Origin of the sequence: Pseudomonas sp. NPDC087598 (genome assembly GCF_044743525.1) — a bacterium.
Taxonomy (GTDB): Bacteria; Pseudomonadota; Gammaproteobacteria; order Pseudomonadales; family Pseudomonadaceae; genus Aquipseudomonas.
In genome coordinates this window covers 1-41,535 of the sequence record NZ_JBIUWQ010000057.1, presented here as the reverse complement: position 1 = coordinate 41,535, position 41,535 = coordinate 1, and the positions used below count along the sequence as shown (strand labels likewise).

The window sequence follows — 41,535 nt, the reverse complement described above, 5'->3', positions numbered from 1 at the left end:
TTTGTGCAAGTTGCGGATTTCAAGCGCGGGCGTGGCCTCAGCCATGTGCGTTCCTCATATATGTTGCGCTCCTGCTGTTGGTTGGCCTTCCTGGCGAGGCGGCCAAGCTAGCATAGCGTTTCAATGGCAGCCAACAGCGCTGGGAGCGGTAATCGGGTGGCGTGTGGCAGGTTGTCGCATCGGCACAGTAGACTGTCGCCCCATCAACAACCGAACGGGTGTTTGAACGGGCAATCCCGCGGGTGTCGCGTAAAAAAAGGCGCGATGTTGCCAGCTTTGGCGGGGTGTTGGAAGCGCTATCCGGCTGATCGTTCCTGAATCGCCCTTTTATTGTGCATCCCACACTTTTTCAGTGTGTTTCTGGTGCGCTGATTCGTCTTGAAAGTGAGTCGCAGGGTAACGTTCTGGCGAATTGCCATTAATCTCAAGGACTTGCGATGACTGTCCGGTCCGGCTGGAGACCGCAGGCCAGAAGAGTTTGAAATATTTTGGCGCAATTATTGCGTGCAGAATTTGGAACGCCCCGTTGGTTTCTTTTTACGAGAAGGAAAACCAGACGAGACGGACGCAATCGCTTTCCTCGCAAAGGTAGTTTCGATGAGCAGTACCTCAAGCTCCAATGGCCTTGAACAAGGGCTCAAACCGCGTCATGTGACCATGTTGTCGATCGCCGGTGTGATCGGCGCCGGTTTGTTTGTTGGCTCCGGCCACGCCATCGCTGCCGCCGGCCCTGCCGTGCTGCTGGCCTACGCTGCCGCCGGCACCCTGGTGGTACTGGTGATGCGCATGTTGGGCGAAATGGCAGTTGCCTCGCCGGACACCGGCTCGTTCTCGACTTACGCCGACCGTGCCATCGGGCACTGGGCCGGGTTCACCATCGGCTGGTTGTACTGGTGGTTCTGGGTCTTGGTGATTCCACTGGAAGCCAACGCCGCTGCGACCATCCTGCACGCGTGGTTCCCAAGCGTGGGGATCTGGGCGTTCGCACTGATCATCACCATGTTGCTGACCGTGACCAACCTGTTCAGTGTGAAGAATTACGGCGAGTTCGAATTCTGGTTTGCCCTGATCAAAGTCCTGGCAATCATCGGCTTCATTATTCTCGGTCTGGCGGCGATCTTCGGCTACCTGCCGAACAGTCAGGTCAGCGGTGTTTCGCACCTGTTCGACACGGGTGGCTTCCTGCCGAACGGCATGGGCGCGGTGCTGGGCGCGATCCTGACCACGATGTTCTCGTTCATGGGTACCGAGATCGTGACCATTGCGGCCGCGGAATCGAAGAACCCGGGCAAGCAAATCTCCAAGGCCACCAACTCGGTGATCTGGCGGATCGGCTTGTTCTACCTCGTGTCGATCTTCATCGTTGTTGCGCTAGTGCCATGGAACGATCCTACGCTGGCCAACCTCGGGTCCTACCAGACCGTGCTTGAGCGCATGGGCATTCCTAACGCCAAGATGATCGTCGACATCGTGGTGCTGGTCGCGGTGACCAGTTGCCTGAACTCGGCGCTGTACACCTCGTCGCGCATGCTCTTTTCCCTCGGCAAGCGCGGCGATGCACCGGCCATGGCGACTCGCGTCAACAAAAGCGGCACGCCTTACTGGGCGGTGATGCTGTCGACCGGTGCTGCGTTCCTCTGCACGTTCGCCAACTACGTGGCCCCGGCCGCCGTGTTCGAGTTCCTGCTGGCCAGCTCCGGCGCCATCGCGCTGCTGGTGTACCTGGTGATCGCGTTCTCGCAACTGCGCATGCGTAAACAACGCGTGGCGCGTGGCGAGACAATCGTCTTCAGCATGTGGCTGTTCCCGGGCCTGACCTACGCGGTGATCATCTTCATCGTCGCGGCCCTGACCATCATGCTGTTCCAGGAAGCCCACCGCGTGGAGATCCTCGCAACTGGCCTGCTGAGCCTGATGGTGGTGGCTGCCGGTCTGTTGGTGGCGCGTCGTCGCAAGCTTGAAAAACGTGGTGCGGTGGTGTTGAACTGATCCGTAACGCGTAATGCAAAACGGCCGCTGTCAGTGATGACGAGCGGCCGTTTTTGTTTGTGCTACCGGTGGCGAAATATCTGCGCTTCAGATCCGGATCAGCTTTGCTCTCGCGAGAGCATGAAGTCTGGGCTGCATTTCTCTCCGTCGAACCATTCATCCCAAGTTGTTTGCTTGAGAGATTTAACAGGTTCGCTTTCGAAGATGGCTGCTGTGTCTTCTGCCTTCGGAATTTGCTCACCCTTGCACGAGTCTGTTGTCTTCATCTGACTTCCTTTTCCTGATCGTGCGTGGACGTGAGGCGCAAAAAATTACTCGGCTTTGGGTTCGGTATCTTCCACCGACTTGCCGTAAGTATCCAGCGCAACCCCGAAGTCGGTGATGAACTGTGGCTCGCTCAGCCAGGCCTGGGCGGTTTCGATGTCCATGCCGTCGGCCCACATGCGGTAGTCGATCAACATGTCGGCGGCCAAGTGGGTGGCGGCCATGCCTTCGTTGTCGGCGTTTTCCATGTCCAGCAGGTCTGGATGGTCAACAATGATGAACGCCAGTTCACGCAGCAGCGTCAGCAGCATTTCGTTGCGGCTGATGGCTTCGGCGTCGCGCATTTTGCTGAACATCGCCAGGGTGTACTCCGGGATCGGCTCGGCGAGGTGGTCGAGGTCTTCGTCCTGATCCAGAGGTTTGCGGCCGACCATACGGATTTGCTTGGCTTTGGCCTTGGCGCGTTTGGCGCGTTTCTGTTGCTTGTTCAGGGATGCCATGGGAGCTCAGTTCTTCTGTTGGGTTTGCGCAGCGATCGCATCGGACGCTGCTACATAGTCGGCCTGAAAGGCCGGCGATTCGATCCACGCCAATGCGCCGGCCTCGTCGGTTTCTTTCGACCACTGGCGGTACTCGATTAGCGCCGCGAGGATGAAGTCCATCGCGCCTTCTTCACCTTCCTGTTCATAGACCAATTCCAGCAGCGGGTCTTCGAGGAACGCCGTGCACAGGGCTTGCTGGCTGATCTTCTCGGCGTCGATCATTTTCTTGAACAACTCGGTCAGGTCCACCGATTCGAAGTCGATGCGGTCATCGTTCGGGTCCAGTTCTACCGGCGCCTCAGCGCGTTTGGTACGGTTTTGCTTGGCCTTGGTCTTGGCCCGGGCGGCGCGTTTTTGCTGCTTGTTGGCGGAGGCCATGGTGTTGTTCCGTGGTGCGTTGGATGGGCTCAGCTGCGCGGAATTTGCCGCCCGGGGGTGTCGGGGGCTAATTCAGCGGTTTGCAGCCAGGTCAGAGCGATGGGCCATAGTGTGGCTTGGTATGCGCTGCGAAAAAAGGCGAAATGTCCGACTTGTTGCTCGCCGATGTCCTGCGGTTCGATGCGCAGGTGGGTTTTCGGGGCATTGCTGAAGTAGGCGAGCAGGCGTTCGATGGCCGGGATTGTGCCGTAGGGATCGTCGCTGATGCTGATCGCCAGGGTTTGTGCGCGGACTTTGTCGAAGGGCAGGGCTCCGCTTTTTTCCATGAGTGCGCGACCGCTTGGGCGCCGTTCGAAACGCGGGGCAGGCGTGCTCCAGTCGCGCACAACGCCAGCCGGCGTATCCTCCAGCCAGCCGAGGCGCTTACCGGGGAAATAGCCGCAGAGCAGCGTCACTAACGGCATCAGCAGGTGCCATTTGCCGAACATGCGCCAGCGATGTTCGGGCGCGTAATCGCGCCAATAGGCGAACTGTGCGCCAACGGTGACCAGCCGTCGGATAATCTGACCGGACTCACCGAGGCCTGCCGCACAACCACCAAAGCTATGCCCGATCACATCGATTGGCTGACCGGGAAACTCCCGCTGCGCGCGTTTGAGCATTGCCTCAAAATCCAGTGCGCCCCAATCGGTCCATGAGGCGCGCAAATCTTTCATTGAATCGGGGCGCGATTCGCCGATGCCACGGTAGTCATAGGTAATAACGTCGAAACCATTGGCGAACAGATAGGCCGCGAAACGCGAGTAATGACGGCAGCGCACGGAAGTGGCGGCATTGATGGTCACTATCGGGCGCTGAATATCGGGCAGGGCATGTCGCCAGGTGAAACCGCCAAGGATAAAACCGTCGGCAGTGGTTTCCTTGAAGGCTTCACCCTGCATCTCAGCTGTCGTTGATGGCTTGCGCTGCACACTTTCCAATTCAGGCGTGTCGTGAGAACTCATGGCGCTCGATCTTCGCGGGTAGCTGCCAACAATAGTCCCGGCGCATCCAGGGGACAATCCGCAGCGCTTATTCTGTGGCCTCGGTGAGCAAGCGCTCCTCGATCAGTGCCTGCTCTTTTTGCAACTCCGCTCGTAGTTCTTCCACGCTTGGCAGCACCGTTTTGTAACTACCGGCGAACAGTTGCTCATTGCCATTGAGTATTGAAACTTTTTTCTGTGCCTGACGAATCAACTCGCCAAGCTCCCCCAGCAATGAATCGATTTTCGGATCTTTTATGTCGGCAGGTTCAAGCTTGCTCATCAGGTCTTCCACGTCATTGGAAACAGGAACACAAGCATGCCAACAGTCGCTGGCCAAGGATGTCAGGCGAGCCTGTGAAGTCAGCAGGAAGACAGGATCGGTGTTGCAGGACGTTGCTGGGAAAGGGTGCTTTCGGTGGCTTCGGTCTGTAGTCCGTTTCGTACACAGCCCAAGTTCAAATCATTCTAAAACGCGACCTGTCTGCATCATATCCAATGAAGGGTAACGGTTGGGTTCCACGAGAGCCCGGGAGTCACCATCATGAAACGCGTTCTTTCATTCGTGCTATCCGTCGCCGCAGTCGCCGCCCTGTTGTTTCCGGTGATGCTGCAGGCCGCCAGTCTTGAGCCGATCGACAGTGCAGGTGTACAAGTCCAGCAGCAACAACAAAACGGCACCCGATATCTGGCCGGCGGGATCGGAGAAGATGAGGCGAAAGCCATTCAGCAATCCAGCGGTTACAACCTGCACATGACGTTTGCGGTCGGCGCGCAAGACGAGTACACCGCCGACGTCGATGTGACGATTCAAAAGACGGGGCAAACCGTGCTGACGCTGAGTCAGACGGGCCCACTGGTTTACGTGCAACTGCCTCCCGGCAAATATACCGTCGTGGCCACGCGCAAAGGCGAGACACGACAGGATGTTACGGATGTTGGCGGCGGTGCTGCACGCAATCTGGTGTTCCACTGGAACGACAACAGCTAGCGGGTTTTGGTTTTGCGCTTTGGCTGGGTTGCAGGCCGGGATATACGATTGACCCAGTACCATCCCGGCCCTGCGGCCAGTAACAGCAGAGCGAAGCATCCGTGCCAGACAATCTGGAACCAATACAGGCGCGGTTGGGCGGCGAGGGTATAGGTTCTGGCCGGGCCGCCACGGGTGATCATGGTGATGGAGCCCTGTACCAACCCATCGAATATCAGGTAGCAGAGCATCCCGCCGAGACATACCAGAAGCACGCTGAACAGAATCGTCAGGCACATCGACAGGCGGCTTTGGCGATACGGCGGCGGATGGGGCAGGGGGATGCGGGTTCTTTTCTGGTTCATGAGTTGGCTCTGCGAACGTCCTTTCGCGGTCAGGAAACCGCCGGTTCTTCCTGTCGCTCAATCAGTGTCTGTGGCACAGGCGCCGGTCGCCCGGCGAGGTGCGCGCACTCGGCAATCACTTTCAGGATCTCGATCACGCCCGGGGTCAGCGCTGTACCCAAGCAAATGCGCACGCCCGTAGTCGCCTGCCCGTCGGCGAAGAAAATCCCGCTGCCGGCCACGTGGCATCCACGCTCGGTGGCCAACGCTTGCAGGGTCGGCATATCCGTGTACGCGGGCATTTCGATCCAGTGAATGAATCCGCCACGCGGTGGCACATAAACGGTTCCCACAGGGAAGTCCGTGCGCACCAGCCCCTCGACAAAGCTTGCCAGCGATGACAATTGCGACCTGAGTCTGGCGCAGTGCTCATCCATGTAACCGCGCCCGATGAATTCGTTGAGGACATTTTGCGCAAGGCTGGACACCGCCAGATTGCGCGAAAACATTTGCGCCAGAATTGCGTTGCGGTACTTGCCGGCCAGACACCAGCCAACGCGATAGCCGGGGGCGATAGTCTTGGAGAATGACGAGCAATAAATCGTCTGCCCGGTGGTGTCGTAGCTCTTGATCGCGCGCGGGCGTTCGGTTTCCGGTACCAGATCGAAGAAGATGTCGTCCTCGATAATCGGCACGTCCGCTTCGCGGGCCATCTGTGAAAGTCGGGCACGGGTTTCATCGGGCATGATGAAACCACGGGGATTTTGCAGGGTTGGGTTGAGAAAGATCACCGAGACCTTTTTCAGCTTCAGCGCTTCTTCGAGGTGATCGACGTCGAGGCCCAGTTTGCCGTGGGTGCGGATCGGCAGGGCGCGCATGCCCAGTCGTTCGATGGTCTGCAGGATGCCGTAGTAGGTCGGGGTTTCGATGGCGACCGTAGCGCCTCGCGATGCAACGGCTTCGAGGGCCAGCTCCAGGGCAATCGTGTCGCCCGACGTCACCAGAATATCGTCCGGCCCGCAGACCACGCCGCGCGTCAGCATCAGCCCGGCGATGCGTCGTCGCAGTGCTGGCAAACCCGGCGGGGCGACCAGACCGGTCAGCGAGTTGTCAGCCTTGCCGGCCAGCACCGAAAGGCATTTGTTGAGCAGCACATTGGGTGTGAGATCGCTGTGCAGGACAGCTGAATTCAATGAGGCGGTGGTGCGCGAAGCCGCCTCGGAGAGCATCGCCACCACAGCATGATTGACGTTGACGGTGACACTGGAGAAATCGAAACCGCTGGCGGCTTTTGCCTGCCCCGAGGCCGAAACGAAATAGCCGACGCGGGGTTGGGTCGAGACATAAGCATCGGCTTCCAGATCCGCCAGCGCGCGCTGCACGGTGGTGATGCTGGTTTCAAACATTCTCGCCAGGGTGCGGATCGAGGGCAGTTTTGCCGAGGCTGCCCACTCACCACTGTCGATCTGACGAATAATCCAGTCCTTGACTATCCGCCAGCGCTTGTCCGGTAAATCAAACCTGTCCATAAGTTCTCTGTTATGTCTCGAAACAATTCAGAGAAAGTAGAGCAAAACGATTCCCGTTGCAGCAACTATGACGATGTTGAGGGCAACCAGTCCGAAGGCGAATCGAATCAGGTTGTTTTCTTCCTGCCGGTTGGCGCCCGCCAGCCCGATGATCAGCGACAGAATCGACAGCGACCCCAGCGCCCCGTGTCCGGCGGCACTGTTGACCATTGCCGCCAGCCAGGCCCCGTGTTCGCTGCTCAGTGCCGCAATGGACGGCATGACGAGGGTGTTGCCGCCGACATTGGAGCCGGTGACATAACCGGCGATACCCGCCAGCAACGCGATGGTCGGCGCCAGGGAAATCCCCGACAACGATTGCAGCGTGCGCTGTGCCTCAACCAGGAATCCGGCGTTAACCATCACTTGGGACAGCAGCAGAAACAGGAAAATCGTCGTGACCGGAAACTTCGCCCGGTTGAACAGTGCACGCCACGGGAAACCCGTTGCAGCGCTTTGTTTGATCGCCATCAGCAGGGTGACGATCAGCAGCGCCAGCCCCGGGGATGCCAATGGCTTCCACGAAACGTGCTCGCCTTTGACGATCCACAGCGCATCCCAGCCTGACAGAACAAACAAGCCGCGCGATGCCACGATCACCCCCAGCAAGGCCAGATAAGGCCACGCCGCGTTCGGCCAGCGCACCAGTTTTTTCCGTTGCGCGTAAGAAATGCCCAGGCCTACGCCGGCCACGGCAAGACCCGCCAGCACCCCGGACACTTCCGGGCCGATCCACAGGTTGATGGAGAACAGCACCGCAACGAACAGCGCCGTTATCACGACCAGTCCGATCCACGGTGAAACCGAGCGGATGCCGCCCTGCCACATGGCGATCGCGGCGAGGCAGAGGAACACCGGCGCACTGATCAGCGCCGAATGGCTGCCGAGGGTTTCTGCCGGCAGGTGCGCCAGCAGCGCGCCGATTACCGTGGCCAGGCCCAAGGTGCCCCACGGCATGATGACCATGCCCGCCAGGGCGATTTTCATCCCCGACTGACGCGTGAACAGGCCCATCAACAACGGCACCGTGGCGATCAGCGAGACGCCGAAACCGGTCATCGCTTCAAGCAGCGGCGCCAAACCAAGCACGATGAAGATGACTTGCGCCGGCGGTGTCCAGCCCAGCTCCTTGACCCAAGCGCCAATGGCCTGCGGCGCGCCACCGCGCTCGACCAGGATGACGAAGGCCAGCCCCGGCACGATCACGCACGCGGTGCTGAGAAACAGGATCGTGGTGTCCTGAAAGATAGCCGAGCTGATCGCCGCCGACACCGGTCCGGCAGCGCCCAGTGCCCACAGCACCAGCACCAGCACCACCCCTGCCAGCGCGGCTTGAACCGGCGGCCGGCGGACGATCAGGATCAGCGCGATCACCAGCGCGATCGGTGACATTTGCAACAAGAGAGAGCTCATACACAGTTTTCCTTAACTTAATCGTGAGTCTGCCCGCTGTACTCGGTCGCCCGCATGGACGGACGCTCACAAAAAGTCTGATACCACTCGGTCAGGCGTGTCTGAGCGGAAAAGTCCGATAGCTGGCGAAAGGCGATCCAGTCGAGCGCGGTCGCCAGGGCGATGTGGCCAAGGGTGATCGGACCATTGAGGTCGACATGCTCTTCAATAAAGCGATAAGCCTCTTTGAGTTTGAACGCCTGGCCCTCGGCGTAGGCCGGATAGCGCAAGGCCTGCGGACGACGCTCGACTTCCCAGCGCAGCTTGATGCCGACATCGCACATGCCCTGCGCCAGGGCCTGCAGACGCAGGGCCTTGTAGCGCTCGGGGCCGCTGGCTGGAATGAATCTCGGGCCGTTGCTCAGATCGTCGAGGTACTCGCAAATCACGATGGAATCGAACAGCGCGCTATCGTCGGGGAGGATCAGCACCGGCACCTTGCCCAACGGGTTGGCCTTGTAGATGACCTCGTTCGGCGACGTCGGGCTGGTCTCGTGGTGGATGACTTCCAGGCTCGAAGCGATCCCGAGTTCGTGGGCAAGCACCAGCACTTTGCGGGCGTAGGGTGAATGCGTCTGGTAGAAAAGTTTCATGCTGGAGTACCTGCCTCAAGAATTGCAGTGGCTGCTCGATGGGCGTCCATGAACAGGCGCGAGGGCGCACCCGCCGACGTGACGTAGTGGTTGTAGTAGCAAGAACCTTCGGCGAGCGGGCCAAGTACCCAGAGGTTGCGCACGGGTTCGCCTGCACTCGACTTCGGATGACACGCCGCGTCGACATCGATGCCGTCGATGCCCGGCACGTCGGTACGCGGGCGGATCAGCCCGAGGCGTGCGAGATCGCGTACCGGCGCGCAGTCGCTGTTGGTCACGCCGCTGCTCTGGACATAGCCGGCGACACGCTTGTAGTTGTCTATCGCTGGTCGAGAGCCCGGCTTGAGGAATGTCAGCAGGCCGGCATCACACAGGGCGAGCAGGTCGGCGTGGCGCTCTTTTTGCGGGCCGGCGACGAGGCGGTTGATCGCCTTGTGCCAACGACCGTAGAACTGCCGGTGCGAGGCGTCGGTCAGCCCGTCGAAGTCGACCGCTTCACGCAGTCGGTCGCGCAGATCGCGCCAGACTTCGATCGCCGCTTTGATCGCCGACTCACCACGGCCCAGCCGCGACTCGTGCAAGTCGGCTTCGAGCGTGTCGTAGATCCAGGCGTGATAGTTGTGCGGTGTGACGTTGTCCGGCAGTGCATGCCAGATCAACGCCTGCGGATTGATTGCGCCGCCGGTGGCTTCGTAATCGCGCAGCAAGGCCTCGCAGGCGACAACACCAGCAGGCCCGGCGACACTGACGCTCCTGAGTTGCTCAAGCACCTGTGTTGGGTTTTCATGCAGGACGGCGACGGCCGCCGCACGCATCTCCAGCAGCATCAACGGCAGGATGTCCTGCTCGAAATCCAGCTGCCGGTTCTGTGAATTGGCTCGCAAGGATTCGATGCGCGCACTGGTGAGCAGCACAGCTTGGTGGCGGGGGCACTCGATCAAGCCGTTGGGACGTGTGCGGAAAGGCAGGCCGTCCCGCGACTGGATAAAGATCACCGGCTCGCGACCTGACGGTTGATAAGCGTGGCTGGCGTCGGCCATGCGCTTGTAGTGACCGCCCCGGCCAGAAGTGAGCGCCGCCAGAGTGTCCATCGCGCCGAGGCCCAGCCCTTCAATCAGCACGGTTTCGCCGGGCTCGATGGTGTCGAGACTGCCAGGCAGCGGATAGACGTCCTCGATGCGGTTGCGATCAGCCAGGCGCAGGCGACCGGTATGGCCGACCGTCAGGATCAGCCGATCCACCGTCACTGCCTCGCCTGATGCGGTGTGCAGAACGTACTGCCGAGCCGCATTGCTCTCGACCGCCGTGACAGCTTGCTGGTGCAGATTCACGCTGACCCAGCTCGGCGCGGTGGCGAGGATTTGTGCAAAGGCATCCGCCAGATAAGCGCCGAGCAGATGACGGGGCAGGAAGTCCTGCGCCTCGACATCGCGGCCATCGGCGGCGAGCAAGCCGCTGTCTGGATCGACCTTGATGTGCTGCTCACGGCACCACGTCAGGAAGTCCGCCCCCGGTCTTTCCCGCGCACCCACCAGGTTCCCGAACGCCGCCGCGTCGGGGAATACCCCGAGCTGACCGGCGACAGTATTGAGCAGCAGGTAATCCGGTTGATCCGGCCAGTGCGCGCCGCTACCGAATGCATTGGGCTCGAAAATATCGATGACAACCGGTTGCTCCGGGCGCTCCTCGGCGAGGCTCAGCAGGCGTTCGAAAATCGACAGCCCGCGCGAACCGCAGCCCACCAGGCCGATGTGCAAAGGCGCCGTCACCATCTGCGCTCCTCCCCGAAGAAGGAGGGGATGGCGACCGCCGAGCCATCCTTGACGGCGATGTCGTGGATCATCCGGCCAATCGCCAGATCGAGGATGCCCATGCCGAATGGCGAATAGATCAGCGGTTTGTCTGTGGCAACTTGCAGATCGCCGCGAATCAATTGCGCCACCGTGCCAGTGACGAAGTCGCGATGACCGTACTGCTGCTCGGCCAGATGCGGCGAGGTATTGGCCTTCAGGCAATGGGTCACATCGTCGAAGTAGTTGTAACTTTCTTCGATGATTTCTGCGCCGATATCCCGCAGCGAGATGTTCAGCACGATCTGCCCCGGCCGGAATGTACCGTTGCCTTTGACGTAAGGTTCGCCGGCGCTGGTGGCGAACACCACGATGTCGGCGGTGAGTGCATCTTGCAGCGACAACAGCTGCACATCCGGAACCCCGAGTTGTTTGCCGAACGTCGCCAGCGCTTGAGCAGATTCGGCGTTGAGATCGTGAATCCCCACGCTGTCGAACGACCAGTCGTCGGCGATAAACGTCTCAAGAATGTTCCGCGAAATCACCCCGCCACCAATGATCGAAAGTCTTGGTGCGCTTTTGCGTTGGCCATTCAGCCACCAGGCGCCGAGCACCGCCGAGGCGGCCGTGCGCACGGCACTGATCAGCGCACCTTCCAGCAACGAATAGGGGTAACCGGTCTCCGGATCGTTAAGGATCAGCACTGCCGAGGCGCGCGGGATGCCCGACTTGATGTTGTCGGGATAACTGGCAATCCACTTGATCCCGGAAACGGACTGATCACCCTCGCTATCGACGATGGCCGCCGGCAGCGCAATGATCCGGTTCGCTGGTTCTGCGGGAAAGCGCAGGAAGTAACTATCAGGGTTAACGGTTTCGCCACGCTCGTGGGTCAGGTAAGTCTGTGCGACGATCTCGATGGCTTCCTGACGAAGGCCGTTGAGGATGTCCTTGACGACTGCGCCGGGAATGACGTGGAACGGTTGAATCGGGTTCTGTGTGGTCATGGGGATTACGCCGAAAGTGCCAGAGCGATTTCTGGGAAAAGGGGTTGCAACGCCGATGCGCCGATACGCTGGGTGACCCAGTCGTCGGAATAGATGGTTTCGAGGTAGCGCTCACCCATGTCAGGCGATATCGCCACGACGACGTCGTCGGGACGGATGTGCGGCGCCCATTGCTGGATGCCCGCGAGGACGGTGCCGGTGGAACCGCCGAAAAGCAGACCGTAGCGTTGCGCCAACCAACGGCAGACCTTGATCGTCTGTTCCTCTGGGATCGACAGGAAGTCGTGAATCCCGGACGCCTCGAAAATCTCCGGCAGACGGCTGGTACCCAGGCCCGGAATATGTCGCGTGCCACCCGGCAGGCCGAACGTGACCGAGCCCACGGTATCGACGGCGATGACTTTGGTTTGTGGATGATATTCTGCGAAGTAGTTCTTGCAGCCCATCAGCGTGCCGGTGGTGCCGGCGCCGACAAACAGGTAATCGACATGGGGAAACTTGTGGGCGATGGACTTGGCGGTCGCTTGATAGTGGGCGAGGGGATTGGTCGGATTCTTGTACTGATTGAGCCAGATGTAGTCCGGGTTCTCCGCGACCAACTGCTCAATCAAACGAATACGCGAATTAAGGTAGCCGCCATTTTCGTCACGCTGATCAACCATGATCATCTCGGCGCCGAGTGCCTGCATGAGCTTCCTGTTCGGCGCAGAAATGTTCGGGTCAATCACACAGACAAACTTGTAACCCTTGGCGGCGCAGACCATGGCCAGCGCAACCCCCAGATTTCCCGATGAAGACTCGACCAGGCGCGTCTTATGGGAAATCCGCCCCTGGTTTTCCAGATCGGTAATCAGCGCGTGTGCGGTTTTGAGCTTGATCGATCCGGCAGGATTCAGTCCTTCGATTTTCAGTTGGATCCTTGCACTGCAAAGTTCTCCAATCTGTACGTAACTATCTTCATTGATAAGTTGCTTGATCATACGTCGTCCGTTTCGCTCTTTTGCCGGGCGCACGGGGGGCGCCAGCACTCATCCTGGAATGTTTGAAAAGCAGTAAATGCAGTTCGCCTGTTTGGTTTTTAGATTTTTTAGCTGGACAGGAAGTGACCTTGCGGTGAACGCCGATCTATTCAAAAAATCAGGTTTTGCGCTCTGACGACCCAAGGGTCGAGAGTGTTGCGGGGCGCAAAGTAGAGCCAGTCATTGGCTCGCCAAGGCTTGAAGAAATACTGGCGAAATTTCCTACATGGGGAGAGATACAGATTTCGGGTTTTTTCCAGTACACCCGGGGTTGGGCGTATTGAGAAAAAGAGGGGCGGGGGAGGCGTGATCAAATCGCAGGCATAAAAAGACCCTGAATCTTGCGATTCAGGGTTTTCGACAGATGTTCACGACAATGCCAGTGTCTGGATGATTGCAACGCGTAATGGATTGGTCTCTACGCTCAGTAGCTTGATAGCCAAGGCACAGCAGACAACGATCAACATGGGTTTGATCAACCGTGGGCCGACGCGTACGGCTGCTCGTGCACCGAGTTGTGCGCCGACAAAGGCTGCGGCAGCCATGGCTATTGCTACAGGCCAGATAATTACGCCTTTGGTGATGAAGACCGCCAGTGAGCCGAGGTTGCACGATGCGTTAGCGAGCTTGGTAAAACTCATTGCTCGCATCATGCCCAGACCGCAGAGCAATACAAAGCCGACAATAAAGAAAGAACCCACACCCGGACCAAAGATTCCGTCGTAAAAGCCCAGAATTGGCGCAACGGTAAATGAGAAAAGCAAAATGCTGATTTTCTTGCGGCGACCTCCATCGGCCAGTTTTGGAGACAGAGCAAAATACGCGGCCACAAGAATAAGCATGATCGGAACGCAGACTTCCAGATAACGCTTATCAACAGAGCTGACCAGCAAGGCACCGCTGGCACCGCCAATAAATCCACAAATAACCAGGAAGCGGCTTTCGCGCCACTCGATCAATCCTTTGCGAGCAAAGGTCACCGTCGCTGAAATAGTTGCCGAAGCTGCCTGGAACTTGTTCGTCGCGATAGCACTGATCGGATCTACACCTGCTAGAAACAGGGCGGGTAAAGTGATCAACCCACCACCTCCGGCAATAGCATCAAAAAAACCAGCGCAAAAAGCGACGAGCGCCAGCATGCCGATTAGGTCCCAGGACATTTGAATTCCTCTTTCTAATTATTGATCGGTAAAGACATGTGCTTTGTTCAGCAACCGGAATGCCGGGTGTTTAGCCTTGCAGCACGAGCGGATCGTCTGAAAGAACTATTGCGGACGAATACTTTGAAAGCCCGAAAATGCGAACCAGAACTCGTCTGTTGTCTTTGACAACATCACGACAGTGAAGAGCTCTGATGTTGTTGATGACCATGGCCGACTCCTGAGTCAGCACATACGCAGATGGGGTTGCATCTTCTACACCTTTGCAAAGGGCGGTGTAAGCAGCTTTTACAATGGGCGAGACATCGTTACTGACTGAAAAGCGATACGAGTTGAAGCGGACTGCAAGCCCTACCTTGTCATCAAACTCCAGAATCGAAACATTGCGACCATCTTTCCCTTTGCCACTGGCAAACGAGTCGCTCCGAGTGAACTGAAAGTTATCCGTGGTTAATGCGAGGCAATGGGGGACGCCAATTTTTGCGAGAACGGGATGCAGCGGAATGACACGGGTAGGTTCTCGATCCGGATTCCACAGGGCTGAAAGTATGAGCGACGACGGAGAGGGCGAGTGCTCACCTTTCGCATTAACGGTGCACCAGTAAGGCGCTTCTGTATGCGGCCCAAGAGCTAGACCGGAATGGGAACTCAGTTCATTGAGTTCCGGCTCTGCACTTATTTTGTTGAGTCCTCCGCCTTTGAAATTAGCGACCAATCGAATAAGTTTTCCTTCGTTGTCGATGTCATAGGCGAAAGCATCGTTATCCACCAGTTTTAGCAGGATCTGATTTCGGGCAGCCAGACAAAGGACGTCGTGACGAAGCTCCAGAGACTGCAGGTCTGGCAATTCATCGGGAGGATTGACGTCGGTGATTCTCTGCATTCCTTCAAAGATCAGTGCGGAAAAAAGACCGCAGGAGTAAGCACTGAGCAATTGGCATTGGTCATTCGACAAAGAGAGCGTCAGTTCGGCAGCAGCCAGTGACGCTTTGTACTTGGCGCCAGATGCCTGTGGCCCGCCGATGCCAGCTAAATCCTCGGCGAACCCGTGAAGCAACGTTGACTGTCGATAATTAAAGCTGAATGTTCTGATTTCTTGATCCGTACAAGTTCCGGCGGTTCCGGCGTCTGCTGTGACGGCATCAGTCATTGGCTACATCCATGTCGTCTATCTGCTTCAGGGGATCCCGGAGCTATCGAGTCGATTCTGCTCAATTCGTTAGTGGATGTATGTCGGTGCTTTCTGCCAAAGCGTACGGACCGCTCCGACAGATTCGACAGAATCAGGACGATCCGGTTACCCGCGTTTGTAGGCAATTAGGCTTCTATGCGTCGGACGTGGGAGGGGCTTGTTAGTGCTGTCCGGGAGAGAGGGGGTATCTGCTATTTCGAGGGCCGGGAATAGTGCGTGATCAAATCGCAGGCATAAAAAAACCCTGAATCTTGCGATTCAGGGTTTTCGGTATTTGGTGCCCAGAGACGGAATCGAACCGCCGACACGGGGATTTTCAATCCCCTGCTCTACCGACTGAGCTATCTGGGCAACGGGGCGCATTAAAAGGGTTTTTCGGATTTACGTCAACGACTTTTTTAAAATTTCTTAAATTAATTCCGTCGCTTACGATCCGAGCCCCGATTTTGCGGGTTTACTCGGCAGGCGGAACGTAGCCTTCGGCCTTGGCGTAATCCTCGCCGGAGAAGTACTTGTCCATCTCGCCCTGAAGATATTTGCGATCTTCGGCGTTCATCATGTTCAGGCGTTTTTCGTTGATCAGCAGGGTCTGGTGTTTCTGCCAGTCGGCCCAGGCCTTGGCCGAGACGTGATCAAAAATATCCTGACCTTTTGCGCCCGGGAAAGGAGCGCGTTCCAGAGCGGGCAATTCTTCTTTGTACTTACGGCACATGATGGTGCGGGTCATGGTGACTCTCCTGCATTCAAGACAGCGGCCGCGCGTTCGAGCAAGGTTTTGACCGGGGCGGCGAGGCCCAGGCGCGGCGGGGTGGCGAGGTTATACCAGAGCCAGTCGGCCTCGGCCACGTGATGGCTGGCCTCCTGCACCTGAACCAGCCAGGGTTCGATGGACAGCTGGAAATGGCTGAACGTGTGGACAAGGCTCGGCAGCGCCTGCTGCTCGCCCATCGTCAGCGAGTGCTGATCGGCGAGATGTTGCAGGTCGTCGAGGTCGTCGAGTTCCGGCAGGCTCCACAAACCGCCCCACAGGCCCGTCGACGGGCGGCGATAAAGCAGAATCGCGCCTTCGGCATTGGCGAGCATCGGCATCAGCGTGCGCTTCTGCGGAATGGCTTTGCGCGGTTTTGGAATCGGGTAGCGAGTCTCCAGGCCGAGCATGTGCGCTTCGCAGCCACGCTCCAGCGGACACAGCAGGCAACTCGGTTTGCTGCGTGTGCAGAGTGTGGCGCCGAGATCCATCATCGCCTGGGTGTAGGCGTTGACCCGATCATGCGGCGTAAAGCGCTCAGCGTTGGCCCATAGCTGTTTGGCGACCTTCGGCTCGCCGGGGTAGCCCTCTTGCGCGGTAAAGCGCGCCAGAACGCGTTTGACGTTGCCGTCGAGGATCGGCGCGCGCAGGCCCATGCTGATACTGGCGATGGCGCCAGCGGTGGACAGGCCAATGCCCGGCAGATCGGTGAGCTTTTCGACGTCACGCGGAAACTCGCCACCGTACTGGCTGACGACGATTTTCGCGGTCTTCTGCAAATTGCGCGCGCGGGTGTAGTAACCGAGGCCTGTCCACAGGTGCAGCACTTCGTCTTCCGGCGTTTCGGCCAGCGCTTCGACCGTCGGCAGCGCGGCCATGAAGCGGTCGAAATAGTTGAGCACAGTGCTGACTTGCGTCTGTTGCAACATGATCTCCGACACCCAGACCCGATACGGATTGATGTCTTGCTGCCAAGGCAAATCGTGGCGGCCGTGGCGGTCGAACCACTCCAGCACCGCCTCTGAAAACTGCTCCGCTCTCATCGCTTGAACAGCCCCTTCAATGCGTTTTTCAATTCCGGACTGACCTTGTCGCCAAGTTTCTCGTCGATTTTTTCGCTGAGCTTGTCACCGGCCAGTTTGGTCGCGACCTGACCAAGACGATCGTTATCGACACGGCAGGCCTTGGCACCCAGTTCCAGCGGGCCACGGCAGCGCAGCGGCCACTCGATGCCGACGAATTTTTCGCCGACCTGACAGGCCGGGTCCGGCATGGCGCTGGTGTCGCCTTCGACGATGATGCCGACGCGATAGTCCATGCCCAGCACGCGCAGGTCGATATCGCCGTCACCGTTGACGGTCATGCCCGGGATGCGCACTTTCAGGTCTGGGTTGCTGGCGATGCCGTTACGGAAGGTCAGGTTGCCCTTGAGTTCCTGGAACGGCGTGTCCTTGCCCCGTGGCTCGCCGCTGAGGGTTTTGCGGTTGAGCGTGGCGATGCCTTTGCACAGTTGCTGTTCAAGGTTGGCGTTGAGCAACACGCCGTTGTTGATCACGAAACTGGCGTTGCCGTTGAGGGTTTCGATCAGTGCCTGTTGGCTGTTGCCGCTGCCGGTGACGTTACTGGTGAGGGTCACCAGGCCTTTGACCGGCGGATTCTTGCCCTGGCTTTCGAGGATTTTTTCCGCCGGAACGCGGTTGATCTTCGTCTGCAGGTTCAGTACTGGCGTGCTTTGGCGTACGTCGAGGGTGCCTTTGGCCTCGAAGTTGCCGTTGTACAGATCGCCGCTCAGGTTGCTGAGGGTCAGCAGGCCGCCCTGGCCGGTGGCTTTGAGTGCGGCGTTCTGGATCGGCAGTTTGTCGAGGGTCAACTGGCCGAAAGTCAGGTCGGCATCCACGTCGAGTTTGGCCAGGCGTTCAACTGGCAGGAGGCGATCAGTGCTCCAGGCGCTTTTGCTCGGCTTGTCCGGCAGCGGCGTGGAACCTGCGCCGGCCATGGCATCGGCTTCGGTGCTGGCGACCTCGGCCTGACGCACTTGCGTGGCGCTGGTGGCTTTTTCTGATTTCGGCGGCAGGTAGCGGTCGACGTTGAAGGTGTCTGCCTTGAGGATCGCCCGCAGCGATTGTTTGGCGAAGTCTTCGACGGCGATGCGGCCGCTGAAGCTGCTGTCGTCGAGTTTCAGGTTGATGTTGTCGAAGGCAACGCTGGTTGGCGTGGCGGCAATGCGGCTGACCAGTTCGACCTTGCTCAGGCTGCCTTCGGCCATGGCCGGAAGTTTCTGGCCGATGCTGTCGACGAATTTCGCCAGATCGAACTGGGCGATCGAGAGGCCGCCAGTGATCTGCGGAGTCTTGTCGAGATCGTTGGCTTTCAGTTCGCCCAAGGCGCGCAACTGGTTGGCGGATATCTTGATGCCTGTCCATTCGGCGACGTTCGCCGCTTTATCCAGCAGCAACTGGCCCTGCGCGGAGAAGGTCATGGTCTTGCCTTGCAACGGATCGCCAGCCAGTTCGCCGGACAGTTTCAGATCTTCGAACTTGTAGCGTTGCAGGGCGCGCTCGATGCGCAGCTCGCCTGTGAGCTCGGTGCGCACGCGCAGAACCGGCTGATTGGTGCCGAGGAATGCCGTGGCTTTTACCGGGATATTGGTCGAATCGTGCACCGGGCCGGTGCTCAACTGAATGCTCTCGGCGCTGAACTGCTTGCCGGTCTTCTCGTCGTTGTATTCAACGCGAGCGTTGTTGACAGTCAGGCTGTCGATGTCGAGCCGGATCGGTTGTGGTGGTTTTTCCACGGCGGCGGTGGTTTCGCTGACCGGTTCGCCGGCCGCAGCCGGCGGCGTTGCGCCAGCCGGAGCGGGGACCTTGCCGATGTCTTCCCAGTTGCCATGACCGTCCTTGTCACGGTTCAGGCGCAGGTTCAGGCCTTCGACGCGGACGTCGCTCATCTGCACTTCGCGGCGCAGCAGCGGCAGCACACGCACGGACAGGCCGAGCATCTGCAAATCGGCAAACGGTTCGGCAGGTTTGACCAGCGTGGCGACACTGGCCTCGTGCAATTCCAGGCCGAGCCACGGGAACAGGCTCCAGCCGATATCGCCATTGAGCGTCAGCTCGATGTGGGCCTTGTCGCGGGCTATCTGGCGGATCTCGTCTTTGTAATCGTTGGGATCGAAGAGGTGGGTCAGGGCAAAGCCTGCCGCCACAATGATCAGCAACAGCCCGAGAAGTACCAGACCCAGGATTTTGCCGAACGCTTTCATGGGCGAGTCCTTGTAGTTAGTCGAATTCGTAATTTAGCCGGGGAGTATAGCGCTGCAATGGCCCGGTCCGGGGTGAAGTCATGTTGCCTGCACTGCCAGTGGCACCTGCAATTTCGCGGCGATTGCCTGGGCTTCAAGATGCCCGGCAGGTGCCAGCAGGCGCAGTTCTGCACCCGCTTGCGACGCCATTTTCTGCGCTTGGTTCACCAGCCGCTCGGCAACACCCCGGCGTCTGGTGACCTTTCGCACGCATAAATGGGACAAATGCCAAACGTCGTGGTGCCTTGTCAGGCGTGCGGCGCCGAGCAGTCGGTCATTGAAACGTCCAGCAATAAAACTGCCGTCAGCCAGCGCGCTTTCGATCAGCTCGGCTTCCCCGGAGAACGGCGCGAACAGCCAATCGGGCGCATCGCGGTAAATCTTCTGCAAATCCTGCTGATCCTGATAACTGGCGTCTTCTAGCGTCTGAACGATGACTGGCATGGTGGCTCCGTAGGAAATGCCCTGCGTAGGAGCTGGCGAAGGCTGCGATCTTTTGATGTTGACTGTAAGAAGCAGGATCAAAAGATCGCAGCGTTCCGCAGCTCCTACCGGTGAAGAAGATCAGATGACATGAAAAAGGTGATATCAGTTTGGTTTTTCTGTCACGTGCAAATGGTAACCTTCGCCGGTTCGTCCGTCCTTCTGCGACTTAACGTCGCGCCTTCAAGGAGCTTCACCTGAAAAACGGTCATGCCTGCGTGCATAAAGGCCGAGGGTGAACAGTGGCTGGCGAACCATACTAATAATTGGGGGATACACAATGAGCACGAGCATTACGGCGGACGGCCTCAAAGCCGACCAGCCTGCGTTCCTGTCAAAGGAACGCATCATCGCCAAGCCCGGTTTCAACCGCTGGCTGGTACCACCGGCCGCTCTGGCCATTCACCTGTGCATCGGCATGGCCTACGGTTTCTCGGTGTTCTGGTTGCCGCTGTCCAAGGCGCTGGGCATTACCGCTCCCGTGGCTTGCGCACCGGACATGAGCTTCATCGCACAGGTGTTCTCGTCGCAATGCGACTGGCCGATTTCGATGCTCGGCTGGATCTACACCTTGTTCTTCATCTTCCTCGGCTGCTCGGCAGCGATCTGGGGTGGCTGGCTCGAACACGCCGGTCCACGCAAGGCCGGTGTCGTCTCGGCGCTGTGCTGGTGTGGCGGTCTGCTGATCTCGGCGCTGGGCATTTATACCCACCAGATCTGGCTGATGTGGATCGGCTCCGGCGTGATCGGTGGTATCGGTCTGGGCCTGGGCTATATCTCGCCGGTGTCGACCCTGATCAAGTGGTTCCCGGACAAGCGCGGCATGGCCACTGGCATGGCAATCATGGGCTTCGGCGGCGGCGCGATGGTCGGTGCACCGTTGGCCGCAGCGCTGATGGGCCACTTCGCTTCGCCAACCAGCGTTGGTGTATGGCAGAGCTTCCTGGTGATGGCCGCGATCTATTTCGTGTTCATGATCGGCGGCGCACTGTCTTATCGCGTACCGCCAACGGGTTGGAAGCCTGAAGGCTGGACCGCTCCGGCGAAAAAAGCTTCGAACTCGATGATCACTCACCGTCACGTGCACGTGAATGTGGCGTGGAAAACTCCGCAATTCCGTCTGGTCTGGCTGGTGCTGTGCCTGAACGTGTCGGCCGGTATCGGCATCCTCGGCATGGCTTCGCCACTGCTGCAGGAAGTATTCGGCGGCAAACTGCTGGGCGTTGACGTGCCGTTCGGTCAGCTGGATGCCGGGCAATTGGCGTCGATTGCCGCGATTGCGGCCGGTTTCACCGGTCTGTTGAGCCTGTTCAACATCGGTGGCCGGTTCTTCTGGGCGTCTTTCTCGGACTACCTGGGCCGCAAAAATACCTACTTCGTGTTCTTTGCCCTGGGTTTTGCTCTGTATGCACTGATCCCGAACCTTGGTCATCTGGGCAACGTTGCGCTGTTCGTGGCGGCGTTCTGCATCATCCTGTCGATGTACGGCGGTGGTTTTGCGACGGTTCCGGCTTACCTGGCCGACCTGTTCGGTACGCAAATGGTCGGTGCGATCCACGGTCGTCTGCTGACGGCGTGGGCGGCGGCTGGCGTACTGGGTCCGGTGCTGGTGAACTACCTGCGTGAGTATCAGTTGAGCATCGGCGTGGAACGCGCTGCCGCTTACGACATCACCCTGTACATCCTCGCTGGCCTGCTGGTGCTGGGTTTCCTCTGCAACATGCTGGTACGCCCGGTGGCTGACAAGTACTTCATGACCGACGCCGAACTGGCGGCCGAACAGGCGCTGGGTCATGACAAAGGTGCTGACGCGACCACCGTGCTGGAGTGGAAAGCCGCGCCGGGCAGCAAGCCGCTGGCGGTGGCTGCGTGGCTGGTGGTGGGTATTCCGTTGGCGTGGGGTGTGTGGGTGACCCTGCAGAAGACGGCAGTACTGTTTCACTAAGTAAAAACGCAATATCCCTGTAGGAGTGAGCCTGCTCGCGATAGCGGTCTGACCGTCACAGAAATGTTGACTGTGAGGCCCTCATCGCGAGCAGGCTCACTCCTGCAGTTGTTTCGGGGTGACCGAAATGGCTTGTATGGACATGTCTACCCGCGACAGCCGGGGGTTCTATCCGTCTGCCATATCACGTCTCGTGTTTCTGTTTCGGCCCCGCGTGCCTATAATGGCTGCCTTTTTCGCCCAATGATTTTGCGGAGCTGGTGATGGCCGACCGTAAGGCTTCTGTCGAGCGAGACCCTCTGGAAACCCAGATCCAAGCCTCGATCAACCGTGATGGCACCGGAAAGGCCCGATTCGAGATCGGTGTTCCTTTTCTTGAGCACATGCTGGATCAGATCGCCCGTCACGGGTTGATCGACCTGGATATTGAATGCAAGGGCGATCTGCATATCGACGACCACCATACGGTGGAAGACGTTGGTATCACTCTCGGCCAGGCCTTCGCCAAAGCCATCGGCGACAAAAAAGGCATCCGTCGCTACGGCCACGCCTACGTGCCGCTCGATGAAGCGCTGTCGCGTGTGGTGATCGATTTCTCCGGTCGTCCAGGCCTGCAGATGCACGTGCCGTACACCCGCGCCACCGTCGGCGGCTTCGACGTTGACCTGTTCCAGGAGTTCTTCCAGGGCTTCGTCAACCACGCGCTGGTCAGCCTGCACATCGACAACCTGCGCGGCACCAACACTCACCACCAGATCGAAACCGTGTTCAAGGCTTTCGGCCGCGCACTGCGCATGGCTGTGGAGCTGGATGAGCGCATGGCCGGGCAAATGCCATCGACCAAAGGCGTTCTGTAATGCAGACGGTTGCAGTTATCGATTACGGCATGGGCAACCTGCACTCGGTGGCCAAGGCTCTGGAACACGTCGGTGCCGGCAAGGTGCTGATCACCAGCGATGCAGATGTCATCCGCGAAGCCGACCGCGTGGTCTTCCCGGGCGTCGGCGCGATTCGCGATTGCATGGCGGAAATCCGTCGTCTGGGTTTCGACTCGCTGGTGCGTGAAGTCAGCCAGGATCGTCCGTTCCTCGGTATCTGTGTCGGCATGCAAGCCTTGCTCGACACCAGCGAAGAGAACGACGGTGTCGACTGCATCGGCCTGTTCCCGGGCGCGGTGAAGTTCTTTGGCAAAGACCTGCATGAAGACGGCGAGCACCTGAAAGTCCCGCACATGGGCTGGAATGAGGTGAAGCAGAAAGTCAGCCACCCGCTGTGGCATGACATTCCGGACATGGCGCGTTTCTACTTCGTGCACAGCTACTACATCGCTGCGGCCAATGCGCGGCAGGTGGTGGGTGGCGGTCATTACGGCGTCGATTTCGCGGCGGCGCTGGCCGAAGGCTCGCGATTTGCCGTGCAATTCCACCCGGAGAAGAGCCATACCCATGGTCTGCAATTGCTGCAGAACTTCGCTGCGTGGGACGGTCGCTGGTAAATGGCTATCAAGAAGAAACCGCCGATCCTGACCCTTACTCCCGAGCAGGAGAGCGAGGCCAATCACAAGATCAAACGCTTCATGGAGGAACGTTTCGAACTCGACCTCGGATCGTTTGAAGCGGCGGAAATTCTTGAGCTGTTTACCCGCGAAATTGCTCCGCACTATTACAACAGGGCGATTTTCGATGTGCAGACCCACCTCAAAGAGCGGTTTGAAAGCATCGAAAGCGACCTGTGGGCGCTCGAGAAAAACTGATTTACGAGCCAAGCTTAACATTCAAATTTGAAGGTTTGCCCGATGCTGATTATTCCCGCTATCGATCTTAAAGACGGTGCCTGCGTACGTCTGCGCCAGGGCCGCATGGAAGATTCCACGGTGTTCTCCGATGACCCGGTGAGCATGGCTGCCAAGTGGGTGGAAGGCGGTTGCCGTCGTCTGCATCTGGTCGATCTGAACGGCGCTTTTGAAGGTCAGCCGGTCAACGGTGAAGTGGTTACGGCGATTGCCAAGCGCTACCCGACTCTGCCGATCCAGATCGGTGGTGGCATCCGTTCGCTGGAAACCATCGAGCACTACGTCAAGGCGGGTGTGAGCTACGTGATCATCGGCACCAAAGCCGTGAAAGATCCGGCGTTCGTCGCTGAAGCCTGCCGCGCATTCCCGGGCAAGATCATCGTCGGTCTGGATGCCAAAGACGGTTTTGTCGCCACCGATGGCTGGGCTGAAATCAGCACCGTGCAGGTCATCGACCTGGCCAAACAGTTTGAAGCCGATGGCGTGTCCTCGATCGTTTATACCGACATCGCCAAAGACGGCATGATGCAGGGCTGCAACGTACCGTTCACCGCTGCGCTGGCCGCTGCAACGAAGATTCCGGTGATCGCTTCCGGCGGTATCCACAATCTGGGTGACATCAAGTCGCTGCTCGACGCCAAGGCGCCAGGCATCATCGGTGCGATCACTGGCCGGGCGATCTACGAAGGCACTCTCGACGTCGCCGAAGCGCAAGCTTTCTGCGACTCGTACCAAGGCTGAGGACTGACCATGGCGCTGGCCAAACGCATCATCCCTTGCCTGGACGTGGACAACGGCCGGGTCGTCAAAGGTGTGAAATTCGAAAACATCCGCGACGCCGGTGACCCGGTGGAAATCGCCCGTCGCTACGACGAGCAGGGTGCCGACGAGATTACCTTTCTCGACATCACCGCCAGTGTCGATGGTCGCGACACCACGCTGCATACCGTCGAGCGCATGGCCAGCCAGGTGTTCATCCCGCTGACTGTCGGTGGTGGTGTGCGCACCGTGCAGGACATCCGCAATCTGCTCAATGCCGGTGCGGACAAGGTTTCGATCAACACCGCCGCGGTGTTCAATCCGGAATTCGTCGGCGAAGCGGCGCAGCATTTCGGCTCGCAATGCATCGTCGTCGCCATCGACGCGAAGAAGGTTTCCGGCCCGGGCGAAACTCCGCGCTGGGAGATCTTCACCCACGGTGGGCGCAAGCCGACCGGCCTCGATGCGGTCGAGTGGGCGAAGAAAATGGAAGGCCTCGGTGCCGGCGAAATCCTGCTAACCAGCATGGATCAGGACGGCATGAAGAACGGTTTCGATCTCGGCGTGACCCGCGCCATCAGCGATGCGCTGGGCATTCCGGTGATCGCGTCCGGCGGTGTCGGCAATCTGCAGCATCTGGCTGACGGCATTCTCGAAGGCCACGCCAGCGCAGTGTTGGCGGCGAGTATTTTCCACTTCGGCGAATACACCGTGCAGGAAGCCAAGGCTTACATGGCCAAACGCGGCATCGTGATGCGCTAAACGATACAGGCCAGTGGACAGCATGGCGTACCCAAGGCACTCTTGGGCACGCCATGGATTTCGGTAGCCCGACATGATCAAACGCCTGCTTCTTGTTCTCGCCAGTGCCTGTGTGTTGCTGCTCAATACTGCCCGCGCCGAAAACAGTCCTGACACCGATCTGGTGCTCCTCACCGAAAACTTCCCGCCGTACAACATGGCGAAGAATGGCAAGAATTTCGCCCAGGGCGAGAACATCAACGGCATTGCCACTGACATTGTGCGCGAGATGTTCCAGCGCGCCGGCATCACCTATAGCCTGACCCTGCGTTTTCCTTGGGAGCGCGTCTACAAACTGGCTCTGGAAAACCCCGGTTACGGTGCATTCGTCATGGCGCGACTGCCAGACCGCGAAAAGCTCTTCAAGTGGGTCGGCCCGATCGGCCCCGACGACTGGATCATGTTGGCCAAGGCTGACAGCAAGATCACCCTCGAAACCCTCAATGACGCGCGCAAGTACCGGATCGGTGCCTACAAGGGCGATGCAATTGCCGAGACACTGACCAAGCAGGGCTTGAAGCCAGTGGTCGTGCTGCGTGATCAGGACAACGCGAAGAAACTGGTCAACGGTCAGATTGATCTGTGGGCTACCGGTGATCCTGCCGGGCGTTATCTGGCGCGGCAGGATGGTGTAACCGGACTCAAGACCGTGCTGCGTTTCAACAGCGCCGAGCTGTATCTGGCGCTGAACAAGGACGTCTCCGACGACGTCGTCGCCAAGCTCCAGGCTGCGCTTGATCAACTGCGCAAAGAAGGCGTGGTTGACGACATCATGGCAAGGTATCTGTAGCGTCAGACAGGTCTTGCTCCTGCAATGGGGCGCTGATCTCGTTGTTCGCCGGCGGGGTATCGATGTTCGCTTGCACTGCTGGTTCCGACGCAGGAACGACAATAACCTCAGGCTCCGTCGGCGTGTACTGGCTGATGTGCAAGCTGTTGGAGTCGGTGTAACTGACGTCGTCGTTAACGTGTGTGCCATCCGCACGCAGCAGTGAGTAATCACTCTGTATCAAATAGACCGCCATCGAACTGTTTCTGGCCATGACGGCGGCGATCTCGATGGGCGCCGGATTAAGCCACTCGTTCGACTGAATTTCGCACTGGGTAAAAGCATTGTTCAGCCGCGCCGAAAACAGGAACGGTTGACGCTCGTTGCTTTGCCATTGCGCGCCGAACTCGATCGAGGTGAGCTGAGTGAAGGTGCGCAGGTTTTCCGATCGCTGGGCGCGGGGTGCCGTCCAGCGAATCGGTCTGGCGTCATCCTGGCCGTTCTTGCAATGGCCGACGAGCTGATAGTGATCCGTGCGTTGCAGAAGATAGAAAGGTGACTCTCGCAGTTGCTCGCGTCTGGAAAGCTGTGGGTCCTTCACTGCGAACCATGGAAGCCTAGCGGTCTGTGTGGGGTGTTCAGGTACCTGCGCACAGGGGGGTATTTCACTGTCGAGAACGGGCAAGGTGGGTGCAGGATTGACCTCGAGCGAAATCCGAATGCGCAGCGAATAGCCGAACAAGTTGTCGGGTTTGGAATAACCGCTACAGCCGACAAAGGTGCCGGGCACCAAGTAAATCTCATCTGCTAATGCCGATGGCGGAATGGCGCTCCAGGTGCTGATGCTTTTTCGAGCGCCGCTGCTCCTGTCATTCCATGTCTGTTCACTGAGACCAGAAGCGATAACAAGGTCGGCACGGACACAGCGGACGGCGTTGAAGGAAGGTTTTTCATGGCCGTCGGAACATACCGATCCCAGTGCCACGTAACCTTCGGGAGGAACGGGGCGCCAGATCGCGCCGTCCTTTTTCGATCCCGATCCGGTGTCCTCCCAGATCAGTTCATAGTCGACAGGCCGGCGTAATGCTTTGCCTATGGCAGGATCTGCGCTGGGTGTATCAGCCTCGCAAACCACCGCCACTATATGCCTGCCAGTGATGTTGTCGTGGTTATCAATGAGCACGTCGCCCAATGGAAAATAGCCGGGAAGCACATCGGCGGCCGGGGTCGGACGCCAGATCGCGGCCTTTTTTGCCCGTGAACCGTGGGTGTCCCAGATGCGGAGAAACTCCGTCGTGAAGTTGATCAGCAGGTTGTCGTGGCGGATGGGCTCCATTTGCCCGGCTGGCACAGCGGTTTCGTCATGCGTAGTCATAGTCACTCCTGATAGTTGAAAGGCGACTCAGGGAGTCGCGACCTTTTGCAGGTCTCACTATCCGGATGTGGGCCAGGTCTCTGGCGGTAACTATGTATTGCGTGGTGACAGCGTGTTACCGATACACGCCGTCTTTGCCATGACCGGCCATGGCGCGATTGCTGCGCACGCTGATCATTTGCTTGATGTCGATCCACTCGATGCCCTGGGCCTTGAGCTTGGGCAGTTCGCGCTCCAGCACGGCGAGGGTCTGCGGGTACGGATGGCCGATCATCACCGCCGAACCTTGTTTGTGTGCAAGGCTGATCGCCGTTTGCAATTGCGTGAAGATTGCCGCCTCGGTGCGCTCGTCATCGAGAAATACATCCCGCGAGACACTCGCCAGATCGATCTTCTGCGCCTGTTGCGCCGCCACGGTTTGGGCACTGGTGCGGCTGTCGACGAAGAACTTGTGGCGGCGCTGCAATTCAGCCATCAACCACGCCATCGCCACCGGTTGCGCAGTCATGCGGCTGCCCATGTGGTTATTGATGCCGGCGGTGTAGGGGACCATTTTGAACGCGGCGTCGAGGCGTTTTTCGAGTTCTTCGATGGGCAGTTCAGGATGCCACGCATACGGCCCGGTGGCCGGGTCCATGGGCATGTGCAGGATCACGATCTTCCCGGCGCGATGGGCCTCGCGGGCGAATTCGGTGGCGTGCGGGGTGTCGGGCATGATCGCCGTGGTCACCGGGCCGGGCAGGGCCAGCACGCGGCGATCCCGGGGCAGGTTTTGCCCCAGGTCATCGATGATCAGTGTCAGGTAGGCTTTGTGTGGTGTTGATGTGGCGGGCTCTGCGTGAGCAGCACCCGCCAGACAGCACAACAGAACGAAGACGAAACGCAGAGACATCCTCAACGGCCGGACGTAATGCTCAGCCCTTTGAGCAGGCTCAGGGCCTGGGCCAATTGGTAATCGTCGTCCTGCGGCATCGGTTTGGCCTTGGCGCCGGAACCGGTCGGTTTGTCGGCGCCGCCGTTGCCATTGCCCAGGTGACCTTGCAGGTCGGCTTCCTTGAAGTAGTCGCCGTCCGCTTCGTTGGTGATCTTCGCCTTGCGCACCTCGATGTCCGGGACGATGCCTTGGGCCTGAATCGAACGGCCATTCGGCGTGAAGTACAACGCAGTAGTGATCTTCAGTGCGCGGTCGTTGTTCAGCGGCAGCACGGTTTGTACCGAGCCCTTGCCGAAACTGGTGGTGCCCATGACCACGGCGCGTTTCTGATCCTGCAGGGCGCCGGCAACGATTTCCGATGCCGAGGCGCTGCCACCGTTGATCAGCACGACCATCGGTACCGCTTCGCTTTCGTCCTTGCCGGTGGCGGAGAAGCGCAGTTCGGAGTTGGCGATCCGGCCCTTGGTGTAGACGATCAGGCCTTTGGTGATGAAGTGATCGACCACTTCCACCGCTGCCTGCAGCACTCCGCCCGGGTTGTTGCGCAGATCGAGGATGACGCCGTTGAGTTTCTTGCCGTTGTCCTTGCGCAGCTTGGCCAGGGCTTTGGAAACTTCTTCGCCGGTCTTGACCTGGAACTGGGTGATGCGGATGTAGCCGTAGCCCGACTCCAGCAATTGCGCCTTGACGCTCTTCACTTGAATCACGGCGCGGGCCAGGGTCACGTCGAATGGCGTGCCGCCGTCGCGCACCAGGGTCAGGGTGATTTTCTGGCCGATCTTGCCGCGCATCTTGTCCACGGCTTCGGTCATGGTCTGGCCGCGCGTCGGCGCGCCGTTGATCTTGACGATGAAGTCACCGGCCTGAATGCCAGCCTTCGACGCAGGCGTGTCGTCGATTGGCGAGACGACCTTGATGAAGCCGTCTTCGGAGCCGACTTCGATGCCCAGGCCGCCGAATTCGCCGCTGGTGCTTTCCTGCAACTCGGTGAAATCTTCCGGACCCAGGTAAGCGGAGTGCGGATCAAGGTTGCTGAGCATGCCCTTGATCGCGTTTTCCAGCAGGGTCTTGTCGTCCACCGGCTCGACATACGCGGCTTTGATCCGGTCCATGACCTCGGCAAAGGTGCGCAACTCTTCCAGCGGCAACGGTGCCTTGGAGGTCGCAGCAGTGCCTGCTGGAGCGACAGCCGGAGCCGGTTGTGCGGCGAACGCCAGAGGCGCGCCGATCACCAGGGCGATCGTCAGGGCCAGCGAGGTAAGGCGGGACAAATGCAGCATGTCGAACGAACTCCTTAATTAGGCGGTGCGCTTATCCTTGCGCACGACACCATTGCGCCGGATCACTCGGGTGACCCTGCTGACGAATTGCGAAATACAGCGCTGGCGTGTCCTGACCGCCACTGTTACCGACAGTGGAGATGGACTCACCGGCTTTTACCACGTCACCGGCCGACTTGAGCAGCGTCTGGTTGTGACCGTAAAGACTCAGAAAACCGTTGCCGTGATCGAGAATCACCAATAGCCCGGCACCGCGCAACCAGTCGGCGAACACCACGCGCCCGCCGTGCACGGCATGCACCTGGCTGCCGGCGGAGGCGCTGATCATCACGCCGTCCCACTTGGTCCGGGCGTCGTCACCACGGGTTTCACCGAAACGTGCCAATAGTCGACCATCAACCGGCCAAGGAAGTTTTCCCCGGGTTGCGGCAAAAGGGCCGCCGAAGGTCTCGCCGCTGCTGGAAACCAGTGCGCCGGGTGTTGATCTGGCGGGTTTTCGTGGGGCGTCGCTGTTTTCAGCTTCGGCCTCACGTAAACGCTTTTTTTCCGCTTCCTGCTGGGCGATCAGCGCTTTCTGCCGCGCTTCTTCTGCCTCACGAGCCTGGCGGGCCAGGGTTTCTTCAACGGTTTTAAGGACTTTAGACAGGTCTGCCTGATCCTGCTCGCGAGTGGCGAGTTTCTGGTCGCGGGCCTTCACGTCGTCGTTGAGCTTGGCGAGAACTTGCTGGCGTTCCTTGCGAACCTTGTCGAGCTCTTCGCGCTGGGTATCAAGGCTGCTTTTCTGCACCAGCAATTGCGCCTGCTGCAAGCCGATGTCTTTTTCGACATTGGCCAGTTGGCGCAGGGTTTCGTTGAAATTCTTCAACTGCTCCAGGCGCGCCTGGCTCAGGTAGTCGTAATAGGTGAGGGTGCGGGCGAATTTCTCGGGATTCTGCTGGTTGAGCAGCAGTTTGAGGTATTCCTGGCGGCCGTTCTGGTAGGCGGCGCGGGCCTGGATGGCGATCAGTCGCTGCTGTTCAGTGCGCGCGCTCTGGAGTTTTTTTTTCTCCGCATCGAGCCGCTGCAACTCGGATTCGCTTTTCTGCAGTTCTTTCTGCAGGGCATCGACCTGCTTCTGCAGTTTGCCCATCTCGGTTTCTGTGCCCTTGAGCTCTTTCTGCACGCCGGACTTTTCTTCCTGGAGCTTGCCCAGCAGTTTCTTCAGCTCGGCAATGTCCTGACGCGTGGCATCCAGCTGCTGTTGGGTTTGCGCGCGCTCGTCAGCAAAGGCCGGTTGGAGCAGGCAGGTCAGAGCGATGGCAATCAGGACGCGAAGCATAGGGGCGGGCGGCACCAGGGTAAGGGACGGCCTAGTATGCCCGCCCGACGCTGCAAAAAAAACGCCCAATTGGGCTTGTGTGATAACTGGAGCAAGCAATAGGCCCTATTCCATTTCGAAAACACCATAAACACTGTGGGAGCTGGCTTGCCAGCGATGGCGTCTGCACATTCAACATAGCTGTTGGCTGTCAGATTGCTATCGCTGGCAAGCCAGCTCCCACAGGTTTTTGCAGTGTTTCAGCCGGTGCGGGTTACACCAGAATCGAGGTACCCGTCATTTCCGCCGGTTTTTCCAGGCCCAGCAGCTTGAGCATGGTCGGCGCGACGTCTGCCAGCACGCCGCCTTCACGGACCTTGAGGTCACGCTTGCCGACATAAATGAACGGCACCGGCTCGGTGGTGTGCGCGGTGTGCGCTTGCCCGGTGGACTCGTCCGCCATTTGCTCGACGTTGCCGTGGTCGGCAGTGATCAGCGCTTCGCCGCCAACCTTTTCCAGAGCCTCGACGATGCGGCCAACACAGGTGTCCAGGCATTCAACGGCTTTTACCGCCGCGTCGAACACGCCGCTGTGGCCGACCATATCGCCGTTGGCGTAGTTGACCACGATGACGTCGTAGCGCTGATTTTCGATGGCCTCGACGATACGGTCGGTGACCTCCGGCGCGCTCATTTCCGGCTGCAAGTCGTACGTGGCGACTTTTGGCGACGGAATCAGGATGCGCTCTTCACCCGGGAACGGCTCTTCACGGCCGCCGGAGAAGAAGAAGGTCACGTGGGCGTATTTCTCGGTTTCGGCGATGCGCAGTTGGGTCTTGCCGTTCTTCGCCAGATAGTCGCCGAGGACGTTCTCCAGGCTGCCCGGGGCGAAAGCTGCGGGGGCCGGGATGCTCGCAGCGTATTGGGTCAGGCCGACGTACTGCACTTTCGGCTGGCGTGCGCGCTCGAATTCCTTGAAGCCGTCCTCGACAAATACTCGGCTCAGTTCGCGTGCGCGGTCGGCGCGGAAGTTCATGAACACCACGGCATCGCCGTCTTCGACTTTGACGGGCTCGCCGATGCTGGTGGCTTTGACGAATTCGTCGCTCTCGCCACGGGCATAGGCTGCTTCCAGACCTTCCTGCGCAGTGGCGGCGTTGAATTCGCCGTTACCGTCAACGATCAGGTTGTAGGCTTGGGCCACGCGATCCCAGCGGTTGTCACGGTCCATGGCGAAGTAGCGGCCGATGATGCTGGCGATGCGGCCTTTGCCGAGTGCCTGGAACGTCGCGTCGAGCAATTCGATCGACGACGCGGCGCTTTTCGGCGGCGTGTCGCGGCCGTCGAGGAAGGCATGCAGATAGATTTTTTCGGCGCCGCGCTTGAAGGCCAGTTCGGCCATGGCGATCAGATGATCCTGGTGGCTGTGTACGCCGCCATCCGACAGCAGGCCCATGAAGTGCACGGCTTTGCCGGCGGCCACGGCTTTATCCACTGCGGCGCAGATGGTCGGGTTCTCGAAGAACTCGCCGTCGCGGATCGCTTTGGTCACGCGGGTGAAGTCCTGATACACCACACGACCGGCGCCGAGGTTCATGTGGCCGACCTCGGAGTTGCCCATCTGGCCGTCCGGCAGGCCGACGTCCATGCCGCTCCCCGAGATCAAACCGTTCGGCACGGTGGCCGACAGGCGATCCAGCACAGGCTTCTTCGCCGCAAAAACGGCGTTGGACTCGGGGCTGTCGCTGTGACCGAAGCCGTCGAGAATGATCAGGACCAAAGGTTTAGGCGTGGTAGTCATGGAATCCACTCGTGGCTAATAAAGAAGAGGGCGATGGAAAAGGGAGTTGGAGTTTAAAGCGAAGTTCCGACGGCGTCACCGCCGGACGGGGTTTGGCCCACCATAGTGGCTGTGTATACTGGCCGACATTTTAATGCCCTGGAACCTCCTTCGATGGTTGCTCACCTGATTGAATTTGCCACTAACCACTACATTCTTGTCGGTATCTTCGTCGTACTGCTGGCTCTGCTGCTGGCGCACACGATGCAGGGCGGCGGTAAAAGCCTGAGCACCGGTGAGCTGACCGCTCTGGTCAACAAAGATGCTGGCGTGGTGGTGGACATCCGTCCGGCCAAGGATTTCGCTGCCGGCCACATCGTTGGCGCCGTGAACATTCCACAGGACAAACTGGCTGCGCGCATCGCCGAGCTGGAAAAACACAAGGCCAAGACCATCATTCTGGTCGACGCTTTGGGCCAGACCGCCGGCACCCACGCCCGCGAGCTGATGAAATCCGGCTTCACCGCCGCCAAGCTGTCCGGCGGGATTTCCAGCTGGAAAGGCGACAACCTGCCGTTGGTGAAGTGATATGAGCGAAGTCATCGTCTACTCCAGCGATTACTGCCCTTACTGCTCCCGAGCCAAATACCTGCTCGAGAACAAAGGCGTGGCCTTCAAAGAGATCAAGGTCGATGGCAAGCCGCAGGTGCGCGCCGAAATGACCCAGAAGGCCGGACGCACCTCCGTGCCGCAGATCTGGATCGGCGGCGAGCACATCGGCGGTTGTGACGATTTGTATGCCCTGGAGCGCGCCGGCAAGCTCGACGCGCTGCTCAAGGCCTGAACGGCTGCACCCACGTACAGCAATCCCTAAAAGACCCAAGATCAGAAAGGATCTGAGATGACTGACCAACAGAACACTGCAGCCAGCGAAGAAGAAACCGCACCGCAATTCTCCTTGCAGCGCATCTACGTACGCGACTTGTCCTTCGAAGCCCCGAAAAGCCCGGCGATCTTTCGCCAGCAGTGGGATCCGAGCGTCGGTCTGGATCTGAACACTCGCCAGAAAGAGCTCGAAGGCGATTTCTTTGAAGTCGTGCTGACCCTCTCCGTAACCGTGAAAAACGGTGACGAAGTGGCCTTCATCGCTGAAGTGCAACAGGCCGGTATCTTCCTGATCAAGAACCTTGACCCAGCGTCGATGAGCCACACTCTGGGTGCATTCTGCCCGAACATCCTGTTCCCGTACGCTCGCGAAACCCTGGACAGCCTGGTCACCCGTGGTTCGTTCCCGGCGCTGATGCTGGCCCCGGTGAACTTCGACGCCCTGTACGCGCAAGAGCTGCAGCGCATGCAGGAAAGTGGCGAGACCCCGACCGTTCAATAAGACGGTTTAGCAACACCCTATGTGGGAGCGAGCCTGCTCGCGATAGCGGTCTGTCAGACACATCAAAGTTGACTGACACTCCGTAATCGCGAGCAGGCTCGCTCCCACATTTGTTTTGCGCTGTTACTTGAAGTCGTTCTGGCGCCAGGCTTCGTACACGGCGACTGCCACGGTGTTGGACAGGTTCAGGCTGCGGCAGCCTTCGCGCATCGGCAGACGCAGGCGCTGTTCGGCCGGCAGGGCGTCCAGCACTTCTGGCGGCAGGCCACGGCTTTCCGGACCAAAGATGAACGCATCACCCGGCACGAACGCGGCATCGTGAAACGGCCGCGAACCCTTGGTGGTGAACGCGAACAGCCGTGGGTGGCCCAGGCTTTCCAGGCAACTGGCGAGGTCGGCGTGGCGTTGTAGCGTGGCATATTCGTGGTAGTCGAGACCGGCGCGGCGCAGGCGCTTGTCGTCCATCTCGAAACCCAGCGGTTCGATCAAATGCAGGTGGCAGCCACTGTTGGCGCACAGCCTGATAACGTTGCCGGTATTCGGCGGAATTTCTGGTTGAAAAAGGATGACGTGAAACATGCACGGCTCCGAAGGTAAAGATGAGCGGCATTCTACGCCGCCTGTGGACAACCGTTCGAAACTATTCCCGCGTGTGATCGGTTCGCTGGCGATTGTCGGCGTGATGATCGGTTTGATGATCGGCCGTCTGACCACGCCGGATCCGACTGTGTTGCAGCAGGTCGAGGTTACGGATCAGGGGCTGGTGGTGTGGTTCAACAATGAACCGAAGCTGCACGGCGAAATCATCGATGGCACCGTGGCGTTGTTGTTCCAGGCCGAAGGCAAGGCGCAGAAAGGCCAGCTCAGGCTCAACGGCAAGGACGTCAACTGGCGTACGCGATTGAGTGATGGTGGGTTGTTGCTGACGGTGCTGGCGGCGCGGCCGCTGCAGGGTGACTGGGCCGCCAGTGAGGTCGATGACCGCTGGCGGCTGGAGATTCATCTCCGTGAGCAATAAAAGCGGGAATCCCTGACCTGCCTGTATCAGGGTTCCCAAAACGGGATGGACTTCGCTTTGCAGCGTCGGTCCGGTGTAAAGAGGGAACCCCCGGCCTGCCTGTACCAAGGATCCCAAAAGGGTGGGCGCAACGCGCTGCGTTGTGCGCCCCGGTGTAAAGAGGGGAATCCCCGGCCTGCCTGTACCAAGGTCCCCGAAACGGGTGGTGAATCGAATCACCTGTAGGAGTTATTGCAGGGGGCGTGCCAGTTTTTAATCTGATGAAACAAAAAAGTCGTTCAGAAACGGGAAAGCCCCGTATTTCGGGGCTTTCGTGTATTTGGAAGGTTTGTTTTTCAGTGTTTTTGGAAGCGAATATGGGAACCCGACTGTGCTCAATCACGGGTCATCGTGCATTGATGCGGTGCACGCTGACCCTAAACGCTTCGCGAGCAGGCTCGCTCCCACAGTGGGAATGCAATCCCCTGTGGGAGCGAGCCTGCTCGCGAATAGATGTCACTGTCTGCGAAGACTCAAAGGGTGATTAACCCTCATCCCCCTCATCATCATCCCCGCCATCAACCTTCATCCCCAGTTCCTTGATCTTGCGCGTCAGGGTATTACGCCCCCAACCCAGCAAAACCGCAGCATCCCGGCGACGGCCAGCGGTATGTTTCAGCGCCGTCTCGATCATGATCCGCTCAAACGCCGGTACCGCGCTGTCGAGCAGGCTCGACTGGCCGCGTGCCAACGCCTGATCGGCCCACTGGCGCAGCGCTTGCTCCCAGTTGGTCACCGGCGCCGAGTCCTGCGGCAGGTTGAGCAACTCCGGCGGTAGGTCGCTGATATGCACCTCGCGCCCGGATGCCATCACGGTGATCCAGCGGCAGGTGTTCTCCAACTGGCGCACGTTGCCGCCCCACGGCAGGTTCTTCAGGTATTCCTCGGTCTCGCTTTTCAGCAGTTTTGGCTCGACCGCCAGTTCCTGCGCGGCGCGGCTGAGGAAGTGCTTGGCCAGGGTCGGGATGTCTTCGCGACGGTCCGACAGACGCGGGATGTGGATGCGGATCACGTTGAGGCGATGGAACAAGTCCTCACGGAATTTCCCGGCATGCACCAGGGTTTCCAGATTCTGGTGTGTCGCGGCAATGATCCGCACATCGACCTTGACCGGCACATGGCCGCCGACACGGTAGAACTCGCCGTCGGCCAATACGCGCAGCAGGCGCGTCTGAGTGTCGGCCGGCATGTCGCCGATTTCATCGAGGAACAGCGTGCCGCCATCGGCCTGCTCAAAGCGTCCGCGACGCAAATTGGCGGCGCCGGTGAACGCGCCTTTCTCGTGGCCGAACAGCTCGGATTCCATCAAATCCTTGGGGATTGCCGCCATGTTCAGCGCGATGAACGGCGAGGCCGCACGCGGGCTGTGGCGGTGCAGGGCGTGGGCGACCAGTTCTTTACCAGTGCCGGATTCGCCGTTGATCAGCACGGTGATATTGGAGTGACTCAAGCGGCCGATGGCGCGAAACACTTCCTGCATCGCCGGCGCTTCGCCGATGATTTCCGGTGTGCGGGTCAGCGCGGGTACGACTTCCAGGCCTTGCTGCTCTTGCGCGTGCTGATTGGCACGTTTGACCAGCGACACCGCCTCATCCACGTCGAATGGCTTTGGCAGGTACTCGAATGCGCCACCCTGATAGGAGGCGACAGCGCTGTCCAGATCGGAGTGAGCGGTCATGATGATGACCGGCAACCGTGGGTGCTGCTCACGGATTCGCGCCAACAGGTCCAGACCGCTGGCACCTGGCATGCGGATATCGGAAATGATCACATCCGGTTGCTGGCGGGCCAGACGACTCATCACGCCATCGGCGCTGTCGAAGCTCTGCGTGGTCATGCCTTCCTGCTGCAAGGCCTTTTCCAGAACCCAACGGATAGAACGGTCGTCATCGACGATCCACACGGTTTCACTACGGCTCATGTCGATGTGGCTCCTTGTTCCAGTGGCAGAAAGATCGAGAACGTGGTGTGGCCGGGGTGGCTGTCACACTCGATCAGGCCCTGGTGCTGGCTGATGATGTTCTGGGTAATGGCCAGGCCGAGCCCGGTACCGTCCGGGCGTCCGCTGACCATGGGAAAGAAAATGGTTTCCTGGAGTTCCGCAGGAATGCCCGGGCCGTTGTCGATGATCTCGATCTTGGTCACCAGGCGATGACGGACGTGCCCGATGGTGAACTGGCGCATGGTGCGGGAGCGCAGGCTGATGCGGCCCAGGCGCAACTCGTTCTGGCTGCTGATCGCCTGCATCGCGTTACGCACGATGTTCAACACGGCCTGAATCATTTGTTCGCGGTCGATCAATACGTCGGGAATGCTCGGGTCGTAGTCGCGCACCAGGGTGATGCAGCCCTGACTTTCCGCTTCGACCAGTTGGCAGACGCGCTCGAGCACTTCGTGAACGTTGCACATGGCCAGCGACGGCAACTTGTTCGAGCCGAGCATGCGGTCGACCAGATTGCGCAGGCGGTCAGCCTCTTCAATGATCACGTTGGTGTAGTCGCGCAGGCTGTCTTCCGGTAGCTCCCGGGCCAGCAGTTGCGCGGCGCCACGAATACCGCCGAGCGGGTTCTTGATCTCATGGGCGAGGCCGCGCACCAGCATCTTGCTGGTTTCCTGCTTGGACAGTTGCGCCTCTTCCTTGGTGATCCGCAGCAGGCGGTCACGCGGGTGGACTTCCAGCAAAAGCAGGGTCGCGCCGTTGCTGAGGATTGGCGTCACCGCGTAATCCACCGTCAGGGTCTGGCCGGTGAGGGCCGTGAGCATCGCTTCGCGCTTGGTGAACGGGTGCGCCTGTTCCACCGCTTGACGCAAGGAATTGAGCGCCTCGGTGGACTCGGTGAACAGCTCGCTGATGAACTGCCCATGGCTGCGCTGCCCGCTGATGGCCAGCAGCATCTCCGCCGCCGGGTTCATGTACTCAAGGCGCAATTCGGCATCGAGCAAAATGGTGGCGGTGGTCAGGTTGTCGAGCAGCAAACGTGGGATTGCGTCGCTAATGGTCATCAGAGCCTCTTTTGGGGGCGGAGCGTGCGCAAGTAACAAGCGTCGGTATCGGGAAAATGCAAAAACCAAACCAAGGCTCCGAAAAGAAGCGTTCAACCCCTGAAACGGGCGTTTGACGCTCGTTTGCGTGGCAGTCGGCCAGCCTTCACGGGTACTTTCGAACCAAAATGGGTTGCAATGTGGGTACGGTGCAGCCTATTGCACCAATATAGTGCGCAAAGCTGAATGGCGTTAGAAGAAACGCAAGAAGGGGTTTTTCGGTTCTAGCGGTTTGTCTTTCAACGGACATTCCGGACGCACGCCGTAGTCCTCGGTGACGCAGGGTTTGACCTGGCGTTTCTGCGCCAGCGAGATGCGCAGCATGTGAAAGGGCTGGTTGGCGGTGCGTTCGACTATTCGGCCCTGTGCATCAAGAATCTCGATTGAAAGGCTGTGGCTGCCACGGTCGATATTGCTCAGAGGGAATACAGGACTGAGTCCAGGCTCGCCAGTGGCCTGACCGTCCAGTAACAGGCGATAGCGATGTCCCGCTTGCAAGCCAGGCTCGCTGGTGACGCTGACAATCAACTCGCCGGCGCTGCTGCGAATGGTCGCATCGGGCTCGGGCACCAGAACGCGCAGCATGTCGTAATGAAACAGCGGTTGTTCCGGGGATTTCTTTGCGGTGGTGAGCGGCCGGGCAGCAGTTGGATTGGCCGGCATGCGATTACTGGTCGCCAGCGGCACCCGTTTGGCGTTGCCGCGTGGCTGGTCGGTGTAGATGCGGTTGCCTTGGGCATCGATGTAGGTGAAGACCTCTGCTGAAACGGGCAGGGCCAGCAGGCACAGGATCAGCCAGACACCTCTCATGGCTTGTGCACCCGCTGCACGGTAAAGACCACCGGCGGACTCTGCTGGATGATCGCCTCGCCATCGATGACCTGCACGGCGAGACGATGCTCGCCACGGTCGACATTCACCAATTGCAGTATCGGCACGTTGCTCGGCTGGCCGTAGGTTTCATCGTCCAGCACCAGTCTTAACTGATGCGGCGCTTGCAGGCGCGGCTTGATCAGCACGTTGACCGTGAAGGTGCCGTTGTTGGCGCGCAGGGCTTCTTCGGTGGGCAGGCCGGTGAGCTCCAGCACTTCATAGGCATTGCGCGCAGGCGCCGGGCTGGTCGTGTCCGAGGACGGCGCCCTCGGCGCCTGAGGCTGAACGCTGTTAAGCGGGGGCAACTCCATTGGCTGCGGCTGGACCCCATCCGGGGCATGATCGCTGTAGACCGTGTTGCCGCTGGCGTCGTTGTACTTGTAGATCTGTGCGCTGGCGGGCAGGGCGATCAGTAGCAGAATGAATAGAGCACAGCGATCCATGAAGTCGACCGGAAGCGAGGGTGTCGGGTAGCAGCATAGGTCAGGGAGGCGGTTGTTGTGAAATTGCCGTCCTCAATCATTTGCATGATTCAGTTATCAATCGATCGGGATGCTTTCAGGCACGGTCCGATCACTTTGCGTAATCCGCTGTCATCATCCGGCAAGACAAACTCGGCGGTCAGCGGGCCATCATTCTCAATGGTTGAGGGCAGCGTTAGCGTTACACGTTGACCATGGGCGGACTCGGTGAGCCAGTAACGCATCTCCGGTATATCTGCAGCCGCACCAAACCCGAATATCCAGTCATCTTCCTGACCGCTTATTCCAGAGATCCAGCCAGAGACCCGGTAGCTGACTGGTTCGCGATGGCCGGTGATCATGCGCAGCGGCCCGCTTTTCGAGGCATCAGGGCCTTCATAGTCATTGGTATTGAAGTCGAGTCTGTGCGCCGGGACTTCCAGTGCAAAGGGTATGCGAGTACGCGTGGGAGAATCAAAAACGCAGCCGATTTCCAGACGTGCTTCGCCGGATTTACTGTTGTAGTACGTTTTTCCACCCAGAGCGGCTGTCAGGACCTCGCTATGTTCGTAGGGTTTTTCTACCTGCCAGACCTTGGTCTGATGATGATGAGGGGCGCTATCGGCTGCTGCCCAGCCAGTAGTGAGTACCGTAAAGAGCAGGGAGAGAAAATAAAGAGAGGCATGGCCGAATTTCATCACTTACGCCTTCTGAAAGGAGGCGGGACAGTAAATGAAGTTTTTTGGATAGGCTCATTGAGTCTGTTTCAAGAAGATGCGATCGCTCTGCTTTAACCGCGTTACCCATAAAAAAGGCCTCCCGAAGGAGGCCTCTTTTTGTCACGCCGCGTGCCGCAGCGCTACCGGATCAGCAGCTGTAGTACAGCTCATATTCCAGTGGGTGTACGAAGGTGCGGACTTTGATTTCTTCTTCGGATTTCAGCGCGATGTAAGCGTCGATGAAGTCGTCGGAGAACACGCCTCCCTTGGTCTGGATAGCACGGCCCTTGTCCAGCTCTTCCAGGGCTTCTTTCAGGCTGCCGCAAACTTGTGGGATCTCTTTCGCCTCTTCAGGCGGCAGGTCGTACAGGTTTTTGTCAGCGGCATCGCCTGGGTGGATCTTGTTCTGGATACCGTCCAGGCCGGCCATCAGCAGAGCTGCGAAAGCCAGGTACGGGTTGGCAGCCGGATCCGGGAAACGTGCTTCGATACGACGGCCGCGTGGGCTGTTGACGTAAGGAATACGGATCGAGGCGGAACGGTTGCGAGCCGAGTAGGCCAGCATTACCGGAGCTTCGAAGCCTGGCACCAGACGCTTGTAGGAGTTGGTGGCCGGGTTGGTGAAGCCGTTCAGTGCTTTACCGTGCTTGATGATGCCGCCGATGAAGTACAGAGCGGTTTCGGACAGGCCGGCATAACCTTCGCCAGCGAAGGTGTTCTTGCCATCTTTGGCGATGGACATGTGTACGTGCATACCCGAACCGTTGTCACCGTACAGTGGCTTCGGCATGAAGGTAGCGGTGCGGCCGTAGGCATCGGCAACGTTGTGGACAACGTATTTCAGAGTCTGAACTTCGTCAGCTTTCTTCACCAGGGTGTTGAACTTGACACCGATTTCGTTCTGACCGGCAGTCGCCACTTCGTGGTGGTGAACTTCAACGGTCTGGCCCATTTCTTCCAGTGCGTTGCACATGGCAGTACGGATTTCGTGGTCGTGGTCGAACGGCGGAACCGGGAAGTAGCCACCTTTGACGCCTGGACGGTGGCCTTTGTTGCCGCCTTCGATGTCCTGGTCGGACATCCACGAACCTTGTTCGGAGTAGATCTTGAACATCGAGCCGGAGATGTCCGACTTGAACTTCACTTCGTCGAAGATGAAGAATTCTGGCTCTGGACCGGCGAAGACAGTGTCACCGATACCGGTGGTCTTCAGGTATTCCTCGGCGCGGTGGGCGATGGCGCGCGGGTCACGATCGTAACCTTGCATGGTCGACGGTTCGATGATGTCGCAGACCAGGATCAGGGTCGCGTCTTCGGTGAACGGGTCGAGGACGGCAGTTTCGTCGTCCGGCAGCAGGATCATGTCGGAGGCTTCGATGCCTTTCCAGCCAGCGATGGAGGAACCGTCGAACATCTTGCCGACTTCGAAGAAGTCGTCTTCC

Annotated in this window: 42 protein-coding genes, 1 tRNA gene and 1 pseudogene; 13 read left to right on the top strand and 31 right to left on the bottom strand. The window is 59.1% G+C overall.

Annotated elements, in window-relative coordinates; translation table 11 throughout:
• Window positions 1–597: 597 nt before the first annotated feature.
• Window positions 598–1,989 carry a GABA permease gene (gabP, locus tag ACIOWE_RS24365; protein ID WP_401396769.1) on the top strand — a complete coding sequence of 464 codons (1,392 nt, stop codon included), beginning with the start codon at window positions 598–600 and terminating at the stop codon, window positions 1,987–1,989.
• Window positions 1,990–2,087: 98 nt separating this feature from the next.
• Here the strand turns inward: gabP and ACIOWE_RS24360 are convergent, their stop codons facing one another.
• The 5 genes and pseudogenes from ACIOWE_RS24360 to ACIOWE_RS24340 form a co-directional block, all read right to left on the bottom strand.
• Window positions 2,088–2,255, bottom strand: coding sequence for a hypothetical protein (locus tag ACIOWE_RS24360; RefSeq protein ID WP_201231979.1), 168 nt, complete (start codon window positions 2,253–2,255; stop codon window positions 2,088–2,090).
• Window positions 2,256–2,300: 45 nt separating this feature from the next.
• On the bottom strand, window positions 2,301–2,753 hold the full coding sequence (locus ACIOWE_RS24355; RefSeq protein WP_401396766.1) for a hypothetical protein: 453 nt from the start codon (window positions 2,751–2,753) through the stop codon (window positions 2,301–2,303).
• 6 nt (window positions 2,754–2,759) lie between these two features.
• A complete protein-coding gene (locus ACIOWE_RS24350; RefSeq protein ID WP_025110944.1) occupies window positions 2,760–3,173 on the bottom strand; it encodes a hypothetical protein in 414 nt (137 codons plus the stop codon).
• Window positions 3,174–3,202: 29 nt separating this feature from the next.
• A complete protein-coding gene (locus ACIOWE_RS24345; protein WP_401396763.1) occupies window positions 3,203–4,177 on the bottom strand; it encodes an alpha/beta fold hydrolase in 975 nt (324 codons plus the stop codon).
• 67 nt (window positions 4,178–4,244) lie between these two features.
• Window positions 4,245–4,388: pseudogene (locus ACIOWE_RS24340) on the bottom strand (DUF1016 domain-containing protein); the annotation flags it as partial.
• Window positions 4,389–4,739: 351 nt separating this feature from the next.
• On the opposite strand from ACIOWE_RS24340, the gene ACIOWE_RS24335 reads away from it, so the two are divergent.
• On the top strand, window positions 4,740–5,186 hold the full coding sequence (locus tag ACIOWE_RS24335; protein WP_401396760.1) for a carboxypeptidase regulatory-like domain-containing protein: 447 nt from the start codon (window positions 4,740–4,742) through the stop codon (window positions 5,184–5,186).
• Here the strand turns inward: ACIOWE_RS24335 and ACIOWE_RS24330 are convergent.
• The 14 genes from ACIOWE_RS24330 to ACIOWE_RS24265 all read right to left on the bottom strand — a co-directional run bounded on the left by ACIOWE_RS24330 (window position 5,183) and on the right by ACIOWE_RS24265 (window position 19,783).
• Complete coding sequence (locus ACIOWE_RS24330; protein ID WP_201231984.1) at window positions 5,183–5,530, bottom strand: hypothetical protein; 348 nt, start codon at window positions 5,528–5,530, stop codon at window positions 5,183–5,185. The genes ACIOWE_RS24335 and ACIOWE_RS24330 overlap by 4 nt on opposite strands.
• Before the next feature lie 29 nt (window positions 5,531–5,559).
• Window positions 5,560–7,038 (bottom strand): PLP-dependent aminotransferase family protein, encoded by a 1,479-nt coding sequence (locus tag ACIOWE_RS24325; protein ID WP_401396757.1) that lies wholly within the window; start codon window positions 7,036–7,038, stop codon window positions 5,560–5,562.
• A gap of 27 nt (window positions 7,039–7,065) precedes the next feature.
• The gene (locus tag ACIOWE_RS24320) at window positions 7,066–8,490 is read right to left on the bottom strand and encodes an L-lactate permease (protein WP_401396754.1); all 1,425 of its coding nucleotides are present in this window, start codon (window positions 8,488–8,490) and stop codon (window positions 7,066–7,068) included.
• A gap of 17 nt (window positions 8,491–8,507) precedes the next feature.
• Window positions 8,508–9,122 carry a glutathione S-transferase family protein gene (locus ACIOWE_RS24315; RefSeq protein WP_401396751.1) on the bottom strand — a complete coding sequence of 205 codons (615 nt, stop codon included), beginning with the start codon at window positions 9,120–9,122 and terminating at the stop codon, window positions 8,508–8,510.
• Window positions 9,119–10,894, bottom strand: a complete 1,776-nt coding sequence (locus ACIOWE_RS24310) for an FAD/NAD(P)-binding protein (protein ID WP_401396749.1) — start codon at window positions 10,892–10,894, stop codon at window positions 9,119–9,121. Before ACIOWE_RS24310 ends, ACIOWE_RS24315 begins: the two co-directional genes overlap by 4 nt.
• Complete coding sequence (sbnB, locus tag ACIOWE_RS24305; protein WP_401396746.1) at window positions 10,888–11,919, bottom strand: 2,3-diaminopropionate biosynthesis protein SbnB; 1,032 nt, start codon at window positions 11,917–11,919, stop codon at window positions 10,888–10,890. The genes ACIOWE_RS24310 and sbnB overlap by 7 nt, the downstream gene beginning before the upstream one ends.
• A 5-nt stretch (window positions 11,920–11,924) precedes the next feature.
• On the bottom strand, window positions 11,925–12,899 hold the full coding sequence (gene sbnA, locus ACIOWE_RS24300) for a 2,3-diaminopropionate biosynthesis protein SbnA (protein ID WP_401396743.1): 975 nt from the start codon (window positions 12,897–12,899) through the stop codon (window positions 11,925–11,927).
• A 407-nt stretch (window positions 12,900–13,306) separates the two neighbouring features.
• On the bottom strand, window positions 13,307–14,098 hold the full coding sequence (locus tag ACIOWE_RS24295) for a TSUP family transporter (RefSeq protein WP_401396740.1): 792 nt from the start codon (window positions 14,096–14,098) through the stop codon (window positions 13,307–13,309).
• A 70-nt stretch (window positions 14,099–14,168) separates the two neighbouring features.
• Window positions 14,169–15,248 carry a hypothetical protein gene (locus ACIOWE_RS24290; protein WP_401396737.1) on the bottom strand — a complete coding sequence of 360 codons (1,080 nt, stop codon included), beginning with the start codon at window positions 15,246–15,248 and terminating at the stop codon, window positions 14,169–14,171.
• Between the two features lie 317 nt (window positions 15,249–15,565).
• Window positions 15,566–15,641: transfer RNA gene (locus tag ACIOWE_RS24285), tRNA-Phe, on the bottom strand.
• Between the two features lie 103 nt (window positions 15,642–15,744).
• Complete coding sequence (locus ACIOWE_RS24280) at window positions 15,745–16,017, bottom strand: oxidative damage protection protein (RefSeq protein WP_003220737.1); 273 nt, start codon at window positions 16,015–16,017, stop codon at window positions 15,745–15,747.
• Window positions 16,014–17,081: an A/G-specific adenine glycosylase gene (mutY, locus tag ACIOWE_RS24275; RefSeq protein WP_401396734.1), complete on the bottom strand. Its 1,068-nt coding sequence runs from the start codon at window positions 17,079–17,081 to the stop codon at window positions 16,014–16,016. The genes ACIOWE_RS24280 and mutY overlap by 4 nt, the downstream gene beginning before the upstream one ends.
• Window positions 17,078–19,300 carry an AsmA family protein gene (locus tag ACIOWE_RS24270; RefSeq protein WP_401396731.1) on the bottom strand — a complete coding sequence of 741 codons (2,223 nt, stop codon included), beginning with the start codon at window positions 19,298–19,300 and terminating at the stop codon, window positions 17,078–17,080. Before ACIOWE_RS24270 ends, mutY begins: the two co-directional genes overlap by 4 nt.
• 78 nt (window positions 19,301–19,378) lie before the next feature.
• Entirely contained in the window at window positions 19,379–19,783 is a 405-nt protein-coding gene (locus ACIOWE_RS24265; RefSeq protein ID WP_401396728.1) for an acetyl-CoA sensor PanZ family protein, read from the bottom strand.
• Window positions 19,784–20,102: 319 nt separating this feature from the next.
• On the opposite strand from ACIOWE_RS24265, the gene ACIOWE_RS24260 reads away from it, so the two are divergent.
• The 7 genes from ACIOWE_RS24260 (at window position 20,103) to ACIOWE_RS24230 (ending at window position 25,909) form a co-directional block, all read left to right on the top strand.
• Window positions 20,103–21,767, top strand: a complete 1,665-nt coding sequence (locus tag ACIOWE_RS24260) for an OFA family MFS transporter (RefSeq protein ID WP_166218467.1) — start codon at window positions 20,103–20,105, stop codon at window positions 21,765–21,767.
• 263 nt (window positions 21,768–22,030) lie between these two features.
• Window positions 22,031–22,624: an imidazoleglycerol-phosphate dehydratase HisB gene (hisB, locus tag ACIOWE_RS24255; protein WP_401396725.1), complete on the top strand. Its 594-nt coding sequence runs from the start codon at window positions 22,031–22,033 to the stop codon at window positions 22,622–22,624.
• Window positions 22,624–23,262 (top strand): imidazole glycerol phosphate synthase subunit HisH, encoded by a 639-nt coding sequence (gene hisH / locus ACIOWE_RS24250; RefSeq protein ID WP_401396722.1) that lies wholly within the window; start codon window positions 22,624–22,626, stop codon window positions 23,260–23,262. Before hisB ends, hisH begins: the two co-directional genes overlap by 1 nt.
• Complete coding sequence (locus ACIOWE_RS24245) at window positions 23,263–23,520, top strand: DUF2164 domain-containing protein (protein ID WP_401396719.1); 258 nt, start codon at window positions 23,263–23,265, stop codon at window positions 23,518–23,520.
• A 42-nt stretch (window positions 23,521–23,562) separates the two neighbouring features.
• A complete protein-coding gene (gene hisA, locus ACIOWE_RS24240) occupies window positions 23,563–24,300 on the top strand; it encodes a 1-(5-phosphoribosyl)-5-[(5-phosphoribosylamino)methylideneamino]imidazole-4-carboxamide isomerase (protein ID WP_003220753.1) in 738 nt (245 codons plus the stop codon).
• 9 nt (window positions 24,301–24,309) lie between these two features.
• Entirely contained in the window at window positions 24,310–25,080 is a 771-nt protein-coding gene (gene hisF / locus ACIOWE_RS24235) for an imidazole glycerol phosphate synthase subunit HisF (protein WP_007909211.1), read from the top strand.
• Window positions 25,081–25,153: 73 nt separating this feature from the next.
• Window positions 25,154–25,909 (top strand): substrate-binding periplasmic protein, encoded by a 756-nt coding sequence (locus ACIOWE_RS24230; protein WP_401396716.1) that lies wholly within the window; start codon window positions 25,154–25,156, stop codon window positions 25,907–25,909.
• On the opposite strand, the gene ACIOWE_RS24225 is transcribed toward ACIOWE_RS24230, so the two are convergent.
• The 5 genes from ACIOWE_RS24225 to gpmI form a co-directional block, all read right to left on the bottom strand.
• Complete coding sequence (locus ACIOWE_RS24225) at window positions 25,890–27,263, bottom strand: Vps62-related protein (protein WP_401396713.1); 1,374 nt, start codon at window positions 27,261–27,263, stop codon at window positions 25,890–25,892. The two genes, ACIOWE_RS24230 and ACIOWE_RS24225, sit on opposite strands and share 20 nt — an antisense overlap.
• Before the next feature lie 115 nt (window positions 27,264–27,378).
• Window positions 27,379–28,155, bottom strand: a complete 777-nt coding sequence (locus ACIOWE_RS24220) for a divergent polysaccharide deacetylase family protein (RefSeq protein WP_401396710.1) — start codon at window positions 28,153–28,155, stop codon at window positions 27,379–27,381.
• Between the two features lie 2 nt (window positions 28,156–28,157).
• Window positions 28,158–29,477: a S41 family peptidase gene (locus ACIOWE_RS24215; protein ID WP_201235939.1), complete on the bottom strand. Its 1,320-nt coding sequence runs from the start codon at window positions 29,475–29,477 to the stop codon at window positions 28,158–28,160.
• A gap of 31 nt (window positions 29,478–29,508) precedes the next feature.
• Window positions 29,509–30,795, bottom strand: a complete 1,287-nt coding sequence (locus tag ACIOWE_RS24210) for a murein hydrolase activator EnvC family protein (RefSeq protein ID WP_401396707.1) — start codon at window positions 30,793–30,795, stop codon at window positions 29,509–29,511.
• A 253-nt stretch (window positions 30,796–31,048) separates the two neighbouring features.
• Entirely contained in the window at window positions 31,049–32,575 is a 1,527-nt protein-coding gene (gene gpmI, locus ACIOWE_RS24205) for a 2,3-bisphosphoglycerate-independent phosphoglycerate mutase (protein ID WP_401396704.1), read from the bottom strand.
• 153 nt (window positions 32,576–32,728) lie between these two features.
• Here gpmI and ACIOWE_RS24200 point away from each other — a divergent pair, with 153 nt between their 5' ends.
• The 3 genes from ACIOWE_RS24200 to secB are packed head-to-tail and all read left to right on the top strand — an operon-like array spanning window position 32,729 to window position 33,941.
• A complete protein-coding gene (locus ACIOWE_RS24200; RefSeq protein WP_201235936.1) occupies window positions 32,729–33,142 on the top strand; it encodes a rhodanese-like domain-containing protein in 414 nt (137 codons plus the stop codon).
• 1 nt (window position 33,143) lies between these two features.
• Complete coding sequence (grxC, locus tag ACIOWE_RS24195; protein ID WP_401396701.1) at window positions 33,144–33,398, top strand: glutaredoxin 3; 255 nt, start codon at window positions 33,144–33,146, stop codon at window positions 33,396–33,398.
• 57 nt (window positions 33,399–33,455) lie between these two features.
• Window positions 33,456–33,941 (top strand): protein-export chaperone SecB, encoded by a 486-nt coding sequence (gene secB / locus ACIOWE_RS24190; RefSeq protein WP_095190086.1) that lies wholly within the window; start codon window positions 33,456–33,458, stop codon window positions 33,939–33,941.
• A gap of 123 nt (window positions 33,942–34,064) precedes the next feature.
• Here secB and ACIOWE_RS24185 read toward each other — a convergent pair whose 3' ends face one another.
• Window positions 34,065–34,520 carry a tRNA (cytidine(34)-2'-O)-methyltransferase gene (locus ACIOWE_RS24185; protein ID WP_041071426.1) on the bottom strand — a complete coding sequence of 152 codons (456 nt, stop codon included), beginning with the start codon at window positions 34,518–34,520 and terminating at the stop codon, window positions 34,065–34,067.
• On the opposite strand from ACIOWE_RS24185, the gene ACIOWE_RS24180 reads away from it, so the two are divergent.
• On the top strand, window positions 34,519–34,959 hold the full coding sequence (locus ACIOWE_RS24180) for a hypothetical protein (RefSeq protein WP_401396698.1): 441 nt from the start codon (window positions 34,519–34,521) through the stop codon (window positions 34,957–34,959). The two genes, ACIOWE_RS24185 and ACIOWE_RS24180, sit on opposite strands and share 2 nt — an antisense overlap.
• A gap of 523 nt (window positions 34,960–35,482) precedes the next feature.
• Here ACIOWE_RS24180 and ntrC read toward each other — a convergent pair.
• From ntrC to glnA, 6 genes are all read right to left on the bottom strand, one after another.
• Window positions 35,483–36,919 (bottom strand): nitrogen regulation protein NR(I), encoded by a 1,437-nt coding sequence (gene ntrC, locus ACIOWE_RS24175; protein ID WP_007909238.1) that lies wholly within the window; start codon window positions 36,917–36,919, stop codon window positions 35,483–35,485.
• Entirely contained in the window at window positions 36,916–38,001 is a 1,086-nt protein-coding gene (gene glnL / locus ACIOWE_RS24170; protein WP_201235934.1) for a nitrogen regulation protein NR(II), read from the bottom strand. Before glnL ends, ntrC begins: the two co-directional genes overlap by 4 nt.
• 231 nt (window positions 38,002–38,232) lie before the next feature.
• Window positions 38,233–38,850 carry a DUF4124 domain-containing protein gene (locus ACIOWE_RS24165; protein WP_401396695.1) on the bottom strand — a complete coding sequence of 206 codons (618 nt, stop codon included), beginning with the start codon at window positions 38,848–38,850 and terminating at the stop codon, window positions 38,233–38,235.
• Window positions 38,847–39,356, bottom strand: a complete 510-nt coding sequence (locus ACIOWE_RS24160) for a DUF4124 domain-containing protein (protein WP_401396693.1) — start codon at window positions 39,354–39,356, stop codon at window positions 38,847–38,849. Before ACIOWE_RS24160 ends, ACIOWE_RS24165 begins: the two co-directional genes overlap by 4 nt.
• An 89-nt stretch (window positions 39,357–39,445) precedes the next feature.
• A complete protein-coding gene (locus ACIOWE_RS24155; RefSeq protein WP_401396690.1) occupies window positions 39,446–40,072 on the bottom strand; it encodes a hypothetical protein in 627 nt (208 codons plus the stop codon).
• 169 nt (window positions 40,073–40,241) lie between these two features.
• A partial coding sequence (glnA, locus tag ACIOWE_RS24150; RefSeq protein ID WP_401396687.1) for a type I glutamate--ammonia ligase occupies window positions 40,242–41,535 on the bottom strand: 1,294 nt, incomplete at its 5' end.

Excerpts from the sequence above, each read along its gene's own strand:
- gabP (WP_401396769.1), top strand. The coding sequence starts at position 598 with ATGAGCAGTACCTCAAGCTCCAATGGCCTTGAACAAGGGCTCAAACCG.
- ACIOWE_RS24360 (WP_201231979.1), bottom strand. The coding sequence starts at position 2,255 with ATGAAGACAACAGACTCGTGCAAGGGTGAGCAAATTCCGAAGGCAGAA.
- ACIOWE_RS24355 (WP_401396766.1), bottom strand. The coding sequence starts at position 2,753 with ATGGCATCCCTGAACAAGCAACAGAAACGCGCCAAACGCGCCAAGGCC.
- ACIOWE_RS24350 (WP_025110944.1), bottom strand. The coding sequence starts at position 3,173 with ATGGCCTCCGCCAACAAGCAGCAAAAACGCGCCGCCCGGGCCAAGACC.
- ACIOWE_RS24345 (WP_401396763.1), bottom strand. The coding sequence starts at position 4,177 with ATGAGTTCTCACGACACGCCTGAATTGGAAAGTGTGCAGCGCAAGCCA.
- ACIOWE_RS24335 (WP_401396760.1), top strand. The coding sequence starts at position 4,740 with ATGAAACGCGTTCTTTCATTCGTGCTATCCGTCGCCGCAGTCGCCGCC.
- ACIOWE_RS24330 (WP_201231984.1), bottom strand. The coding sequence starts at position 5,530 with ATGAACCAGAAAAGAACCCGCATCCCCCTGCCCCATCCGCCGCCGTAT.
- ACIOWE_RS24325 (WP_401396757.1), bottom strand. The coding sequence starts at position 7,038 with ATGGACAGGTTTGATTTACCGGACAAGCGCTGGCGGATAGTCAAGGAC.
- ACIOWE_RS24320 (WP_401396754.1), bottom strand. The coding sequence starts at position 8,490 with ATGAGCTCTCTCTTGTTGCAAATGTCACCGATCGCGCTGGTGATCGCG.
- ACIOWE_RS24315 (WP_401396751.1), bottom strand. The coding sequence starts at position 9,122 with ATGAAACTTTTCTACCAGACGCATTCACCCTACGCCCGCAAAGTGCTG.
- ACIOWE_RS24310 (WP_401396749.1), bottom strand. The coding sequence starts at position 10,894 with ATGGTGACGGCGCCTTTGCACATCGGCCTGGTGGGCTGCGGTTCGCGC.
- sbnB (WP_401396746.1), bottom strand. The coding sequence starts at position 11,919 with ATGACCACACAGAACCCGATTCAACCGTTCCACGTCATTCCCGGCGCA.
- sbnA (WP_401396743.1), bottom strand. The coding sequence starts at position 12,899 with ATGATCAAGCAACTTATCAATGAAGATAGTTACGTACAGATTGGAGAA.
- ACIOWE_RS24295 (WP_401396740.1), bottom strand. The coding sequence starts at position 14,098 with ATGTCCTGGGACCTAATCGGCATGCTGGCGCTCGTCGCTTTTTGCGCT.
- ACIOWE_RS24290 (WP_401396737.1), bottom strand. The coding sequence starts at position 15,248 with ATGACTGATGCCGTCACAGCAGACGCCGGAACCGCCGGAACTTGTACG.
- ACIOWE_RS24280 (WP_003220737.1), bottom strand. The coding sequence starts at position 16,017 with ATGACCCGCACCATCATGTGCCGTAAGTACAAAGAAGAATTGCCCGCT.
- mutY (WP_401396734.1), bottom strand. The coding sequence starts at position 17,081 with ATGAGAGCGGAGCAGTTTTCAGAGGCGGTGCTGGAGTGGTTCGACCGC.
- ACIOWE_RS24270 (WP_401396731.1), bottom strand. The coding sequence starts at position 19,300 with ATGAAAGCGTTCGGCAAAATCCTGGGTCTGGTACTTCTCGGGCTGTTG.
- ACIOWE_RS24265 (WP_401396728.1), bottom strand. The coding sequence starts at position 19,783 with ATGCCAGTCATCGTTCAGACGCTAGAAGACGCCAGTTATCAGGATCAG.
- ACIOWE_RS24260 (WP_166218467.1), top strand. The coding sequence starts at position 20,103 with ATGAGCACGAGCATTACGGCGGACGGCCTCAAAGCCGACCAGCCTGCG.
- hisB (WP_401396725.1), top strand. The coding sequence starts at position 22,031 with ATGGCCGACCGTAAGGCTTCTGTCGAGCGAGACCCTCTGGAAACCCAG.
- hisH (WP_401396722.1), top strand. The coding sequence starts at position 22,624 with ATGCAGACGGTTGCAGTTATCGATTACGGCATGGGCAACCTGCACTCG.
- ACIOWE_RS24245 (WP_401396719.1), top strand. The coding sequence starts at position 23,263 with ATGGCTATCAAGAAGAAACCGCCGATCCTGACCCTTACTCCCGAGCAG.
- hisA (WP_003220753.1), top strand. The coding sequence starts at position 23,563 with ATGCTGATTATTCCCGCTATCGATCTTAAAGACGGTGCCTGCGTACGT.
- hisF (WP_007909211.1), top strand. The coding sequence starts at position 24,310 with ATGGCGCTGGCCAAACGCATCATCCCTTGCCTGGACGTGGACAACGGC.
- ACIOWE_RS24230 (WP_401396716.1), top strand. The coding sequence starts at position 25,154 with ATGATCAAACGCCTGCTTCTTGTTCTCGCCAGTGCCTGTGTGTTGCTG.
- ACIOWE_RS24225 (WP_401396713.1), bottom strand. The coding sequence starts at position 27,263 with ATGACTACGCATGACGAAACCGCTGTGCCAGCCGGGCAAATGGAGCCC.
- ACIOWE_RS24220 (WP_401396710.1), bottom strand. The coding sequence starts at position 28,155 with ATGTCTCTGCGTTTCGTCTTCGTTCTGTTGTGCTGTCTGGCGGGTGCT.
- ACIOWE_RS24215 (WP_201235939.1), bottom strand. The coding sequence starts at position 29,477 with ATGCTGCATTTGTCCCGCCTTACCTCGCTGGCCCTGACGATCGCCCTG.
- ACIOWE_RS24210 (WP_401396707.1), bottom strand. The coding sequence starts at position 30,795 with ATGCTTCGCGTCCTGATTGCCATCGCTCTGACCTGCCTGCTCCAACCG.
- gpmI (WP_401396704.1), bottom strand. The coding sequence starts at position 32,575 with ATGACTACCACGCCTAAACCTTTGGTCCTGATCATTCTCGACGGCTTC.
- ACIOWE_RS24200 (WP_201235936.1), top strand. The coding sequence starts at position 32,729 with ATGGTTGCTCACCTGATTGAATTTGCCACTAACCACTACATTCTTGTC.
- grxC (WP_401396701.1), top strand. The coding sequence starts at position 33,144 with ATGAGCGAAGTCATCGTCTACTCCAGCGATTACTGCCCTTACTGCTCC.
- secB (WP_095190086.1), top strand. The coding sequence starts at position 33,456 with ATGACTGACCAACAGAACACTGCAGCCAGCGAAGAAGAAACCGCACCG.
- ACIOWE_RS24180 (WP_401396698.1), top strand. The coding sequence starts at position 34,519 with ATGCACGGCTCCGAAGGTAAAGATGAGCGGCATTCTACGCCGCCTGTG.
- ACIOWE_RS24185 (WP_041071426.1), bottom strand. The coding sequence starts at position 34,520 with ATGTTTCACGTCATCCTTTTTCAACCAGAAATTCCGCCGAATACCGGC.
- ntrC (WP_007909238.1), bottom strand. The coding sequence starts at position 36,919 with ATGAGCCGTAGTGAAACCGTGTGGATCGTCGATGACGACCGTTCTATC.
- glnL (WP_201235934.1), bottom strand. The coding sequence starts at position 38,001 with ATGACCATTAGCGACGCAATCCCACGTTTGCTGCTCGACAACCTGACC.
- ACIOWE_RS24165 (WP_401396695.1), bottom strand. The coding sequence starts at position 38,850 with ATGAGAGGTGTCTGGCTGATCCTGTGCCTGCTGGCCCTGCCCGTTTCA.
- ACIOWE_RS24160 (WP_401396693.1), bottom strand. The coding sequence starts at position 39,356 with ATGGATCGCTGTGCTCTATTCATTCTGCTACTGATCGCCCTGCCCGCC.
- ACIOWE_RS24155 (WP_401396690.1), bottom strand. The coding sequence starts at position 40,072 with ATGAAATTCGGCCATGCCTCTCTTTATTTTCTCTCCCTGCTCTTTACG.